Below are 55,616 nucleotides of genomic sequence, written 5' to 3'. Positions count from 1 at the left end.
TTCTCTGAACAGTTGTAGCGCAGCTATTTTTATCAACTCAGAAAAATTGGCCGTTTTCAATATTTCAACCTTAATCACTATCCATTAAAGCGTGAACTATATCATAATTTCTGAAACCTTGCACGTGTTCAACATTCGGGGATAGCTGTTAGCATTGTGTTTTTTATAGCATTAACAAAATAACGAAAATCTATTTTGTGGGTCTGGTATAAATTCAGCTGCAGGGAGGTTGCTTTATTATTAGCTATGCGCAGGATGCTATTCCTGCCGCGTGCGGTAGTGGCCGCAACGGTGGAGTGGAAAACCGGGAAAGAGAACGTCGCTATTACCCGGTGAGCTATCATGATGACAACGTGCTTATCGGCAAGGTAGGCGATAAGCACGGCATTTTTCAGACCGAGCGTGGTTTGCCGCCGCGTGGGTAGCCGCTGCGCCACCACACGCTTTTAACGCAATTGCGCGCAGGCGCCCGCTATCCGCTGGCAGGCTTGGGTTAGCAGGCCATCTTCTATCGCATACGCAATACGCAAATACCCCGGCATTCCAAACGCGGAGCCGTGTAAAACGGCCACCTGGGTTTGTTCTAATAGCCAGTTCGCCAGCGCGCTGTCGTTGCGAAGGATTTCGCCGCCAGGGGTCATCCGGCCCATGAGCGCCTGGCAGTTAGCAAACACATAGAATGCCCCCTGGGGAGCGGTGGCGCTCAGGCCATCGGTGGCGGCAATCATTCCCAGCACCTGCTGGCGGCGTTTATCTAACACGTTGAGCCAGCCGTCGAAGAAATTGGCTGAGTGGTTAAGCGCTGCGACCGCCGCAGCCTGCGAAATACTGCTGGGGTTGGAGGTGCTTTGTGATTGCAGGATCTGCATGGCGGCAATCAGCCATTGCGGCCCTCCCGCATAGCCCAGACGCCAACCGGTCATGGCGTGGCTTTTGGACACACCGTTTACCGTCAGGGTACGTGAAACCATCTGCGGGGCGGCCTGGGCAAAAGTGGTAAAAGGGGTATTGTCATAGCGCAGCGGCTCGTAAATATCGTCGGCCATCACCAGCACCTGTGGGTAATCCGCCAGCACCGCAGCCAGGGCACGCAGTTCCTGCTCGCTGTAAATCGCCCCCGTCGGGTTGCCCGGCGAGTTGAGGATCAGCCAGCGCGTTGATGGGGTGAGGGCGGCGGCCAGTTGTTGTGGCGTCAGCTTCCAGCCGTTTTGTTCATCACAGGGCACAATCACCGGTTCGCCATCGGCCAGAGAGACCATATCCGGATACGAGACCCAGTAGGGGGCGGGAATGATGACCTGCTGCCCGGCGTCGAGGGTGGCCAGAAAAGCATTGAAAATAAGCTGCTTGGCGCCACTGCCTGCGATGATCTCTTGCGGACGGTAATGCAACTGATTGTCGCGAGCGAACTTGGCGGCAATGGCCTCCTTTAACGCGGCGGTGCCGGAAACGGCGGTATACTTAGTCTGATGATGCACGATCGCTTCAATGCCCGCATAGCTGATATGGGCCGGGGTAGCAAAATCCAGTTCTCCTTCGCCCAGGTTGATAACCGGCTTGCCTGCGGCTTCCAGTGCCCGTACCTGGTCAGAAATGACCGCTGTCGGTGAAGGGCGTACAGATTGCATACGACGGGCGATTTGACTGTTATTCATAAATCCTCTTTTGTATCTAATGATTCAATTAATACAATTAGGTCCCCAACCTCAGCAGGAAACTCGCCGTGTCACCGATCTTTATTCTCGATAACACCTCTGCGCCCGCTCGCTACGGTATTACCGCCAGCCTGTGGGCTAATCGTCTTGGACTGCCTCTCTGGTGCCTTCGCCCCGACTTCGCCGGCGATGTTCCCGACAGCCATCAGCACGTCATTCGTGCCGGGTACTGCGTGACCAGCGGCCTCTGGCGCAGCGATACGCTGCGTGAAGAGGTGCGCGATATCGCCAGCCTGCCTGAGTCAGATGCTGTCATTGTGCTGGCGTCCTCGCAGGCAGCGCTTATCGCCGACCTGCCGGGCCAACGGCTGTTCAGCGATGACCGCAACCAGCGCCTGACGCTCAGCGACGGGCAACATACGGTGTTAGACCTCACCGCCGATCGCTATGGTCGCTGGGATGCCGGGGAGCCATCCTCTGCCGGGACGTCCTTGCGCATCGCACTGATTGGCCGTGAGTCAGACCCCCGTCTGGTTTCCCCCGCCACGCTTGGCTCACTGGGTGATGCCGCGGCGTCGCTGGGGCTGAAGCTGGATGTCCATTTCTTCTCGCCGGTCAGTCTGTCCCCTGGGTTACACGACCTCCACGACGTCCAGGGCGTCGTGTTGCCAGGCGGTTCCTCGATGGCCGCCGTCAAGGGACAAATCCGCGTGGCGGAAGATACGCTTGCCCGCGGACAGCCCACGCTGGGGTTATGCCTGGGAATGCAGAGCATGATGACCGCAGTCGTGCGCCGACGTCCGGGTTGCGAATCAGCCATTCCCGCCGAAGTGGCTCCGGATGAGGCTCTGCACAGCTTTGTTCCCTTTGTCGATGGCCGTCATCGCTGCGGCGTATTCCCTTTTTCCTTCGGGTTGATCCCCGGTGATATCCGCGAAATGCACTACAACCATCGCTACTGCTTTAACACCGACTTATTGCCGGCGCTGGATCGCAGCGGAGTCAGCGTCAGTGCGCAAACGGACGATATCGTGGAGGCCATCTCCCAGCCGGAACTGCCGTTCTGGCATGGTGTGCAGGGGCACCCGGAACTGATGTCCCGCCCGGATGCGCCCCATCCGCTGTTCGTCGCCTTTTTACGGGCGGCGCTTAACGCGCCAGCGTAACGCCGCTACGGCTGTCGCTGGCAAGCGCCGACATGACGTGAGTCAGCTCCGCCAGCGCCGCGTCGTCGATCGGTTTTAACGGTGCGCGTACGGTGCCGCCGTTAAAACCGCGCAGCGCCATCGCCGCTTTCACCAGCTGCGGCTGACCATGTTTGCGCGCCAGCGCGCGATACGCGTACCACAGCTGATGCAGATCGCGGGCCGTGGCGGCATCGCCCTGTTCCACGGCCCGGAAGGTATTGATAATCAGCTCCGGCAGCGCGCCGCTGTTGGTGGTGCTGATGCCGTCAAACCCGGCCATCATTGGCCCGAGGAAGGCCAGATCGGAAGCACAGAACAGGCGCAGACGCCCACGCAGACGGTTGGCAATCTGGTCGATGGCGGTGGGGTTGAGATCGCCCTGTTTGATGCCGACCACGTTGGGGATCTCTGCCAGTTGTTCCAGCAGCGCCGGGGAGAGGGTGATGCCGATGCCCGGCGCGTTGTACACCAGGATGCCGGTTTTGGATAAGGGAGCCATCTCTTTGAAGTAGCTGACGATCTGTTGGTCAGTGATTTCGCTAACAAAGGGCGCGGTCACCATCGGCAGGCCGCCCAGCTCGCTTGCCAGCAGCGTCAGCTCGCGGGCATCGCGCGGGTCGGCGCTGGCGCTGCACAGCATGACCGCCACGCGGTCATCCACACAGGCCATGACTTGATGAAACAGCTCACGGCGTTCTTCGACGGTCATCACCGGGAATTCACCGTAGGTGCCGCCAATCAGCAGACCGTCATAACCCAGACCAATCACGCGTTCAATATTTTCACGTAACGCCGGAAAGTCGATCGCGCCGCTGGCGGTGAACGGGGTGACGGTGATGTTGAAAATACCGCGCAGGCGTTCACGGCATTCATTGATATCTTTCATTTTTCTTTCCTTACAGCAGTGTGAGAGGGCGAGCCAGGGAACCCAGCTGACGATATCCGGTTTCGGTCACCACCACGGTTTCACTGACGCCGACGGTAAATTGACCGTAGATCCGCAGAGCCGGTGGAATGTGGAAGGTCATTCCTGGCTGCAGCTCAGTGGTGACGCCACGATACAGACTGAGAATGCCGCCTTCGCCCCAGTCCGGCGCAAAGGCGATACCGATGGAGTAACCGGTGCGTTTTTTGAAGTTTTCGGTGAACCCGGCGCGATCAATCACCTTCTGGCAGGCCAGGTGCGGCGCTTCGCAGGTGGCGCCTGGACGAATGGCATCAAGAGAGGCCTGCAGGGCTTCCTGACACACTTTTTCCATTTCGATGGCGATAGCGGGCGGCCGCCCCAGCCAGGCGGAGCGCATCATCGCGGCGTGGTAGCGGTCGTGAGCCGCTGACATTTCGAGAAATACCGGGTCGTTATCCTGCATCACCCGACGACGCCATGTGCCATGCGGCACGCCGCTGCGTGGGCCGGTCGAGACCAGCGGTTCCATGCCGACATACTCGGAACCGGCGGCAATGGCGGCCCCCATCATCGCCGAGACCAGCGCGTTTTCGTCTGCGCCGCTGCGAATCGCCGCCATGCCCGCGCGCATGCCCGCGTCCACATAGCGCGCTGCGATGGCGATTTTTTCCACCTCCGCCGCCGATTTCACGGCGCGCAGCGGCTCGATGACGCCCGCGGTATCGGCAATGGTGCCGAGCCTGGCCTGCAGGGCTTCATACACGGCAACCGGCAGGAACCAACCGCGTTTGTCCAGCCCAATCCGTTTGTGGAGCCAGCCGCGCTGTTGCAGCATGCCCACCAGGAAATCCACCGGGTTATCGCCATCCTGGTAGATGGCGGCGTCAGAAATAAAGGTGTTGGCGATAAAGTTAAAGTATTCGAGCTGGCGAATCACAAACACCGGATCCCCTTCTACCGGCAGCAACAGCGCCTGGAAGGTGTAATAGCCCGGTGTTTGCTGACCGGTGAGCCAGAAAATGTTTTCCGGGCCGGTAACGATCATGACGTCCACGCCCGCGCGGCTTAAGCGTTCGCGGGTGCGTCGAATGCGTTGCGCATATTCATCAGCGCTAAAGGCGGACTCACTGCCCTGAATCACATTGTTAACATCTTGCATGAGTAAACTCCTGGAGTAAGTGGGCCTGCGCGGCATTAAACTGCACGCCCAGACCGGGTGAGTCATTGACGGTGACCAGGCCATTGCGGTATTCCAGCCCGCTGACGGGATCATCCGTTAAGCCATCGGCGCCATACAGCTCGGCAAATGCCGGTTGCACGACACGACACAGCTGGAGCGCGGCGGCGGTGGCAGCATGGCCTTCATTCATCTGGCCAATCATGAATGGCACGTCGGCGAGTCGCAGCCGGTTGGCGGCGGCCAGCGTCGGCGCAAGGCCACCCAGTTTCACCAGTTTGAGATGCCCCCACAGCGCACCTTTGGCGGCGATCAGCCGGGTGATGGCGGCATCACTGTTGAGGCTTTCGTCGAGCATGATCGGGATGCCGTAGGCGTACAGCTCCGCAAGCTGGCTGTCGTTTGCCGGGCTTAACGGCTGTTCGATGTAGCTGAGCTTCAGCTCGCGCAGAGACGGGAATGCCGCGTGAGCCTGCGCCAGAGACCACTGGCCGTTCACGTCAATCGCCAGCGAAATCTGCTGGCCGAACCGCTGGCGCAGCCGTTGCAGACGGGCCAGGTCGGTAGCGAAATCCGCCACGCCTGTGCGCAACTTCAGCTGGGTGAAACCGCGAACGACATAGCGTTGCGCCTGCTCCAGCATCTGTCTCTCGCTGCCCCAGAACAGGGTCTGGTTGGTGTGCCACGCAGGCAGGCCATCCCGCGCCCCCAGCCAGGCGGCAACGCTTACCCCGTGCTGACGCGCCAGCAGGTCGTGCAAGGCCATATCCAGCACCATGCGCGATGGCGGCAGGAGCGTGCAGTCTTCGTCATCTAGCGCGGCGAGTCGCGCGGCGGGCGCCTGGCGCCAGTCCCAGCGGCGAAGTATCTGAAGCAGGTTGTTCAGCACCTGCTCTTCGCGGTAGCCATGCAGGTAGCGAATGTTGAGCCGCACTTCGCCAATCCCGGTCACCCCCTGGTCTTCCAGACGCAGCCAGAGCGTGTCGAGCGCCGTCACCGGACCAGAGGCAGCGGTATGCAGCGTCACATCGGCGTAATGCAGATCTCCCCGAAAGAGCTGCGCTTTCATAAACCGGGCTCCGGCGGCAGCATGGCGAGCGCAATATCGAGATAGAGGTAGGCCGCGGCGATAAATTCATCGACAGGGACAAATTCATCGGGTTTGTGAGCCACGGCCAGCGAACCGGGGCCAATCACGACGCCTTTTGCGCCCAGCGAACGGAAATGCACCAGGTCACATCCCCCCTGAAAACCAAACGGGCCGGGTTCGCTCTGCCCATGACGGCGACAGGCAGCAAGGCTTTGCTCGACAATGGCTTCGCGGCTGTCGGTTTGCGTCGCGCCGCCGGTAGTGGGCTGCCAGGCGATAATTTCGGCTTCCACACCTGCATGTGCGTATGCGTGGTCGAGCAGTTGCTGCAGTTCGGCTTTGACGACCTCTTCGTCTTCGCCCGGAACCATGCGACGGTCAAGCAGCAGCTCACAGCTGTCTGGCACCACGTTGTCCGCATGGCCGCCGTGGATGCGGGTTACCGTCAGGCTGGCGTTGCCGACCAGATCGTGGCAGCGGCAACGCACCTGCTGGTGGTGGGCTTCTTCAATCAACCCTAACAGGCGCGCTGACTGGTAAATCGCGTTAACCCCCAGCTCCGGCGTACCGGAATGCGCGGTGACGCCTTTAACCCGCACGCGAGGACGTAAGCTGCCTTTGTGGGCGGAGAAGGTGGCATTCGAGGTCGGCTCGCCAATCACCGCGAAATCAATCGCCGGTGGATTATCGCGGACGTAGAATTTCGCCCCTTCGCTGGCGACCTCTTCATCGGCGGTGAACACCCCCATCAATGTGCCGGACCACTGCTGACGGTTGGCAGCCAGCAGACGCAGGGCTTCAACCATCGCCACCAGCGGGCCTTTGGCATCGCAGGCGCCGCGTCCATACAGGCGTCCGTCACGCTCGGTGAGCGTGAAGGGATCGCTGGCCCAGCCGCTGCCCGCCGGAACGGTGTCAAGGTGGGTGTTAAAGGCGAAACACGGCCCCGGTCCATTGTTCAGGACGGCGATAACGTTGGTCCGCCCCGGTGCGTATTCGCTAAAGGAGAGATCGAACCCGGCGGTCAGCAGCCAGCCTTCCAGACATTCGGCGGCTTCGCGCTCATGGCCCGGTGGATTCTCCGTGTTGATGGCAACCAGCGTCGCTAAGTCCTTTTTCATACGAGCGCTGTCAACCTGATAACTGGACATAGGAACTCCGTGATTAATGTAATATTTGCGTCAGGAAGCGCTGCGCGCGGTCGCTGACATGGCCGGCGAAGAAATCGCTGGTGTTGGCGCGATCGATAATTTCGCCGTCTTCCATAAACAGAATCTTGTTAGCGGCCCGACGGGCGAAGCCCATTTCGTGAGTCACCACCATGCTGGTCATGCCTTCTGCGCTAAGCTCCGCCATGACTTCCAGCACTTCACGGATCATCTCCGGGTCGAGGGCGGAAGTGGGCTCGTCGTAGAGCATCAGCTCGGGCTTCATCGCCAGCGCCCGGGCAATCGCCACGCGCTGCTGCTGTCCGCCGGAGAGCTCGTCCGGAAAATGGTCTGCACGTTCGTTGATGCGCACTTTTGCCAGCAGGTTGTCCGCCAGTTTGCGGGCATCAATACGGTTCATTCCCAACACCGTCATCGGGGCCAGCATGATGTTTTCCGCTGCGGTCAGGTGCGAGAACAGCTCGTAGTTCTGGAACACCATGCCAATGCGCTGACGCAGTTTGTGCGCCGGCACATCGCCCCGGCTGATGTGCTGGCTGGCGAAGAACACATCGCCGCTGTCGGCGGGCGAGAGCATGTTGACGCAGCGTAGCAGGGTGGATTTTCCCGAGCCGGACGGGCCAATCAGCACCACGGTTTCTCCGCGTTGCACGGTCAGAGAGCAGTTTTTGAGTACGGCCTGGCGACCAAAAGTCTTATCAATGCCGATCATCTCCAGCAGCGGTTTCTCACTCATGGTTCCTCCCGGACGGTTTTCGGTAATTTAAACAGGCGAGTCAGCCGCTTCTGGCTTTTGCTGCGGCGCTGCCTGGGATCCAGCACGCGTTCCAGCCACGACTGGAAGATCATGAACAGGCTGGTGAGCAGCAGGTAATAGATGCCCGCAGCGCAAAGCGCTTCGAAGTAACGGAAGCTGGCGCTGGCGGCCTGGTTAGCGACCAGCAGCAGTTCCTGAACGGCGATAACCGAGACCAGCGCGCTCGATTTCAGCATGCTGATCATCTGGTTACCCATCGGCGGCAGAACGATGCGTGCGGCCTGAGGCAGAACGATTTTTCGCATGATCTGGCCGTGAGTCATCCCCAGCGCCATGCCGGCGGTGCGCTGGCCGCTTTTCACCGCCTGCAGGCCAGAGCGCAGAATTTCCGCCATGTAGGCGCCTTCATTGAGCGAAAGGGCCAGCACTGCACAGGTAAACGCGGAGAAGCGTAAGCCGAAGCCTGGCAGCACGTTGTAGACAAAGATTATCTGGAACAGCACCGGCGTCCCGCGAAACAGCCACAGGTAGAAAAAGGCCAGCCCTTTCCCGGCGCGAAACGGCGCTTCCTGCAACAGCGCCAACACCAGGCCCAGCACCACGCCACACAACAGTGAGCAGAGGGTAATCAGTAGCGTCATCCACGCACCCCGAATAAATTCGGGGGAGAGGAAGTACTGCCACATTAAATCGATCGACATAGCGTTCTCCGGTTAATGGCAAACGGGTTAGAAAAGGGCAACGGAGTCTGGGAAGTTCCACTTCTTAATCAGTTGCGTGTAGGTGCCATTTTTGACGAGGCTCTGCAGACCTTGCTCCAGCAGGGCCTGGGTTGCGGTATCGCCTTTACGCACGGCAAAGGCGATGTGAGTATTCGCTTCGAACTCGGCGCCAACCGCTTCGAACATGCCGGCTTTTTCGGTAAACAGGGCGACGGTGCCCGGCGTGGAGAGGAACTCGGCATCGGCACGTCCCTGGGCGACGGCCACGGCGGAATCGGTGGCGGCGGGGAACGTCATGACGTTGATGGCCGGTTTTTTGGCCTCCACGCAGCGCTGATTGTCTGCCCGCGCCTGGCTCTCTTCGATCCCGCCGAGCGTCACGGCGATGTTTTTGCCGCAGAGGCTCAGGTCACGTCCGGTGATGTTGGCCGGGTTACCTTTGCGGACCACCACGCGGCTGCCGATTTTCAGATAGGGTACGAAGTCAACCTGCTCGGCACGGGTCGGATTGACGTACATGGCGGAGTTGATGATATCCAGACGTTTACCCTGCAGCGCCGGAATAAGCCCTTTGAATTCCATCGGCATTGGCGCCGGCGTCAGTTGGATCTCTTTGCTTAGCGCGTTGATCAGGTCGATATCGAAGCCGGTAAGCTTGCCTGCTTTCACGTATTCAAAAGGCATGAACGTCGCTGCCGTTCCATAGGTCAGTTGACCCTTGGCGATGGTTTCCACCGCCGCATGGCTGACCAGCGGCAGGGCGGTCAGCGCGAACATCAAAGTACGCACGCGGCGAAACAGAAAAGAATTGCTGGACATAGTCGTCTCCTGGCTAAGGTTTAAATTGAATTTAGTGAGTCAATAAATACAATTATGCGTGTGAAAAAACGTCTCATTCTGGTGCGTGTTGCACGTTAACCGTGCACTCCTTGCTTTACTTTGCTGCGTTTTGTTGGTCGTGATATTGTATATATCGACCACAACAATGCATTTCAGGGAATCGTGAATTCATGCAGCCTGACTCCACTGCGAGCAGTCGCCGGATAGCCCGGCAAATACTCGACCTGATATCTGAAGCAAGATTCGATCCAGGTCATCATTTACGTGAGCAACATCTTGCCGATGCGTTGGGTGTTTCGCGTACGCCGGTACGTGCCGGGCTCAAGGAACTGACCCGCATGGGGGCGGTTGAAGCGCGGCCAAACCAGGGTTTTTTCCTGCTTAAACGCAGTAATGAGCTGGATCAGCTGGAGATTGAGCAGTCCAAGAGCAATGACCAGAAGTTGTACGAGCAACTGGTCCATGACCGCATTGCAGGTATCCTGCCGGAATCCTTTACCCAGACCGAAATCAGCCAGCGCTATGATGTTGATCGCGGCGTGCTGACCCGTACGCTGGTGAAGCTATCGGAGGATGGCCTGATTGCCCGCAATGCAGGGCATGGCTGGCGCTTTCTGCAAACCCTGAACTCCGATATCGCTCTGCGCAATAGCTACGGTTTTCGCCTGATGATTGAACCGATGGCGTTGCTGACGCCCAATCTGCATGTTGACCGGCAGATGCTTAAACGTCTGCGCGCCCGGCATCTGAGACTCATCACCCACCCGGACATTACGCAGGTCCCGGCCAAAGAGATTTTCGAAACCGATGCGGCGTTTCACGAGTTGCTGGCAGAGGCCAGCGGCAATCTGTTTGTATTACAGGCCATTCAGCAGCAAAACCGGCTGCGCCGCCTGCTGGAATTTGGTAGCTATCACAATAAGCGTCGCGTAAAAGAGTGGTGCGAAGAGCACGTTGCCATCATTGATGCCCTGCGAGAGAACAAACAGGAACAGGCGGCAGAGTTGATGAGAAAACACCTGCAATACGCGTTTGACCAGGTCAATGTAAAAAGCCCACGCGTATAACTGGCATCACTATTGCACATAATGATCCTGAAAATACAATCAGGAGCATTTATGAATTTGCAGATACAACAGCGTGTGGCACTGGTTTGCGGTGCGGGAAGTGGCCTTGGACAGGCTATCGCCTGCTCGCTGGCGCAGGAAGGCGTGAAGGTCGCCGTGACAGGCCGCAAAAGAGAGAAGCTGGCGCAAACGGTGGAACGCATCACTCAGCTGGGCGGTCCCGCCCGCGCCTGGCCGCTGGATCTTGCCATCCCGGAACAGTTTGATACGGTCATCGCCGATATCCGCGAGCACTGGGGCGACATCGATATTCTGGTCAATAATTCCGGTGGCCCACCGCCCACGCTGGCACAGGGGACGGACGGCGCCGTCTGGCAACAGCAATTTTCAGTGATGGTCGCCTCGTTAATCCAGCTCACCGATAAACTACTGCCCGCCATGCGCAGCCGTGGCTGGGGACGCATTATTACCTCCACCTCGTCCGGTGTGATTGCCCCTATTCCGGGTCTCGCCCTGTCGAATGCGCTGCGCATGAGCTTACTCGGCTGGTCGAAAACCCTTGCCGCTGAAGTGGCGGCCGACGGCGTCACGGTGAATGTGATGGTGCCTGGGCGCATTGCTACCGACCGGGTGGGTCAGCTGGATGCTATCAAGGCGAAACGGGAACATTCCACTGCGGAAGCGGTCGCGGAGAAGAGTCGTCTGAGCATTCCGGCGGGACGTTATGGCCACCCCCATGAGTACGGCGCTACCGCTGCCTTTTTGGCAAGCCAGCCTGCCAGCTACATTACCGGGGCGGTGATCCGGGTCGATGGCGGATTGATTGGTTCGGTTTAGTGGGGAGTCGCGTGCAATGCCAGTCGCTGGTGTCGTTGACTGGCATTCACGCCTCTCTCGCGCTCATTCAGAATGAGGTGTTAACTATTGCGTACCGGGTGCGGGACAGGACGCCAGACCGGTTATCTTGTTTCTTCCCGCGTTGATGATCCCTGATGGTTCACCATGAAAAGTGCTGAAAGGGTGAGCAGTATGGCGCCGCTGATCAGTATCCACCCGGCGTGCTGAAAGGCGGCTAAGCTACCCTGCGTATGCGCCAGTCTGACGTAGCACGCCGTCACCAGGGCCGCGCCAGCCATCGCGCCAACACGCTGCAGGATGTTGAGAATCGGTGCTGCATCAGAAACATGACGGGTACCCGCCATCGCCAGGCCTGCCGCCATCGCCGGCACTGTCGCAAGGGCTAAACCGAACCCTCTGATAGCGAGTGCGCTACCGACCACGAGGTAGCTACTGCCTCCATCAATCATGGCCAGCGGCCATGTCGCTAACACCGAGATCAAGCCGCCAACGATCAGCACCACGCGGGGACCCAGCCGGTCTGAGAAATAACCGGCGACCGGGAATCCTGTGGCAGAACCGATTAACTGCGGGGTAAGGAGCAAACCCACATCAGCCAGTGCTTCATGGCAAACGTCGCGGAAATACAACGGGAGCAGGAACTGTCCACCAAAATTCACCGCACCTCCGATAGCCATCAGCAACGCCGATAATGTGAAGCCACGATGTTTGAAAAGGCTGAGATGAAGTAAAGGCGAGTCAATGCGAAAAGAGCGAAAGATAAACAAGCCGATAAACAGTGCGCCCACGCTGAGTAAGATAATGTTCCCGCTATTTTCACCACTATTCAGGCTGACGCCTTTAATACCCTCCATGAGCAGGGGAAGGCTACAAAGAATCAGTATTAACCCCATCCAGTCCAGGGAGAGCGGCTTATCATTTTTTATTGTCGGGCGAGGGAGTAATTTCCATCCCGCAAGCCAGGCACAGAGAGATAAGGGGACATTAATAAAAAACAAGACTCGCCATCCGCAGACCTGAAGCAGCACGGCCCCCAGAGACGTTCCCAGTAAGGGCGCAATGACGATAGCCACGCCTATCGTACCAATGATCCGCCCGAGGCGCTCGCGACCGACCACCAGACCCAGGATCGTCTGCCCGGCCGGCACGAGTAACCCGCCTGCCAGACCTTGCATTATTCTGGCGGTGAGCAGCACCTCGACATTCGGGGATAACGCGCAAACTGCCGAGAAAACACCAAATAAAATAAGTGCATAGAGCCAAAGTTGGGTGGCGCCAAACCGTTTTACCGCCCATGCGCTAACCGGAACGCCTGCGGCCAGCGCCATGAGGTACGCGGTGGCTATCCACTGGATGGAGGCGTCCGTCACCCCAAGGCCGTTTGCCATGGTCGGAAGCGCAGCACTGAGCATGGTGGATGAGAGCATGGTAGCGAATGCCCCAAGGGTGATGATGGCGGCTTGCATCCACAAAACCGGCGGGATGGCATTGATGGGGCCAGCATGGTTTGTTTTCTTTACCTGCGTATCTCGATTGATATTCATGGGATGACCTTTAGGTGCGATGCGTTAAAAAATCTATCATTGATCAATTTTTCTATCAATGATAGATTTATTTTCATCAATGGCGCCGGTAGGCTCCTGGTCAGGAGAAGATCTCTTTTTATCTACCACGGGCTCGGTTGGATGCATTAACAACAGGATGAACACCATGGCTAAAATTCAGCGGGATCAGGTCATTAATGCTGCATTAGCACTCTTAGATGAAGTTGGGCTGGAAGCGATAACGACGCGAAAGCTGGCGCAAAAGCTGGGGGTAGAATCCGCAACGCTGTACTGGCATTTCAGGAACAAGGCCAGCTTACTGGAAGAGATGGCCGCAACTGTTTTGGCCAGGCACCATTCGCTTCCGCTGGCTGAAGACACGGCCGAGTGGGCAGACTGGCTGGCAAATAACGCGCGCAGTTTCCGCCGCGCGCTTCTCGCTCATCGGGATGGCGCACTGCTCCATGCGGGGACAACACCGGCGCGGGTAGGAGGGGAAACGTTCTACCCAAAGGTGGCTTACCTTATGCGGGCCGGCTTTTCTGAGGCCGAAGCCGCAATGATATTACTCACTATTAGCGAATATACCCTGGGATGCGTATTGGAGGAGCAGTCTCGTACAGACAGACATGATGATGAAAGATTGTCTACACCCTCAACAGAAATCAGTCGTATCGATGCGCTTACCCACCAACATCCGGATACGTGTTTTGAGTTCGGTCTGTCTTTGATCATGAAGGGGTTATTAAAATAACTCGTTCCAGATTTCAGCTATTGCGACAGCGTTTTAATGATTTTATATCCGGAGCGTTATTCTCCGGACATTACTGAACATTGACCTCCCGATGGCGGGAGGGTGATTTGTTCATGGCGCAAAAATCACCGCAGCGTCGGGGGATCAGGATCCCGTTTTATATTGATTAAAAAAATGCAACAACGCGTCGGGTGTCTCGTCCCCAAAGAGAATGCCTGCCATTGCCTGCGCGTCGTTGGCCGCGCTTTCGACGCGGATAAACATCTGTTCTTCATAAGCGGACAGCGCGGCTTCAGGATTATCTGCATTGGCCGCAATCGCGAGTCCCAGCTCAGCGCCATCCTCTAACGCGAGATTAGCGCCTTCGCCGAACGGCAGCATAAGATGCGCGGCGTCACCCAATAGCGTTACGCCTGCTGTTCGCGGCCATCGAAGTCCGGGAGGTAAAAAGTGAATAGGGCGCAATACGGGCTCACCATCACCCTCCGTAATCAATGTTTGCAGTGGATGCGCCCAGCCATCGAATTCATCGACTATGCGTTGCACGTCAACCTGTGCATTAGCGGACGTCACGTCAGCAAACCAGGCCTGGGGCTGGCACAGAGCAATGTAAACGTGGATCACGCCGCCAGGCTCCCGGTGCGCCATGATACCCTTGCCCGGCGAGAGCGCAAAAAATGAGCCGTGGCCTACTGCTTGTGCGCAAGCCAGATGATCAGTATCAACGTGACTAAGCCAGCGCTCGACATACGAAAATCCCGCATAGGCAGGGACAGCATCGGTGACCAGAGCGCGGACACGCGACCAGGCGCCATCTGCGCCCACCACCAGGGAGGCCCTGCTGCTGGTGCCATCCGTAAAGTACAAACTATGCGTGCCGTCATCATGGGGGACGATATCTGCCACTTTACGGCCCCATTGCACGGTGTCCGCAGGAAGCGACTCCAGCAGCAGCGTGCGAAGCGCGCCGCGAGAGACTTCTGGTCGGCCGTCCAAACCATCATCGAACTGCTCGAACAATACGTTGCCCGCTTTATCGAGTACGCGCGTGGATTGACCGCCAGGAAGAATAAGGGCCCGGAAGGCATCGTACAGGCCTGCCGCTATCAGCGCCCGCTGGCCATTATGATCGTGGATATCCAGCAAGCCACCTTGTGGGCGGGCCTCGGGAGAGGCTTCAGCTTCGTAGACCACAGAGGAAATGCCGTGAACATGTAAAACACGTGCGAGCATGAGGCCGCCGAGTCCTGCTCCGACGATGGCAATGGATGAGGTCATTTTTTCGCTCCAGGTAAGGTATGGCGGGTGTCGTTGTCCGGCTGTTCCTGGTTTCGATACCGCACGAATAAGGGGAGTGGACGTGAAATCTCATCCCGTGGACCAACGGAAGCCTGAGGGTATGCTGAGCGGTATTGCCCATATTGTTCCCGGACAATTGGGGGCCGGGACCCCCGCCTGACTGTCCTCTCTGCGCTCAGCTTACACTTAGACGAGTAAGGTTCTCTATATTGACCATTGCTGGTTAATCGTCAAGGCCGTCATTCAATACCCCTCCAGCGGACGCCTGCCTGTGGCCATGGTCACCGAACTTCACCCACTCAGGTTAAACGACGTCGATGACCCGGATCCCTCTGTTTTTCGCCATCTTTATGCACTCCGCCGTATCTTCTCCGCCAGGAAAAGCCAGCAGTACGTCAGGGCGGCTATCTTCCAGCATAAACAAATTGCGCCTTGTCTCCGCATATTTTCCGTGCAGCGCCCAGTTTGCCGGGTAGCGGATCACGTGAACGTCGATCCCGCGCGCCCAGTTTTCTATCGCGCCGCCCAGCGCCTGGTGCCCTCCGTGAATCAAAACGTTAATCATCTGTGTACGGGCATAGAGATCCAGCACATGGGTGATGGTATGGGTGTCGGCATAAAACCGACCCGAGCAGATTAACACTCGCATTTTTTGTACCTTAACGTTGCTTGCCTTGAAAAGGATCTCGTCCGCGCGCTGGCGGTTATTGTTTTTTAAACATCCGGCGGCGTTTCAATAAACCGCAGCGAGGTATCGCCCAGGCGGTCAATGACCGGGTAGGCGACGGCGGCGATATGGTGATGCACGCGGCGGTAGTCCCGTAGCACCCGCTGGAAAATGTCGCCGGATTCCGCCCAGGCATTCTTGTCCTCCCGCAGTTTTTTGAAGTGCTCGCGGCTGGCGGAGGCCTCCAGCTGGCGGATGGTTTCTTTGCGCTGCACCAGCTGGTGGGCAGCAGACAAGTCTTCACGCAGGAATGCCGCTATTCCTAAGTTCAGGCTGGTGAGGAGCTCCGCATGCAGCAGGCGAATATGGTGTAATTCAAAGTCGTTAAAATGTTCTCCCCGGCGTGCGCGGCGCGTGGCCAACTGGGTCAGATTGCTGGAGAGAATGTCGCCCGCGTGCTCAACATTAATGATGAACATCAGGATTTCCTGGGCACGATCGGCATCCGCATCATTCAGCCCGTCCTGACCAATGTCGGCGAGGTAGGCGCGAACCGCCGCGCTGAGCAGATCGACCGACTGCTCCAGCTGGCGGATGTCATCGGCAGCCTGTTTTTCCTGGGTCACAAACAGCACCAGCAGTCGGTCCAGCATGATGGTTAGCATGTCGGCGGCGCGCAGCGATTCGCGAACCGAATTGGACAGGCCGATATAAGCCACTTCCAGACCCGCATCGTCGAGATACATCGGCATACCCGGGTCGCCTACGCGCTCTTCTTCCGGAAACAGTCGCTCCAGGAAGCGAGCCATTGGCACGTTCAGGCCGATAAACAGCAGCGCGAGCACCACGCTAAAGGCGGTATGAAACCACACCACCAGCTGCGGCGTGTTCAGCCCGGATTTACGGGCGATCGCCATCAGCAACGGCAGAAGCAGTAACGCCAGCGCGCAGCCGGACAGGCGGACCATCAGGTTGCCAACCGGCAGGCGGCGGGCCACCGCGGACCCGGCGTTTAACACCGGCGGTAACGCGCCGCCGATGTTGGCGCCAAGCACCAGCACCAGGGCCGTAGCCGGGGTCAGCGTGCCGGTACCGGCGAGGGAGGCGAGCAGCAAAATCATCGCCACGCTGGAGTGGCACAGTAGCGTCAGGAGCGTCGCCACCAGCAGGGCAATGAAAATATCGCCCTGTAGCCCCTGCATCACGGCATGAAACACCGGCGTGACCTCAATGTCCTGCAGCGTGCCTCCCAGTAAATGCAGCGCCAGCAGCATCAGGCCGAGGCCAATCAGGGCGCAGCCCACGCTTTCAAAGCTGGAATGGTCGCGTAGCTTGAAAACCACAAACCCGGCCAGCAGAAGCAGCGGAATGGCGATTTCCATGTTAAAGCTCATCAACTGAACCACCAGCGTGGAGCCGATGTTGGCGCCGAGCATCACCGCAAGCGCGGGGGCAAGGCTTAGCGTACCTGCGGCGGTAAATGACGTCGCCATCATACTGACCGCCGTGCTACTTTGCAGAATGCCGGTAATGCCAATGCCGGAGAGCAGGGCGGTCCAGCGGTTAGTGAGGTGGCGTCCCATCCAGTTGCGCAGCGGCGTGCCGAAGCCGCGCTGCAGCGCCGTTGAAATCATATGGCTGCCCCAGAGCAGCAATGCGATGGCGCCAGCCAGGTTAATTAACAGAGTGGTTCCGGACATCATGAATTCCCCCTCTACAGGGCGGGTAGTGAAATAAAACGCAGTAACCTGATCGAAAAACGATGTATGGCGCTGGCGAGGTTCAGTAATGCTTTAGTGTGTTGATAGTTAATCTTCCCTCCGGCGTACCATGCCAGGGCACGGACGCGAAGGGTGCGGGTTATTTTCATTAAAAATAAGACAATCAACGCGATGGTCTTATTTTTAATCAGGAAAATGATGGAATGTCGCTTTTCCATAATGCTTCCAGCCTGTGTGGCCTGCCTGAAAGGTGCCGCCGAAGCGGCACGTGAATCACCGTCTTTAACGCAGAATTAGTGCCACTGCCTGAAGCGACGGATGTAGAACGTTTTCATGCCCTGCGCCACGCAGCAGTAGGCGAGCAGGGTGCCGACCAGCCACGGGAAGTACTGCCACGGCAGCGCCTGCAGCCCAACCAACGGCCCGAGCGGAGAGAACGGCACGTAAATTCCAATAGCCATAATCAGACCGGTCATCATCAGTACCGGCCAGGCGGCGGTGCTCTGAATGAACGGAATTTTCTGGGTACGCAGCATGTGCACCACCAGCGTCTGCGACAGCAGGCCTTCAACGAACCAGCCGGACTGGAACAGGGTCTGCATGTGTTCGCTGTTGGCGCTGAACACAAACCACATCAGCGCAAAGGTCGTCATGTCAAAAATGGACGAGGTCGGGCCAATCCAGACCATAAAGCGGCCGATGTTTCTTGCATCCCACTTGCGCGGTTTGCTCAGGAACTCTTTGTCCGTTTTGTCCCACGGCAGCGCGAGCTGGGAGATGTCGTACATCAGGTTTTGCAGCAGCAACTGGATCGCGAGCATCGGCAGGAACGGAATGAACGCGCTGGCCACCAGTACCGAGAACACGTTGCCGAAGTTGGAGCTGGCGGTCATGTTCAGGTATTTCATAATGTTGCCAAAGGTCTCGCGGCCTTTGATAACGCCTTCTTCCAGCACCATCAGGCTCTTTTCCAGCAAGATGATGTCGGCCGATTCCTTGGCGATATCGGTGCCACTGTCGACCGAGATACCCACGTCGGCATCGCGCAGAGCAGGGGCATCGTTAATGCCGTCACCGAGAAAGCCCACCGTATGACCGTTGGCCTGCAGCGCCTTCAGCACGCGTGATTTCTGCAGCGGCGTTAGCTTGGCGAACACCGTGCGCTCTTCCACCAACTGCTGCAGGGCCGTGTCGCTCAACGTCTCAATCTGCGGGCCGAGTACCGGTTCGCCTGGCTCCAGTCCCACCTGGCGGCAAATCCGCGTAGTGACAATCGCGTTATCGCCGGTCAGCACTTTGACTGCGACGCCAATATCCATCAGGGCAGCAATCGCCGGACCCGCGCTCTCCTTAGGTGGATCGAGGAAGGTGAGGAAGCCGCGGATAATCAGATCGTGCTCATCAGCGGTGCTGTACAGTCTTTTTGCTTCGGCTTTCGGAATGTCGCGCGTAGCGACCACCAGAACGCGGAAGCCGTCTTTGTTGTAGTCGTTCGCCATCGCCAGCATGGCGTCACGGCGCTGATCGTCGAGGGGGATAACCTTGCCATTCTCTTCCATGTGGGTGGCGATGCTCAGCATCTCCTCCACGGCGCCTTTGCACACCAGCAGATGATTGCTCTGGCTGTCTTTCACCACAATCGACAGGCGACGGCGCACGAAGTCGAACGGCATCTCATCGACTTTGCTGTACCCCTGAGGTTGCACAAAGCCCGACTCATTTTCAGAGAAGTAAATGACCGCCTGATCCATCAAGTTTTTGATGCCGCTTTGATAGTGGCTGTTGAGCCAGGCCAGCGCCAGCACGGACTGATTTTTCTGACCGTGCGTGTCGACGTGGTGCTCAAGGATGATTTTATCCTGCGTCAGGGTGCCGGTTTTGTCGGTGCACAGCACGTCCATCGCGCCCAGGTTCTGAATCGCGTTAAGGCGCTTAACCACGACTTTACGCTTCGCCATGGCCACCGCGCCCTTGGCGAGGTTGGCGCTGACGATCATTGGCAGCATTTCTGGCGTCAGGCCTACGGCGACGGCCAGAGCAAACAGCAGGGCATCCCACCATTCGCCCTTCATCAGGCCGTTAATCAGGAACACCACCGGCACCATCACTAGCATAAAGCGGATCAACAGCCAGCTGACGCTGTTCACCCCGCGGTCAAACGCCGTTTGCGCCCGGGTGCCGACAATCGCTTTTGCCAGTGAGCCAAAGTAGGTCCTTGGCCCGGTCGCCACCACGACCGCCTGAGCGGTGCCGCTGACAACGTTGGTCCCCATGAAGCAGATGTTAGGCATATCCAACAGATTTTCGTTATCAACCGCCTTGTCGTGCGCGGATTTCTGCGCCACGTCGCCGAGGGTGTCGTACTTCTCAATCGGCAGCGCTTCGCCGGTCAGGACGGCCTGACTGATAAACAGGTCGCGTGATTCGATCAAACGGACGTCCGCCGGGATCATGTCGCCTGCATAGAGCTGCACGATATCGCCCACCACCAGCTCGCGCATCGGGATTTCACGCGGGGTTCCTTTTTGCCCGGTGTGTTCGCGACGAACGACCGTCGCGGTGGTGCGAACCATCGCTTTCAGCGCTTCGGCCGATTTGGCCGAGCGGTGTTCCTGCCAGAAGCGCACCAGTCCGCTGAGGGCAACCATGGTGCCGATGATTATCACCGTCGTCAGGTCGCCGTCTTCGCCATGGCTGGTGGGCAGCCAGTAGTCGGTGAAGAAGCTGATCCCGGCGAGAATGGCGAGCACATAAATAAACGGGTTGTTAAACGCCATCAGTAGCTGGATCAGCGCGTGCGGTGGCTTGTCATGAGTCACTTCGTTCAGGCCATCCCGCTCCAGCCGGGCATTTGCCTGGGCTTCCTGCAGCCCTTCCCGGGTAGTGTTGAGGTTGACCAGGGTTTCTGCGATACCGTTTTGGGCTTCCTGGGCGGCACGCATAGACAGCGTGCTTTTTTTATTTCGGTTCTTGATTTGTACAGTCATGGTGCTGCTCCTGTCGCCGGGCGGCAGCAGGCTTTTTACGGTAAGACCCGGATTAAGGGCGGCCGAAAATAGCCCGATGTCGCATCAGCGATCGGTTTTAATTAATTTCGCACAGGGCTTCCCGCTGTTTATTATTAAAAAAATAAACAGGCGTGAAGTTTATATTTTGTTTTATTTGGACGTGATTATTCCTGCCGATGTACAAGTATGAATACATCAGTGAATAAACAGGTACCAGCAGTGACTTAACTCAGCGTGACGCACGAAAACGGGCTGCGGCATAGCGCGCAAACACGGCCTACGGCGTAACGGCTGAATCAGGCGACGAAGGGGCGACTTTGTGGGTCTTCGCCATCAGAGAAGCGGCAACGACGCTCCAGCTGGCCGGTGACAGGACTGACGCGCCAGTTAGTAATGCGTTGATTCAACTCGCTGATTTTCGAAGAGAATATAGAACTTTGCTGTTTTTTACGCGCAGACGACACCCGATCGCGGGGCGGCCGGACACGCAGCGTTGATGTCATGGTTTTGACACCAGGAAAAAGGGTAGATTTGAAGTTCATAACACACCTCGGGACCGTGAAAACTCTGGTCGAGGTGGGACAACACGAGAGCATCAGGCTCCGGCGAGACACACCAAAACGAAGAAGTGATCACAATCGATTTTATGTTTACTTGTCCGAATAACCGTTAAGGCCATATTCGGACCGCTACTAAATTCAGTATCCATTAGTCTCTTATGTCAGATTAGGAAAGGCCACAACTTAGGCCCATGAAATCTACCCATAGCCAATGTTATTGTCAACCCATTCATATCAATTTAAATCTTCGTTTATATTTTGTGTAGAAACATCAAATCGTAGATTTAATCATTGGTGTTTTTCGGACGGTCGTGAAAAGGAAAAATAGCGGTCAGTGCGTTCAATTGTGGACCACCCTCGGCGCTGCGTCAGATAACGCGCTTTATCCCTGCACCGCAGCCGGAAAAACCGCCGCCAGCCATTCAATAAAGACGCGGAGCCGGGGCGGCACGTGCCGGTGCCGGGCATAGACGACGTGAAAGGGATAGGGGGCCGGGCGCCAGGCGCTGAGGATCTCCACCAGCTTGCCGCTTGCCAGCGCGGGTTTTAGCGAATAGGTAAAGGTTTGCACAATGCCTAAGCCCGCCTCGCCGGCGGCAATATGCGCGTTGCTCTCATTGATGCCGAGATGGGGCTCTGTCTTGAGCTCGGTACTGACGCCGTGACGCGTAAAGCGAAACGGAAACGCTCTGCCGCTGGCCGGCGACAGATAGCTGATGAGCTGGTGGCCATGATGGAGTTCATCCGGCGAGGCGGGCGTGCCGCAGCGCTGAAGATAGCCAGGGGTGGCGCAGGTGACCAGCGTCGCCTCGCCGATTTTACGGGCGATCAGCGTCGAGTCATCCATCGGCCCGCCGCGGATGGCGCAGTCAATATTGCCGCTGATGAGGTCCGCGGGTTTATCGGCCACCTGCAAATCAATACGGATATCCGGCCAGGCGGTCATAAAGTCCGCCAGCAGCGGGATCAGCACATCGCACGCGGTCGACCCACCGATGGCGATCCGTAGATGGCCCTTCGGCTTATTGTGGGCGGTATTGAAGGAGGCGTCGATCTCTTCCAGGTCTTCCAGCAGGCAGCGAGCTTTTTCATAGTACTCCCGTCCTTCCGGCGTCACGGTAATACGCCGGGTGGTGCGCTGCAGGAGGGAAACCCCCAGGTGCGCTTCCAGTTGCTTGATGGTTTTGCTGAGCGTGGCGTTGGGCATATCCAGCGAGTCCGCGGCGCGGGTAAAGCTGCCGGCTTCGACAACGCGGGTGAAGGCTTTGAGGGCTGAAAATCGGTCCATTATTCGCAGTATCCTGGTTAGCGGGCGTCCATTATCCACGGAGGGGAAAAGTGTTTTTCAGATTAGGCCATTTTTCCGCCTCTTTGAGGCGATTACAGTGCTTTCCATACCCGGCGGGGCGCTTTCGCGAGCCTGGCCTGTTTATACTCTAACCAAGGAAATGCACCATGAGCAAAAAACTTGCGGATAAAGTGGCGTTAGTGACCGGCGGCAGCACCGGGATTGGCCTGGCGTCGGCGAAAGCGCTGGCGGAGCAGGGCGCGAAGGTGTATATCACCGGCCGCCGACAGGAGGAGCTGGATGCGGCGGTAAGATTCATCGGGCCCGCCGCCCGCGGGATCCGCGCCGACGCCGCCGTGTTAAGCGACCTTGACGCGGTATTTGCGACCATTGCCGACGAGTCCGGCCGCCTGGATGTGCTGTTCGCCAATGCTGGCGGCGGGGATATGCTGCCACTCAGCGCCATCACCGAAGCGCACATCGAGCGGATATTCGCCACCAACGTGCGCGGGGTGGTGTTCACCGTCCAGAAAGCGCTGCCGCTGCTCACCGACGGCGCCTCGGTGATTTTGACCGGCTCTACGGCGGCAGTCAAAGGGACGGCGAACTTCAGCATCTATAGCGCCAGTAAAGCGGCGGTACGCAGCCTGGCGCGCTCCTGGGCGCTGGAGGTGAACGATCGCGGGATCCGCATCAATGTCGTCAGCCCGGGGCCGGTGCGTACCCCGGGTCTGGGAGGACTGGTTGCGGAGGCGGACCGCCAGGGCTTGTTCGACGCCCTGGCCGCCAGCGTACCGCTCGGGCGGCTGGGCGAGCCGGAGGAGATTGGCAGGACGGTGGTATTTTTAGCGTCTGACGAGTCGAGCTTTATTAACGCCGCAGAGATCTATGTCGACGGCGGAATGGCGCAAATCTAAGCACAGTCTGTCGCCAGGCGAGCCGCCCCGGCGGATACCGGGGCGGCTCGTGGTTATGGCGATCGCTTACTCACCGTCCGGGTGGGCAGCTTATTGCGCGCCCAGCTGTTTCATCAGCGTCAGGTTATCTTCAATATGCCAGTTGGCGGCAATTTTACCGCCGCTGATCTGATAGATATCGGTGGCAATAAAATCGATATTTTGTCCCTTACCCTTCCGGGTGCCGAAGGTCCCGGTAAAGTGGCCATGAAAATGTAAGTGTGAGACCACCCGGTCACCGGCCACAATCATTTGTTCGACATCACAGCGTAAATCCGGCACCGCCTGACGAAATGCTCTGGAGGCGAGGATCGCGCCTTCCGGCCCTTGTCGGCGCCCTTCCGGGGGCGTTTTATCGATAAAATTCCCCGCCAGCGCCGCCCGGGCCAGCGTTTCATCTCCAGTATTCCAGAACGTGGCGTATTGCCTGGCGACATATTCATTGGCGGCGCGTGTGGCAGGGGGAAGGCCGCTGTCAACGATGAGCTGGGCTGGCTTCAGCAAACCCTGCGGGGCTGAAAACGCGGAGCCGGATATCCCGGCAAGCAGCAACGCGGTGGCGCAGCGCCGCAGCGTGATGCCGCGTCTGGCCTGCGCGCAGACAACAGTGAAACTACGGCTGGCAGGTAATATTTTGCGGGTCATTTTCACTCTTTATGCTCCGTATAGAAGGGATAGTCGGTATAGCCCACCTCTGTCCCGCCAAACAGCGTGGCGGGATCGCTGACGGTCACCAGCGGCCAGCGGTGCTGAAGCCGCTGCGGCAGGTCAGGATTAGCAATAAACGGGCGCCCGAAAGCCACCAGGTCGGCGAAACCGGCGGTGAGGATACGTTCCGCCTTTTGCTGATCGTAATTGCCGGCCACGATCAGGGTGCCGCTGAAGCTCGCGCGCAGCGTGTCACGAAAGTGCTGGGGAACGGCTGGCGCATCGTCCCAGTCCGCCTCCGCCAGGTGGATAAAGGCGATACCCTGCTGTTCGCACCAGGCCGCCAGGGCAAGGATGGCGTCGATCACCTGCGGGTCGTTCATCCCGCGCTGGGTAATGAAGGGGGAAAGGCGGATGCCCGTCCGCTCGCGGCCAATGACGTCGCTGATGGCGGTCAGCACCTCCTGGGCAAAACGGATCCGGTTGCTCAGGCTACCGCCGTACTCATCAGTACGCTGGTTGGCGGTACGCCGCAGGAACTGGTCGATCAGATAGCCATTGCCGCCGTGCACTTCCACGCCGTCAAACCCCGCCGCTATCGCATTGCGCGCCGCCTGACGGTAATCGGCGACAATACGCTGAATATCCGATCGGGAGAGCGCCCGCGGCGGTGGGCAGTCCACCATCTGGCCCCGGCCTTGCTCATCCACCACCCAGACCTGGGCGTCCGGCGCCAGCGCCGACGGGGCCACGGGGTGCCCATCCGCATGAAAACGAGCGTGCGACATCCGCCCCACGTGCCAGAGCTGAGAAAAGATAACGCCGCCAGCCTGGTGAACGGCCCCGGTCGTCAGCTGCCAGCCGGCAATCTGCTCAGCGGAATGCAGGCCAGGCGTCCAGGAGTATCCCTGTCCCTCAGGAGAGATTTGCGTCGCCTCCGTGACGATCAATCCGGCGCTGGCGCGCTGGCGGTAATATTCCGCCATCAGCGCGGAGGGGATATTTCCGGGCTGCAGGGCGCGCGCCCGGGTCATGGGAGCCATGACGATGCGGTTTTTCAACGGCAGCGTGCCGATGCGGTAACGATCGAAAAGTGAGAGGCTGTTCATACGGGTGTCCCTTGCGAGTGGAATGAAAATCACTTTACAGTCGGGATCTGATTTTGATAATTAGGCTAAAATCAGATTCACTTTTCAGGAAATACGAAAAATGGGCAAGCTGGAAGATATGGCGCTGCTGGTGGCTGTCGCCGAGGCGGGGGGACTCTCCGCCGCCGGCAGACGGTTATCGCTCTCACCGGCCACCATGACGGCCCGCCTGAAGGCGATGGAAGAGCGTTACCAGACCCGCCTGTTCCATCGTTCCACGCGCGCTATCACCCTGACCAGGGCGGGGGAAGATTTTTATCATGCCGCGCGGCGCGTACTGGAGGAGGCCCGCCATGCCGAATCGTTGCTGACGCAAAAGGAAGGCGTGCTGAGCGGCAATATTCGTCTTTCCGCCCCCTCCGACTTTGGCCGACAGTATCTTAGCCCGGCCATCGTCGACTTTTCCCGCCGTCACCCCGAGGTCACGTTTTCCGTGTTCTTAGGGGAGCGCGTGGAGGATCTGGTCGCCAACCGGCTGGATATGAGTATTCGCGTCGGTAACCTGCCAGACAGTAGTTTGGCGATCCGCCATATCCGCCCCAACCACCGGGTGCTGGTGGCTTCGGAGGCTTATCTTGCTACCCACGGAACGCCTGCCTCCCTCGACGAGTTGCACCATCACCGCTGTCTGGCGCTGGAGCGGCACGGTGTGGTGATGAATGAATGGCGCTTCGAGGAGGCGGGAAAGGAGCGCGTGGTGCGGGTGACGCCGGCGATGGTCTGCGACGATGGGGCACTGCTGCGGCAGTGGGCGCTCAGCGGGGCGGGGATCGCCGGTAAATCATGGTGGGATGTGAAGAGGGATGTCGAGGAGGGACGGCTTCAGGTGCTGTTTGCCGAGCGCTTCACCGGATTCAGCCCCTTAGACCGCAAGGAGGTTGGGCTGCAGTTTGTCTTTCCCCAGCGAAAGCTGCAGCCGCCACAGGTGTCGGCGTTTATGGCGTTTTTTATCGACTGGCTGGGAGAGTCATCCCCCTCCAGCGCGAGGCGAAGGTGAGCAGAACATGACCTCAGCGCATCTGGCTGAGGATAATACGATCGAAAAGACGGTCGCCCAGCCAGACACGCATCCGGATAAGCAATTTGGCATACTTACCGACGGCATAACGGGGGCGTGGATTTGAGGCCTTCACCGCGACCAGGACTACCTCGGCGATCGTCTGCGGGTCGCTGCCGGTGCCATGGCCGTACGTTTTTTGGATCGACAGGGCGACCCCTTTTACCAACTGACCATACGGTCCTGTGGCCGAACGTTTGACAATACTTTCACTGGCCGCATCGCCGAAGCCGGTTTCAATCACTCCAGGTTCGATGATAACCACCTTGATGCCGAAGTCGGCAACTTCCAGCCGCAGGCAGTCTGACCACCCCTCAAGTGCATGTTTGGTGGCGTGGTACCATGCGCCGAGGACGCTATACATCTTCCCGCCCATAGAAGAGATATTGACAATATATCCGCGACGGCGGGCGCGCATCGCGGGAAGCAGTAGTTGCGTGAGATGCGCCGCGCCGAAGAGATTGACCTCAAACTGGTAGCGAGCCTCATCGATGCCGATCTCTTCGACCGGGCCATACAGGCCAAAACCGGCATTATTGACCAGTACATCGACCCCTCCGGTCTGAGACAGAATGGTGTTCACGACCGCCAGCCGATCGTCCTGTCGTGAGAGATCCATCTGCAGGCATTGGGCCCCTAGCGAAGCCAGATCGTCCATTTTCCCGAGCTGCCGGGCAGCAACGTAAACCTGGTAACCCTCCTGGATAAGACGACGGGCAATGGCTTTCCCCATCCCTGACGATGCGCCGGTGACCAGCGCGGTTTTCTTTTCCTGAATAAACATAAACACCTCGGCAAGTAGACTGCGCTGAGTGTGCCTGCTGTCAGGCGCGGTGTCGCTGGCACGGTACGCCACAATACTGGCAAAGCGCGCCATGACGCGCGCTTAGTTGAGGCGCATCATGTCTCTGAGGGTTTCTGGCGTCTGGCCGGTCCACGCCATAAAAGCCCGATAGAAGGAATTCGGATCTTCAAAACCGAGCAGAAAGGCGATCTCATAACCGGAAAGCGTGGTATTGAGAAGATAGTGGCGAGCCAGCGCTTCGCGACAAGCGTGAACAAGGGCGCGATAATTCTCTCCCTCCTGCTCCAGCCTGCGCTGCAGGGTGCGTTTGCTCATTCCCAGACGTTGCGCCGTATTGTCGATAGAGGCGTCGTTGCCCGGCAGAAGCTCCAGCAGGACTGCATGAACACGTTCAGCCGTTGAGGCCTGATCGCTAAGCTGGCTGAGACGACGCTGCAGCTCCGGCTCAAAGACCTGCCACATACCCTCGTTCACCGTCAAAAAGGGCCGCAGGGCATCAGCGGCGGCAAAGCTGATGGTCGCCCGCTTTCCACGCTGTATGGTTGTGCCGAAGAAGGCTGAAAAGTGGTGGGTCTGCTGGCGGGTGAGGGGCTGTGAGAGCGTTACTTTCACGGCCTGAACCGGTTCGCGGGTGGCCAGTCGGTTCAGACGAAGTAAAAATGCCAGCTCTGCCACTTCCAGAGAGGCAGGGATTTCTGTTGCTCCCAGCCAGCGCGGAGACACTGTCAGCGTGCCGTTCTGCACGACCGTCGTCTCCAGCGCCATGGGGGCAATAAGCAGTTTATACTTGGCCAGCCGCTGGACCGCCTGCATCATGTGGGTACTACACAAGGCGGCGAACAGCGGGGGATCAAACACTTCCGCAGAGACCCTTTCTACAAAGGGCAAAGGAAAGGCCTGATCGTCGCTTTCTTTTTCCAGCACGCGCCAGAAACGCAGATACTCATCGGTAGTCAGACCGCGATTGATGTCTGAAAAGGTGTCGTCCGGCAAACCGGCCTGGCGGAGGAGATGTTCAGGTTCCATCCCTGCGTCTTTGAGCAGCGCTCGCCAACGGAGATTGAGAGAAAAAGTGCGGTTGCGTGCCATGGTGAAATTTCCAGCAGTGAACAGGGCTTTGATGTGCAACGCCCCCTGATAAGAGCATACCTTTTCCCACCCGCCAGTGACATTCCTCTTGCGCCATATTTGAAGTAAAGCACGCCAGCAATGAGAAGGGGGAACGGATGTGACCCGCGGGGTCGTTAGCCACCTATAGAGTCTTGATCTCAAATATGATTAGATAGCTTTCACTTAAAACCAGTAAGTAGCTGCCATGAATCTCAGGGAAAAAATCATTAATGAATTCGGCGGGTTGTCGCCCGAGCTGCAACGCGCCGCCGAGTTCTCACTGCAAAATGCCAGCCAACTGGTGGTGTTATCGATGCGTGCCTTCGCGGCGGAAGCCGGGGTAAAACCGGCGACGCTGCTGCGTCTGGCGCAGCGGCTGGGTTACCGCGGCTGGAGCGAGCTGAAAAGCGATTTCATTGACGACCTGGGGCTGCGCAATGATACGTACGTATCAAAAGCGGAAAAAATGATGGCCCGCGGCACGCAAACGCAGCTGTATAAAGAGGTTTTTCAGGCGCATCAGGCGAATCTGACCTTTACGCAAAACGAAAATGCGCAGGAGATGGAGCAGGCGGTGACCTTGCTCGATAGCGCGGAGAATGTCTATATCTGCGGATTCCGCGCCAGCTTTCCAATCGCGTGGTCGCTGTTTTATGTCTATCGACTGTTCAACCGGCAGGTATCGTTAATCGATGGCCTGGCCAGCAATATCGAAGTTTTCACCCGCGAACTGACCAACCGGGATTGCGTCTTACTCACCAGCTTTGCGCCCTATTCACGCGAATCACTGGATGTTTTACGGGCAGCCCGGCAGGCAGGGGCGAAGATCCTCGCCATTACCGACTCGCCGGTTTCCCCCTTAGCGCAGGCGGCAGACTGCACGCTGCTGTTTTCCATCGACAGTCCGTCATTTTTCCCTTCCGTGGTCTCCGGCATGGGGCTGGCGGAGTGTTTACTGGCGATGCTGGTGGTGCGCCACGGCCGGGAGGCGGTGAGTAAAATTGAAAGTGCCGAACGCTATCTTATCGATTCTGGCGTCTATGTGATCCCCGGTAAATCCTGATAAATGATTCAAATGTATCTGGTATAAGAATTATGGATGCATTTATATCTTTATTTCGTTGACGTGATCCAAATGGATCCTGCAAGATACGCTCAATTAATGTAGCGGATTCAGGAGCAGAACCCAGTATGAGTCATGTCATTCACCGCAGCCTGCGTAGCACGCCGATCGTGGCCTCACGTGCCCAGGGGGCCTATATCTTTGATGCCCAGGGAAAGCCGTATCTTGATGCCTGCGGCGGGGCGGCGGTTTCCTGCCTCGGACACGCACACCCTGATGTGCTGGCGGCGATGCACCGCCAGATCGATCAGCTGGCCTATGCGCATACCAGTTTTTTTACCAGTGATGTCGTGGAACAGCTGGCCGAACATCTCACCCGCACGGCGCCCGGCGAGCTTAACTATGCCTACTTTGTCTCGGGCGGATCCGAGGCAATAGAGACGGCGCTGAAGATGGCGCGGCAGTACTTTGTGGAGATCGGCCAGCCATCGCGCACCCGATTTATCGCCCGTAAACAGAGCTATCACGGCAATACGCTGGGCGCGCTGGCGGTGGGCGGTAACGAATGGCGCCGTCGCCAGTTTGCCCCCTTATTAATGGATGTTATCCGCGTCTCAGCCTGCAATGAGTACCGCGATCGCCGGGCTGACGAGACCCAGCAACAGTATACCGAACGTCTGCTTAATGAGCTGGAGCAAGCCATCCTTGAGGCCGGCCCGGAAACGATTATCGGTTTCTGTGCGGAAACCGTGGTGGGGGCGACGACGGGGGCCACGCCGCCGACGCCGGGCTATCTGAAGGGGGTGCGCCGCCTGTGCGATAAATACGGCATCCTCTATATCGCCGATGAGGTGATGTGCGGTATGGGGCGTACCGGGACGCTGCACGCGTTTGAACAAGACGACGTGGTGCCTGATTTAGTAACCATCGCCAAGGGACTCGGCGGGGGTTATCAGCCGATTGGGGCGGTACTGGCGAGTGAGACCATTGTTTCCGCGCTGAAGGCGGGCAGCGGGTTGTTCCAGCATGGCCACACTTACATTTGTCATGCTACCGCCGCGTCGGCAGCTCTGGCGGTGCAGCAGGTGATTGCGCGCGATAATTTACTGGCTGCCGTCAAGCAGCAGGGCGCCTATCTGCAACAGGCCCTGCGCGAGGTGCTGGGTGAGTTACCGCATGTCGGCGATACGCGCGGACGCGGCCTGTTTGCCGGCGTCGAGCTGGTGCGCGATAAAGACAACAAAACCCCGTTCGATCCTGCCCTGAAGCTGCATGCTGCGATCAAAGCAAATTGTATGGCGCGTGGGTTGATGGTCTACCCCATGGGCGGCACGATCGATGGTCAGTATGGCGATCACATCCTGATCGCGCCGCCGTTTATCATCACCCCGGCGCAGATCGACTTTGTGGTCGATACGCTGAACAGCGTGATCCGCGAAGAGACGGGAAAATTATGATCAATCGTTTACCGCCCCTGGCGGAACAGGAATGGGACGAGCAGCAACGTCAGTTAGCGGAAGAGATCATCAATGGGCCGCGCGGCGCCTTACTGCCGCCTTTTGAGCCGCTGTTACGTAGTCCCGAGCTGATGGCGCATGCCCAGCGTATGGGGGAGTATTTACGTTATCGCAGCGCGCTGGGTCAGCGTCTTTCTGAACTGGCGATTTTGCTGACAGCACGGCACTGGTCACAGCCGGTAGAGTGGGCGATCCATGCGCCAATAGCACGTGAGAAGGGCATCTCTGCCGCGGCGGTGCGGGCGATTAAGCAACGGCGCCCGCCAGACGATCTCCGGCCCGATGAGCAGGTGATCTATGACTTCTGTCAGCAACTGCATCAGCAGCAAAAGGTGAGTGATAGCACCTGGCAACAAGCCGTTGATTTATGGGGTGAGAAGGGCGTGGTGGATCTGATTGGGATAAACGGTTATTACAGTTTTCTCTCCATGGTGATGAACAGCGCCCAGACGCCCGTACCGGATACCACCGACTCTCTATTTTCTGAATAAATTAGCCTTTTCATTCGGGCGCATAATAATGCGCCCTGCATATCAAGTGTTGTTATTGGTTCTTCCGGCGATATATATCGCAGGCTGATATTCGTTGCATGCCATTTCATTGACGCTGAGGGTAATTATGACTGGACTATTTAATAAATTAAAACTGACGCTGGCTTTGGTTATTTGTTCAGCCAGTTTTGTGACAGCAGCCCAGGACAAAATAACGGTGGGCGTGGATACCGCCTTTGTCCCTTTTGAATTTAAACAAGGTGATAAATATGTCGGCTTTGATATCGATTTGTGGGACGCTATCGCAAAGAAAATGCATATCAGCTACGAATTAAGGCCGATGGATTTCGGCGGCCTCATCCCCGGACTGCAGTCGCGTAATCTGGACGTGGCGATGGCCGGCATAACCATTACCGATGCGCGTAAACAGGTCGTGGATTTCAGTGATGGGTATTATAATGCCGACCTGTTAATAGCCGTGAAAAGTACTGATAATTCCATTGCCAAATTCAGTGATTTGACCGGGAAAAAAGTTGGCCTTAAGCAGGGGACGGCGGCGGCCAGCTTTATGAAAAGCAAATATAAAGCGAATTATATCGAGTTTCCGAATATCGATAACGCCTACCTTGACCTTCAGGCCGGCAATCTCGATGCCGTCGTTCACGATTCGCCAAATGTCCTTTACTACGTGAAGACGGTGGGTAATGGCAAGGTCAAATCCACCGGGGAGACGGACAGCATTCTGCCACAGCAATATGGCTTTGCGATGCAGAAAAACAGCAGCCTGACGCCAAAAGTGAACCAGGCTCTGCAGGCCCTGCGTGCCGATGGCACCTACGACAAGATTTACGTTAAGTGGTTTGCTAAACAGCCGAAATAACCCTGCCAGGTCGGAGCGATCCGACCTCATTTCTTCTTGACGGGTAGAATGATGAATTTTGACAGTCGCTATATTTGGGATGCTTTACCGCTGCTGATGCAGGGCTTGCAGCTGACGCTGATTATCTCTTTGTCCGGTTTGTTAGGTGGGTTAATCATTGGCTTGCTGGCGGGAACCTGCCGCGCATTAGGCGGGACAATATCAAAAACGGTATCGCTGGTGTTTGTGGAATTAATCCGCGGAACGCCGATCATGGTGCAGGTGATGTTTATCTACTTCGCCCTGCCGATGGTGTTGCCGGTGCGTATTGACCCGGTTCCTGCCGCTATTATCACCATTGTGATTAACTCCGGCGCTTATATAGCGGAGATCACCCGGGGCGCGATTCTGTCGATCAATAAAGGTTTTAAAGAAGCCAGCCTGGCGATGGGGTTATCGCCACGCAGCACCCTATTACATGTCATTATGCCGCTGGCTTTTCGGCGAATGATCCCGGCATTAGGCAATCAGTGGATTATCAGTATAAAAGATACCTCGCTATTTATTGTGATTGGCGTGGCAGAATTAACCCGCCAGGGACAAGAGATTATTGCCGGTAACTTTCGGGCGCTGGAGGTGTGGACGGCGGTGGCGATGATTTATCTGTTTTTGACATTGTGCCTGAGCTTCCTGCTGAAACAACTTGAGAAAAGGATCCATATTTTATGAGCATGGTTGAATTTAGCGCGGTAGCGAAAAACTTCGGCGCCACTCAGGTGCTGCACGATATCAATTTAAAGATTGAAGCGGGCGAGGTGGTGGTGATCATTGGCCCGTCCGGCTCGGGGAAATCGACCCTGTTGCGCTGCATTAACAAGCTGGAGGAGATCTCTTCGGGAACGCTGCTGGTGGCGGGCATGCATATTACGGATCCGCACGCGAATGAGTGTGATATTCGCCGCGAAGCCGGTATGGTGTTTCAACAGTTTCATTTATTTCCGCATCTGACCGCCCTTGAGAATGTCATGTTTGGTCCGGTTCGCGTGCGTAAGCAGAGTAAGGCCGCGGCGCGGGAGCAGGCGCTGGCGTTGCTGGACCGCGTGGGTCTGCGCGAACGCGCCAACCACTATCCGGCAGAGCTCTCGGGGGGACAGCAGCAACGCGTGGCGATAGCTCGTGCCCTGGCGGTAAAACCCAAAATGATGTTATTTGATGAGCCAACATCCGCTCTCGATCCCGAACTGCGGCATGAGGTGTTAAAGGTCATGCGCTCGCTGGCCGAAGAGGGCATGACGATGGTGATTGTGACCCATGAGATTGGCTTTGCCAGAGAGGTGGCTTCCCGGTTGATCTTTATTGATGGCGGCACCATTGCCGAAGATGGTTCACCTGAGGTGCTGCTCACTGCCAGCAGCAATCCGCGTCTGCAAGAGTTTTTGCAACACGTATCCTGAACATAAGTGAATGATGACAATATGAAAACAATCGCAATCCGTGGTTCCGCCTATGCGGTCGGTCAGCAGCTTGGCGCGTTTGGTCGTGAGGCCTGGCATACTAAAATCAGGCAAACAGCGCTGTGGCAAACCGTAACCGCCCTGAAAACGGCGGAGCAAACCCAGCGCATGCGCGCAACCGTCCAGGCTCAGTTTCCGCTGATCTGGCAGGAGCTGGAGGGCATGGCGGAGGGGCTGCAGGCGCCGGTGGATGAGGTGTTTGCCTGGAACTGTCGCGGCGATCTGGTGCGTTCGACGTCGGATGGCTGCACTACCCTGGCGGGGATAAGCGCTGAGGGCGAGTTAATTATTGCGCATAATGAAGATGGCTTCCCGCAGCTGCGCGGTGACTGCGCCATCGTCCACGTGACACCGGATGTGGGCCTCGCCTTCACCAGCTTCGCCTACCCCGGCTCCCTGTGCGGGCACACCTTCGCGGTGAATGAGAAAGGGATAGTCAATACGGTCAACAATATTCGTGCTGTGCATCGTCCGGAGGGGATGCCGCGCCAGATACTGGCCCGCGCATCGCTGAATGCCACCACGTTAGATGAGGCCATTACCCTGCTGACCGCGACACCGCGCGCGGGCGCGTTTCACCACACACTGGGTCAAATGGGCGATAGCCGTCTGTTTAGCGTGGAAGCTACCGGCTCCGGCAGCTCAGTGCGCCAGCTGACCGCCACCTTTGGGCATGCCAACCATCTGATCCATCCCCAGCTTGCGACCATTGAACAGATCGTGACCGGGAGCTCCGGCTCACGCCAGCAGCGCCTGGACGCGTGGTTGGCGACGAACTCGTCGCTGGATGGGGTAACAGCGAAAGCGATGCTCTCCGACCAGCAGGATCCGCTGTTACCGATTTACCGGCTGTCTGCGGAAGATCCGGATGACGAAAATACGCTGGCGACGGCCATTTTTACCCTGAGCGCGACCCGGGTCGCATGGCAGGTCTTCACCCTGGATCGTGAAAACGCGGTTTTGCAGGGCAGCCTTTAGCCGACTGAGGGCGCTTTCAGCAGGGCGATCAGCAGCGTACTGCACGCCATGATCCCCGCCGCCAGCCACACCATGCCTGACAAGCCCGCAGTGGCGATCAGCTGGCCGCCGACAAGCGCCCCGGTGCCGATGGCGGCATTAAAAATAGCCACGTAAATGGCTGACGCCGGCTGGGCGACCGCGCCTGCGCTGCGCAGCAGCCAGGTCTGTAAGCCGACGTACACGATCGCGATACCGGCGCCCCACAGGGCTAACAGCAGCCCGCTAAAACAGAAAGGCAGGGGCGCAAGCCGTCCGGTGCCGAGGAGCGCCAGCGCGCCTCCGCTCAGCAGCAGTGAAGCAAAAATCAGCCCCTTCAGATGACGGTCGATAAGCTTACCCGCGATAACGTTACCCACCAGCCCGGAAACCCCTGACAACAGCAGCAGGCCGGAGAGGGCGGTCGCCGGTACTCCCTGAAGTGTTATCAGCAGCGGTTCAACGTAGGTGAAGGCGGCAAAGTGAGCGGTAATGATGCAGGCCGTGGCGCCATACAGGCCGCAGAGCAGCGGATTACGGAAGATATCGCGATAAACACCCAGCCTGACGGGGGTGGACGCGGCCAGCGCGGGCAGCGTCGAGCATAGCACTGCCGCTGCGGCCAGTGACAGCAGGGCCACCGCCAAAAACGCGTGTCGCCAGCCCGCCAGGGTGGCGATAAAGCTCGCCAGCGGTACCCCCACTACGCTTGCCGCCGACACGCCGCCAAAAATGATTGCCGTAGCCAGCCCCAGCCGGTGTGGCGGGACCAGCTGCGCGGCGACGATGCCAATTAAGGCCCAGAAGGCGCCATGCGCCAGGGCGCCAATCATGCGGGCGCTCATCAGGGCGAACATGGAATAAGACCGGGTCGCGGCGAGGCAGGAAAGCGCCAGGGTCAGCATCAGCCCGACCAGCAGCGCCTTGCGTGAAATACGCGCTGGCATCGCGCCGGAAAGCAGGGCCGCCAGGGCGCCCACCCAGCCGTAGGCGGTGACGGCAAGCCCCATACCGGATTCCGTCTGGTGAAAATCCGCCGCCAGGGCGCTGAGCATGCCCACCGGCGCCAGTTCGCTGGTGACGATCGAAAAGGCGCAGATCCCGAGCGCAATGACGGCTATCCAGACGCGCGCCGGGGTTGGGTTAAGGGGTAAAGCAATCTCTTTCATGTCAGGCGTATCCTAAGAGGGGGGAAGCCGCGCATGGTGCACGGACGTTCAGGTGAGGAGAGAACCGGCGATCGGATAGCCTGTTTGTCTCCGCGAGTGGCGTGCAGTATCATCCCTGCGAAAATGATAAAAAAGAGCAGAAAACGGAGAACCGTTTTCCATAAATGGAAAAGAGATGACGGCAGAGTTTAACTGGGATGATGCGCGCATATTCCTCGCCATCGCCCGGGCGGGAACGCTAAGCGGCGCCGCCGACAAGATGAACATGGGGATTGCCACGGTGTCCCGCAGGCTGGATCGGCTGGAACAGTCGCTGAAAGTCCCGCTTTTTAGCCGCCATCAGAGCGGCTATCGCCTGACCGACGATGGCGAAGCCCTGCTCGCGCGGGCGGAGGCGCTGGAATACGCAGGCCTGGCGTTCGGCGAGGCGGCGCAACTGCAGGGGCATGTCGCCGGGGTTGTCCGCCTGGCTACCTCGGACAACCTGGCCACGCATTTTATTCTGCCCTCCCTGAAAGGGCTCCTGGACCACTATCCTGACCTGCGGGTGGAGGTGCTGAGCGGCGTGCAGCCGGTGAACCTGCACCGTCGGGATGCCGATCTGGCGATCCGCATGGTCAAGCCTGACGCCGGGCATTTGACCTTAAAGCGGCTGGGGACGGTGGGGTTTGGCGTCTATGGCGCCGCCAGCTATCTGGCCGGCGCGGACGGCCTGTCGCTGAGCGAGGCGGACTTTGTGGGGTGGCCGGAGACTCACCAGCACCTGCCGGCCGCCCAATGGATCACGCGCACCCTACGAGGGCGACCGTGTAAAGTCGAAGCCAATACGCTCGTGGCCCAGGTTTCCGCGGTATCAGCGGGGCTTGGGCTGGGCGTCCTGCCGCACTTTATGGCGCGGGCCAACGGGCTGCAGTGCCTGTTGCCGGAGATCGGCGCGGATCAGACGTTATGGTTAGTGATGCATTCCGACCTGGCCGGGTCCAGACGCGTGCGGGTTATCGCCGACCATCTCATCACCCTCTTTGCGGACCATCAAGACCGGCTGGCGTTGCCCTGACGCTAACGCTCAGGGGATCACCCGCGCCGTTCTCAGCTGCGAAAACAGGCTGAAAAACATCTCGTCTGTGGCCTGCATCCGCTGGAAGCCAGCCCGGCGCAGTTTACTGCCATCGCCAAACATATCGTACTGCCAGCCGAACACGAAATCGGCAAACTGACCGTCGCTCAGACGCAGAATGTCCGCTTCCACCAGCCGCTCTCCGGCCAGCTCGCGCCAGACGGCACGGTAGTCATTGAATAGCTGATGAAATGAGAGCCTGACGGGCGGGGCGCATTCCAGTTCAAACCACTGCGCGATGCGCGGCCACAGCTCGCACCAGCGCCAGATATCACCATTATTGACGTTGAAGGCCTCGTTTTCCCCCGCCGGTGAGGTGGCGGCCCACAGCGTGGCCTCCGCCAGCAGGTCGGCGTCAGTATGATCGACAATGCTGTGCCAGGTGGTTAACGTGCCGGGAAAGCGCAGCGGTAAACCCAGGGCTTTGCACAGTGACGCATACAGCGCGATGCTCAACGCAAGATTCATGGCATTACCCGGCACCGGGCTGCCCACCACGCCGGGCCTGATAGCGCTCCAGTGCCAGGTTTTGCCTTGTTGAAAGTGGCGGAGCCACGCAAGTTGAGCGGCGTTAAATTCAGCCCCGGGTACGCCGGGGTCGCTTTCCCGCGCCGGGGTTTTAAAGGGGCCAAGATGGGCGCCATACACTTTATACCCCTGCATCAGGCTGACCGCCTGCAGCGGGGCGTTTTGTTCGACGTGGCTGACCAGATTACGCAGCATGCTAACGTTCGGCTCCACCATCTCGCTCCAGTTTCCGGCATTCATCCAGGCACTGTAAAAAATGTGGGTCACGGTGGACAGCGGCTGGAGCGCTTGCGCACTGTGCCGGGCATCGCGTAAATCGACGTGAATCATCGGGATCGCCCCCGGTTGCGACAGGGCGCGGTGGCTGAGGCCGATAACCTCCCATCCACGATGTAACAGGGTGTTGACCAGCTGGCGGCCAACGATGCCGCTGCTGCCAGCGACCAGTGCGACCTGAGAGGATGTCTTGTTCATGGTGTTTCTCCTGGGAAGGTGACCGACACAGTGTGCTAGATTATTTTTTTGCCACCTATCCCATGAAACGGATGACACTTATCAGCAGAATCATGAAATGAATAATAAGCTCACCGCCATCGCCACCTTTCTGCGCGTTGCCGAAGCCGGCTCATTTTCCGCAGCCGCCCGGCAGCTCGGGATGAAGCAATCTGCCGTCAGTCAGCAGATCGCCGCGCTCGAACAGGAGCTTGGCGTGGTGTTACTCCATCGTACGACGCGGGCCATGATGCTTACCGAGCAGGGGGTGCATTACCGGCGTGATATGCAGCGGGTGCTGAACGCCATGCAGGAGGCGGAAAGGCGGCTCAACCCGGCGGAGCCTCAGTTTCAGGGACGAGTGCATGTCCAGCTGCCAAGCGGTCTCGGCAGTCTTCTGCTGCCGCATCTGCTGGCGCTGCAGAAACAGTATCCTGAACTGCACCTGATGCTGTCGCTCGACGATCGGATCGCCGATCTGGTTACCGAAGGGGTGGATGTGGCGCTGCGTCTCGGCCATGAGCCGCCGCCATCCCATGCTGCGCGGGTTCTGGCGCGGATTGAAACGGCGCTCTTTGCGGCACCAGGTCATTACGCCGTCCAGTCCGTGGACGACCTGGCGGAGTATCCACACGTTCGGTTTAGCGGCCTCCCGCTTGATGCTCCGCTGCGGATAATTTCCGCAGACGAGACGAGAGACGTGCAAGTTAAGACCGTTTTTCGGGCCAACACCAGCGATGCGCTGTTGCAGGCGCTGGAATCCGGTATCGGCATCGGAGGGATGCAGCGACCGCTGGCGGCCAGGGCACTCAGGGCTGGAAGGCTGGTGCCGATCCTGTCTGACTGGCGATTACCGGACCGTTTCCTGTATGCCGTCTATCCCGATGCCCGTTTTATTCCGCCGCGGGTCAGAAGCGTGATCGCCTTGATTGAGGCGCGACTGCCTGAGCTCGCTGTGGGGAGCTGAGGGTAAGGCGCTCCCCCATTCAGAACCGTGCGCGGTATCGTGCCGCTCCCCTGCAGGTGGTTTCTGATGTTAAGGTGAGACGTTTATCACCACAGGAGAACGCAAATGATTGTCAGGACCTGGCACGGCTGTGTGCCATTGCAACATGCCGAGGGGTTTGCCCGCCACCTTGAGCAGACCGGCGTGGATCACGCCCGGGGTATCCCCGGTAACAGAGGCGCGCTGGTGCGCCAGGAAAACCAGGGCGAATGGGCGCATTTTTTTCTCGCCACCTACTGGCAGGATCTTGCGGCGGTCAAAGCCTTCGCAGGCGAAGACTATCACGTCGCGGTCACTTATCCGGACGACGACGCATTCGAACTCCTCTCCGACCCCTACGTGTTTCAGCATGAAGTTGAGGCCGTGTCGCCACTGTAGGCTGATGACCGGGCAGGTGTAAGATCGGCCAGCAACAGACGGTTGCTGGCCGCGTGAGAGCGACGTCTACCTTGTATGGGCAGCCAGCCGCCGCTGGGTGAACATGGCATGACGGGAACACTCAGCGCGTGAGGGCCGCGACAATGGAGGCCTCCATTTTCTCCGGCGTCGTCAACGGCGCAAAACGCGCGAGGGGTGTGCCGTCGCGAGCGATGAGGAACTTGGTGAAATTCCACTTGATCCGTCCGCCGAGCACGCCGGGCAACGCTTGTTTCAGATAACGAAACAGCGGGTGTGCGGCGGGGCCGTTGACGTCCACTTTCTCAAACATCGGGAAGCTCACGCCGTAGTTAACGTGACAGGTCTGCTCGATTTCATCCGCACCGCCGGGTTCCTGCTTACCAAACTGGTTGCACGGGAAACCAAGCACTACCAGCCCCTGAGCCGCGTACTTTTTGTAGAGCGCTTCCAGGCCAGCGTATTGCGGTGTGAAGCCACAATGGCTGGCCGTATTCACCACCAGAACCACCTTGCCAGCATAGTCAGACATTGAGAGGGGCTGGCCGCGCAGGCGGGTAGCCGCCAATTGATAAAAAGGGGTCATAGCAGGCTCCTGAGAGTAGAAACAGTTCAACGCTGACGATCGCGCGAATGTTTGAAGCAGATTAGGCAGTTATGATACACAGGGTTAGGGATTTGTACCTGGAGTGTTAAAAAAACGCCAGATGTCATAGAGAAAATCGCAAACAGGAACGGCTGAAAATGATGAAATATGTCTTATCGCTGGTGGTGGTGGCGATACTCGCAGGATGTACCAGCACGCCAAACTTGCCGCCTCGGGATACCATTGTGGCGATGAAACCCACAGAGTCCGGTATTGTCGCCAGCTCAGCGAAATACAGTTACCGCTTTGTCCGTGACGGTGTGCCTCAGGAATATCAGCGTTATAAGACCTTTTATGAACGCTTTCATCAACAGGCTTCCGGCGTGCGGGTTAACTTTGTCGTGGAACAACATGAGGTGACGGCGGAATATCTGGTGGTGATGGATCAGCGCAAACTGGATGCCGGGCAGCATAGCGAGCTGGTGAATCAGTATCATGCGGTGCAAATTGATAACGATCGCCTCGGGGTGTTGTTTAAAGCGACAGGATTTTGGACTGCATCGGACGCGTCAGATCTGGCCGCCGCCTACCAGTTAGCGCACCCCGTTGTGGTATCAATCAATGATAAGACCAAAACGATTAGCTCGCTTGGCGCCGTCGCCATGGCCCCGTTGTTTCCATTTTACATGATGTATGGATGTGCCATCGGGCCTTGTGTCTGAGGAAAACAGCCAGCAAGTCACTCGACTCACTGGCTGAGTATTTAATTAAGCTTCACTTTTAGATGACTGCTTGTGAAACAGTTCGCGGAATACCGGGTAGATATCTTCCTGGTCGCGGATATGCTGCATGGCGAAATTATCAAAGGTCGCCTGCAGATGTTCATACTCGCGCCACAGGGTTTGATGCGCCCGGCGGGTAATTTCGATGTAGCTGTAATAACGCACCACTGGCAGAATTTTCTTCGCCAGCAGTTCGTGGCACAGCGGGGAGTCATCGGCCCAGTTGTCGCCATCCGACGCCTGGGCGGCGTAGATGTTCCACTGCGCCGGGTCATAACGGGCCTGCACCACTTCATCCATCAGCTTCAGGGCGCTGGAGACGATGGTGCCGCCGGTTTCCTGAGAATAGAAAAATTCGTGTTCATCCACCTCTTTTGCCTGGGTATGGTGGCGGATATAGACCACATCGACGTTTTTATAGGTCCGGCTGAGGAACAGATACAGCAGGATATAAAAGCGCTTGGCCATGTCTTTGGTGGCCTGGTCCATCGAGCCTGAGACGTCCATCAGGCAGAACATCACTGCCTGGCTGGAGGGCTCCGGCCGTTTTTCATAATTTTTGTAGCGCAAGTCAAAGGTGTCGATAAACGGCACCCGTTCAATTTTGGCGCGCAGCTCAGCAATCTCTTTGCGCAGGCGTTCCTCCTCCAGCAGCTGCACCGGTTCGCTGCGGCTGATGGTCTCCAGATCCTCCTCCAGGGCGCGCAGTTCACGGCGCTTGCCAGCGGTCATCGCCGTACGCCGGGCCAGCGAGTTCTGCAGCGAACGCACCACGCTGATGTTGGCTGGCACCCCATTCGAGGTAAAGCCCGCGCGATGGGTTTTAAACTCGTTCAACTGCCGGTGCTGATTCTTCTTCAGGTTCGGCAGGGCGAGATCTTCAAATAACAGATCCAGGTACTCATCTTTCGAAATCTGGAAGACAAACTCATCCTTCCCTTCGCCGTCGGCGCTGGCTTGCCCCTGACCGCCGCCACCGCCGCCGCCACCGCCCTGCGGGCGCTCAATCCGGTCGTTTTGCACAAAATGATCGTTGCCCGGGTGGACGCGGTTGCGCAGGCCGCCGCGACCCTGATGAAACATCGGCTCGTTGATATCGTCCGTCGGGATCGAGACGGATTCTCCGCTCTCAATATCGGTGACCGAGCGCTTGTTGATAGCCTCGGAAATCGACTGTTTAATCTGCGCCTTATAACGGCGCAAAAAGCGCTGGCGATTGACGGCGCTTTTGTTTTTCCCGTTCAGGCGTCGGTCTATGAACCAGGTCATATGCCCTCCTGTACTGCATTAGCCAACTTTGCTTATCATCATTCAGCTGCAGTTGACCCGGCGGCGTGCCGCCGGGCTTGACGCATCAGGACGATTTACGAACCCGCAGGTACCACTCGCAGAGCAGGCGAACCTGTTTGCGGGTGTAGCCTTTTTCCATCATGCGGTCGACAAAGTCGTCGTGTTTTTTCTGCTCATCGGTTGATGTTTTGGCATTAAACGAAATGACCGGCAACAGCTCCTCGGTATTAGAGAACATTTTCTTCTCGATAACCGTGCGCAGTTTCTCGTAGCTGGTCCAGTTCGGATTACGTCCGCTGTTGTTGGCTCTGGCGCGCAGCACAAAGTTGACGATTTCGTTACGGAAGTCTTTCGGGTTGCTGATCCCGGCCGGCTTCTCAATTTTCTCCAGCTCAGCATTCAACGACTCACGGTCAAACAGCTGACCGGTGTCCGGATCGCGATACTCCTGATCCTGGATCCAGAAGTCGGCGTAGGTGACATAGCGATCGAAAATGTTCTGCCCGTACTCGGAGTAGGATTCCAGATAAGCGGTCTGGATCTCTTTGCCGATAAACTCGGCGTATTTCGGGATCAGATAGCCTTTGAGGAATTCCAGGTAGCGCTCGGCGTTCTCCTGTGGGAACTGTTCGCGCTCAATCTGCTGCTCCAGGACATAGAACAGATGCACCGGGTTGGCGGCCACCTCGACATGGTCGAAGTTAAACACCCGTGACAGGATCTTAAAGGCAAAGCGGGTGGAGAGCCCGTTCATCCCTTCATCCACCCCGGCGTAATCGCGATACTCCTGATAGGATTTCGCTTTCGGGTCGGTATCTTTCAGGCTTTCGCCATCATAGACCCGCATTTTCGAGTAGATGCTTGAGTTTTCCGGCTCTTTCAGGCGCGACAGAATCGAGAAGCGCGCCAACGTTTCCAGGGTGCCCGGGGCGCACGGCGCGTGGGTCAGCTCGCTGCTGTTGAGCAATTTTTCATAGATGCGGATCTCTTCGGAGATACGCAGGCAATAAGGCACTTTGACGATATAGACGCGGTCGAGGAAGGCCTCATTGTTCTTGTTATTACGGAAGGTCACCCATTCCGATTCGTTGGAGTGGGCGAGGATTATCCCGTTAAACGGCAGGGCAGAGATCCCTTCGGTCCCGTTGTAGTTCCCTTCCTGGGTGGCGGTCAGCAGCGGATGTAGCACCTTAATCGGCGCTTTAAACATCTCGACGAATTCCATAATCCCCTGGTTGGCACGGCACAACGCACCGGAGTAGCCATAAGCGTCCGGGTCGTTTTGCGCATAGTGTTCCAGTTTACGGATATCCACTTTACCCACCAACGCCGAAATATCCTGGTTGTTTTCATCACCGGGTTCGGTTTTGGCGATGGCGACCTGCTCAAGAATCGATGGCCAGACTTTGACCACGCGGAATTTAGTAATATCGCCGCCAAACTCGTGCAGGCGCTTGGCCGCCCACGGCGACATGATGGTGCCGAGGTAGCGGGTGGGCACGCCATACTCTTTCTGAAGGATCTGGGCATCCTCCTGCGGATTAAACAGGCACAGCGGGTGATCGTTGACCGGGCTACGCTCGCCGTTGGCGCTCAGCACATAGATGGGCACGCGCTGCATCAACGCTTTCAGCCGTTCAGCCAGCGACGATTTACCACCGCCCACCGGCCCCAGCAGATAGAGGATCTGTTTCTTCTCTTCCAGCCCCTGGGCGGCATGCTTGAGATAGGAAACGATCTGCTCAATGGCGTCTTCCATACCGTAAAACTCTTCAAAGGCCGGATAGCGTGCGATGACCCGGTTTGAAAAGAGACGGGATAGCCGCGGCTCGAGAGCCGTATCAACCATGACGGGTTCACCAATGGCCATCAACAGACGTTCTGCCGCATTGGCATAGGCACTGCGATCTTGCCGGCAGATGGTAAGAAACTCCTGCAGTGTGAACTCTTCGTCCTTGGCAGCTTCATAGCGCTGGCGATAGTGATCGAATATATTCATGGCATGCCGTCCTTTCGTTTTTTAGCACAGGTTGAGAGCCGTTCATATGAGTAGTGGGGGCCCCCGGAAGACATAAGCTGAACGTCGCTCTCCAGATATCCAGCAACCCTTATGCCAGGTTGCGGGTGGAGTAGCGTGAATGTGCCCTGCAATTACACCTTCTAAATTTAAGCGTAGATGCATTTAGAAATCTTGCATGCCGCAGAAAATCAATTTCAATGACATATCAATAACTCATCCTGAAAATGACGCTTTTTGACACGCCAGGACGCGAAGCTGTCACCGGGCTGTCACCTCATGGTAAGAGAAGGGTGGGAAAGTGAACGATTTGTGTCATGTCGGGTAAAGAATTTGAGGCATGAGGTCTACGACGGTAAACTGCACGGGCTGATAATTTGACAACGGGAATATGGATTGTGACTAAAATCAAACTTCTGGCACTCGGCGTGCTGATTGCGACGTCCGCCAGCGCGGCGCATGCCGACGGGAAGTTCACTCTTGGGGCTGGCGTAGGCATCGTCGAACATCCGTATAAGCAATATGATGCGGATGTCTACCCGGTGCCGGTCATTAGTTATGAGAGCGATAACTTCTGGTTCCACGGTCTGGGCGGGGGCTACTACCTGTGGAACGACACCAACGATAAGCTGTCAATAACGGCCTACTGGTCGCCGATGTACTTCAAGCCGGGCGACAGCGACAGCGCGCAAATGCGTCAACTGGATAAACGTAAATCGACCGTGATGGCCGGTCTGTCTTATGTCCACAACACGCCCTATGGTTTCCTGCGCACGACGATTGCAGGCGATACGCTGGATAACAGTAATGGTATCAACTGGGATCTCGCCTGGCTGTACCGCTACACCAATGGTAACCTGACGCTGACGCCGGGCATTGGCGTGGAGTGGAACAGCGACAATCAGAACGAATACTACTATGGTGTCTCGCAGCATGAGTCCCGTCGCAGCGGCATGCGCAGCTACGATCCGGACAGCAGCTGGAACCCGTATCTGGAGCTGTCGGCTAACTATCGCTTCCTCGGCGACTGGAGCGTATACGGCATTGCACGCTATACCCGTCTGTCGGATGAAATTACCGACAGCCCGATGGTGGACAAATCCTGGAGCGGCCTGATCTCAACCGGGATTACCTACACCTTCTGATTGTGCATCATTACAGTGCGCTTTATGCATCAAAACAGGGCTTCACGCCCTGTTTTGCTTTATGGTGGTGCAGAAAGCTAAAGAGGAGGAGACGGTGAAAAAAACAGTACGCTTTGGCGAGCAGGCGGCGGTTCCGGCCATCGGGCTGGGCACCTGGTATATGGGCGAAAATGCGGCGCAGCGTCAGCAGGAAGTGGCTGCACTGCGCGCGGGCATCGACCACGGACTCACGGTGATCGATACGGCGGAAATGTATGCCGACGGTGGGGCGGAAGAGGTCGTCGGGCAGGCGATCCGCGGCCTGCGCGATCGCGTGGTGCTGGTGTCCAAAGTCTATCCCTGGCACGCCGGCGGAACGGCGATGCGCCGCGCCTGTGAAAACAGCCTGCGCCGGCTGCAGACCGACTATCTCGATATGTATCTCCTGCACTGGCGCGGGGATATCCCACTGCAGGAGACGGTCGAGGCGATGGAGAGGCTGGTGGCCGAGGGCAAGATCCGCCGCTGGGGCGTCTCTAATCTGGACACCGACGATATGCAGGCGCTGTGGCGGACGGCGGGTGGCGAACGCTGCGCGACCAACCAGGTGCTCTATCATCTCGCATCGCGGGGCATTGAATACGATCTCCTGCCCTGGTGCCAGCAGCACACTCTGCCGGTGATGGCCTACTGCCCGCTGGCGCAGGCGGGGCGCTTACGCGATGGACTTTTTCAGCATACCGATATCATTAATATGGCTAACGCGCGGGGGGTGACAGTCGCGCAGCTGCTGCTCGCCTGGGTGATTCGTCATCCGGGAGTGCTGGCGATCCCGAAAGCGGCCAGTATTGAGCATGTGGTGCAGAATGCCGCCGCGCTCGATATCGTCCTCAGTGCGGAAGAGCTCGCGCAGCTGGATCGCCTCTATCCGCCACCGCCGCGAAAAACCCGGCTGGATATGGTTTAATCAGCACCTCAGCCAGCGGAGAAAAAAGCCCCGTCGGAAACGGGGCTTTTTGCTGTTAGCGTTTTTTCAGGCTGATGGTCTGCGCCAGGCGAGAGGGGGTCTCTTCGCTGGCTTTCTGCGGCTGGGTCACGCAGCAGGTTTCGACGCAAACGAAGGTTTTGTAACCATCGTCCGGCATGTCGCCCATGCTGACGGACAGCGCCGGGCCCGGGTTCCAGGCCACCACGTTGTGCTGATGATGGTGCACGACGTCGATAGTGCGGTTAAGCGCATCGTCATGGATCACGCTGCAGCTGTCGGCGTTGAGGTAGACGCGGTCGGTGCGGTCCGGGAAGGTCTGCACGCCGTTGCTCAGGACGCCTTCTTCGGCATTCTTCACTTTATCGATATAGCGCTCGCCAAGACCACTCACTTTCACCGCTGCGATATCGCCGACGTTGAAGTAGGTATGCAGGGCAGAGGTGGTCTCGAATTCACCGTGGGCTTCCAGCTCGATTTCGCAGGTTTTGCCCAGCTTGAAGCGGGCATAGAGGGTGAATTCGTGCGGCCAGAGCTTCATGGTTTCGGCGCTGTGCTGGAGCGCAAAGGTCAACATGACGCCGCTGTCGTCTTCGTCATGACCTTCCAGGGTCCATGGCAGATTGCGGGCAAAGCCGTGCGACGGCAGACCCTGCTGCGCGGAAGGGCCAAACCAGGGCCAGCAAATCGGCACGCCGCCGCGCAGGGCGACGCCCTGTTTAAATGGGGTGTTGTTGCTCAGCCACAAGACTTCTTCTTCACCGGCGGGTTTCCAGGAGAGCAGGTGCGCTCCCTGCAGCGCCACAGAGGCTTTCACCTGCGGATGGTCGATGACAATCAGCTCCAGGTCGTCCAGCTGGCGACGGGAGATCACGGGAGAAATGGTTTCATTCACCGGGAGAGCAAAAATTTTATTTATCATTGTGCAATCCTATCTCTGCAGACAAAAAAAAGAGCGACCGAAGTCGCTCTTACAGATTACTTTTTCATCTCAACTTATTTGGAGATGTGAGCAATCAGGTCCAGAACTTTGTTGGAGTAGCCAGTTTCGTTGTCGTACCAGGAAACCAGTTTCACGAAGTTGTCGTTCAGTGCGATACCTGCTTTAGCATCGAACACGGAAGTGCAAACTTCGCCGTTGAAGTCGGTAGAAACAACGTCGTCTTCGGTGTAACCCAGAACGCCTTTCATTGCGCCTTCAGAAGCGGCTTTGATGGCTTTCTTGATTTCTTCGTAGGACGCTGCTTTTTCCAGACGAACGGTCAGGTCAACAACGGATACGTTCGGAGTCGGAACGCGGAACGCCATACCGGTCAGTTTGCCGTTCAGTTCTGGCAGTACTTTACCTACTGCTTTAGCAGCACCGGTAGAGGACGGGATGATGTTCTGAGCTGCGCCGCGGCCGCCGCGCCAGTCTTTGTGAGACGGGCCATCAACGGTTTTCTGAGTCGCGGTGGTCGCGTGGACGGTGGTCATCAGGCCTTCAACGATACCGAAGTTGTCGTTGATAACTTTAGCCAGCGGTGCCAGGCAGTTGGTGGTGCAGGAAGCGTTGGAAACGATGTCCTGGCCAGCGTAAGTTTCGAAGTTAGCGCCGCGAACGAACATCGGGGTGTTGTCTTTGGACGGGCCAGTCAGAACGACTTTTTTCGCGCCAGCGGTGATGTGTTTACGAGCGGTTTCGTCGGTCAGGAAGATACCGGTTGCTTCAGCAACAACGTCAACACCAACTTCGTCCCACTTCAGGTTAGCCGGGTCACGTTCAGCGGTAACACGGATTTTTTTACCGTTAACGACCAGATGACCGTCTTTCACTTCAACGGTACCGTCGAAACGACCGTGAGTGGAGTCATACTTCAGCATGTAAGCCATGTACTCTGCGTCTAACAGGTCGTTGATTGCAACGATCTCGATGTCAGAACGTTTCTGAGCAGCACGGAAAACAATGCGACCGATACGGCCAAAACCGTTGATACCTACTTTGATAGTCATATATTCCACCAGCTATTTGTTAGTGAATAAAAGGTTGCCTGTAAAATTACAAAAACCTTACGCAGCGTCAAGCGGAATCGTGTCAATCATTGCGACAAATCAATCCTGAGCACACCTTGCGCGATTGATTTGCCTCACTCTCCCTTTGAGCCCAATTCCATATGGGGGCTGCGCGCGGAATTTTAAAGGGCATTTAAGATAAAAACGTGATTTAAGTCACAATTATCTGGCTGCCTGTTGGCACCGCATAAGTTTAGAACAAAAGTGCACGCTTCATTGTTAATGTTTTGTTAGAATTGGAGCGAAAGTTGTCCATTGCAAAGCGAGATGTAAGCCCATGGCGAATAAACCCTCCCCGGAAAAGCTGAAAAACGGCTTAAGCGAAATGCAGTTTTACGTGACGCAGCATCACGGCACCGAACCGCCTTTCACCGGACGGCTGCTGCACAACAAGAAAAATGGCGTGTATCACTGCCTGGTGTGCGATGCGCCGCTGTTTAACTCCCAAACCAAATACGACTCCGGTTGCGGCTGGCCGAGCTTCTATGAGCCGGTGAGCGATGAGGCCATTCGCTATCTGACCGACAATTCGCACGGCATGCAGCGCATTGAAATCCGTTGTGGAAATTGTGACGCCCATCTCGGCCACGTGTTTCCGGATGGCCCACAGCCGACCGGCGAGCGCTATTGTGTGAATTCGGCGTCGCTGAGCTTCACTGATGAGCAGAATGGCGAGCAGATTAAGGGTTGAAGAAACGATTCAGCAAATTATTCCAAGCGGAGTGGAGCGGAAGATGGATATTGAGCAAATTATCGACAGTATGACGCCGGAAGTTTACCAGCGTCTGGCGACGGCGGTGGAGCTGGGAAAATGGCCGGATGGCGTGGCGCTGACGCCGGAGCAAAAGGAAAATAGCCTGCAGCTGGTGATGCTGTGGCAGGCCCGGTATAACACCGACGCCCAGCACATGACCATCGACACCCGCGGGCAGATGGTGATGAAGAGTAAACAGCAGCTGAAGGAAGATTTCGGCATCGTGCCAAAGCCGATCGCCACCGTTAAGCTGCAATAAAGCGCCAGCCGGCGGCGCGTGGTTCCGGCGTCGGGGTCACCCCGCGCCGGACAGCATCAGCGTGAACGACCGCGCGCAGCGGCCAGATCGGCATGCTTACTTTTTGTTCATCATCGCTTTCAGATCGGCAAACGGGTTGTAGGTGGCCTCACCGACGCTCTTTTGCGCATCTTCGCCCGCCACCACCGTGGAGCCATACTGATCGGCTTCGGTGTACTTGGAATGTTCGTGATCGTGACAATACAGGCACAACATCTCCCAGTTACTCCCATCTTCCGGGTTATTGGAGTGGTCGTGATCGATGTGGTGCACCGTCAGTTCGCGTAGATTTGAATAGACAAACTCCCGTGAGCAGCGTCCGCACACCCAGGGAAAAAGCTTGAGCGCCTTTTCGCGGTAACCCACTTCCAGACGCGCGTAATTTTTGGGGATATAGGCCATGGCCCCCTGCCTCCTGTCAAACGGTTAAGCTGCGCCAGCGCGTGGCGCAGCGGATAACTGGCATCATAACCTATCCCGGGCTGCGCGATATACCTGCATTGCAGGCGATGTTGTCTGCGTCACGCAGCCCGAGGGGAAGGGGCGTGACTAGTGTTTGATCCCCAGCGATTCCGCCAGCTGACGGGCCAGCTGATTCTGGTCATCGGCGCCATATTCCCAGAACATGGCCCCGGCGAGGCCCTTCGCCTTGATATAGTCCGCCTTAATGGCCACCGATCGCGGGTTCTCATACGACAGGGCGAACAGCGGCTTGCCCTCCGCGGACTGCACTGACAGCCACGGAACCTTCGCTTCATCGTCCCAGTGCTCGGTAAAACGTTTTTGCGGATCGTTGAGCAGTTTGCCCACGATATCGTTGTATTTTACGTAGGTGTCTTTGCTCAGGTCATAACCCAGCGAGGCAAACAGCGCGACCTCCTGTGGCCCAAAATAGGGCTGGGTGACCGGATTGTTTTGCGCATCCGCTTTCGTCCAGTCAATCCCCGGTTCAACTGCCCGTTTCGGTACCCGGCCATAAAAACCAATCCCGAGGTTCATCTGGCTGGGTTTAAGCCCGGCGGCCAGGTAATTGTTGACCACAAAATCGGCGCTGTATTTATCCGCCGCGGCGACCGTTGGCCAGTGGCTGGAGTCATACAGGTTCGAGTTGAAGTACTGCGTGCCGTAGGCCATGTCGTAGGTCATCAGGTTGATGTAGTCGAGCGATGGCGCAATCGCTTTAACGTCCACCCAACTTTTCGGGCTTTCTGCGTTAGCCCCCACGGCAATAGTCACCAGTTTCCTGGTACCAAACGCTGCGCGCAGCTCTTTTAACAGCGCGGTAAAGTTATCGCGATCGGCCGGTTGACTGGCAACCAGCCCCCAGGCGCCGTTGACCGGAAACTCCCAGTCGAGGTCAATCCCATCCAGACCATATTTTTCAACAATTTCCTGCGCAGAATGAATAAACACCTTACGGGTTTCTTTGCTTGCCGCCGCGCCGGAGAAACCGCGCGCCCCCCAGCCGCCGACCGACAGCAGGACCTTGAGGTCCGGGTTCTGTTTACGCAGGGCCGGGAGCTTTTGCAGATCCGCCTGCACCTTCGGCGACAGCCAGATCTCGTGCAGATGAGCAGGATCCTTCAGGGCCGCATTAGTCTCGTCTTTTTCATCGTTATAGATAAGACCAAACGAGTAGTTGAGATGGGTGATCTGCCGGACGTCCAGCTTATCGATATCGCCGCCGGGCCCGGCAGTGACGTCGCCGCCGCCGTTAAAATAGCCGACGGACATCAGGGGTTGGGCAGAGAGCGCAGAAGCGCAAAGCAAGGGCAAGGCTGCCAGCAAGGGCAAACGTTTCATAGTGGTTCCTCTTTGACATAAAAAATAACCACGCCACGGAAATGGCGTGGCGAAAAAACAGCCTTGCCAGACTACCAGCAATAACCTGTTGAAACTGCGAGAGAGTTCAATTTATGGACGATAGCGAGGCGGCAGAAGAAGACCCGGCGCGAGGGCGCCGGGGGGAGGGATCAGGCCTGAGATTCCCGCCAGTCATCGAGGGTATACAGCGTGGCGCCCGCGGCGGCCATCTCCATAAACGCCTGGCTGCTGTCCTGCGGCTGCAGGTTAACGCCGCGACAGCCGTCGATGATGACATTGACCGTATAGCCCAGCGCGAGGGCATCCAGCACGGTGAATTTGACGCAGTAATCGGTGGCGAGGCCGAGCACGGTCAGTTCCACGATGCCCTGGCCGCGCAGCCAGCCGTCCAGTTCAGTTTTCTGCCGGTGACCGTTGTCAAAAAAAGCGCTGTAGCTGTCAATGACCCGGTTTTGCCCCTTATGGAACACGGCGTTGATCGCCTGCTGTTTGAGCAGCGGATGCAGCGCCGCGCCTTCGCTGTGCTGCACGCAGTGATCCGGCCAGAAGGTCTGCGCCAGGCCGTCGAGTTCGCCCAGGGTGTAGGGTGCCACCTGGTGCTGGCTGGCGAAGCTGCCATGATCCGCCGGGTGCCAGTCCTGGCTGGCGACGATGGGCTCGCCGCGCGCCAGGCTCCAGTCGATAAGCGCATTAGCCACCTCGACGGTACTGTCGCCCTCAGGAACCGCCAGCGCGCCGCCGGCGCAAAAGTCGTTCTGCAAATCAACCAGTAACAGCGCTCGATGTGCCATACGTCCTCCTTAAGCCTCGTCGGGGGTGAGTTCGCCACGCAGATTTTGCTGCATCGCCGCGCGAATGGCGTCAACATCCAGCTGCTGGCTAAGCAGATAGTGTAGCTTGGTCAGCGTCGCTTCCACCGTCATATCGAAACCACTGATGACCCCCGCCTGGGCGAGGGCGTTGCCGGTGGCATAGCCGCCCATGTTCACTTTCCCGGACATGCATTGCGTCAGATTGACCACCACAATACCGCGCTGGCTGGCTTCCGCCAGCACCTGAATAAACTCGCCATTCTGTGGGGCATTGCCTACGCCATAGGAGCGGAGGATCAGCGCTTTCACCGGCTGGCGCAGGAAATTGCGTACCACGTCGGCGGAGATGCCGGGGTAAATCGTCACCACGCCAATCGGCTGCGGGGTGATGGGGTGCACGATAAGCTCTCCGCGGCCCTGCGGCGCCGGCGGGGTACCGAGACGGCGAATATGGATCCCGGCTTCCAGCAGCGGCGCGAGGTTTGGCGAGGCGAAAGCGTCGAAGCCGTCGGCGTGGGCTTTAGTGGTGCGGTTGCCGCGAAACAGTCGATTGTTGAAGAACAGCGCCACTTCGTTAATCGGATAGTTGGCGGCGACGTAGAGGGCGTTGAGCAGGTTAATCTGACCATCAGAACGCAGCTCGGCCAGCGGGATTTGTGACCCTGTCACAATGACCGGCTTGCCAAGGTTTTCCAGCATGAACGACAGCGCCGAAGCGGTAAACGCCATGGTGTCGGTACCATGGAGGATCACAAAGCCATCATACTCATCGTAATGGCTGCGGATATCGTCGGCGATGTGCTGCCAGTCCTCAGGGGTCATATCGGATGAATCCATCAGCGGATGGTATTCATGGATCGTGAAGTCCGGCATCTCCGGACGATGGAACTCAGGCATCAGCGCCAGCTGACGCTGCAGATGGCCGGAAACGGGGACATAGCCGTGTTCAGAGCGCTGCATACCGATGGTCCCACCGGTGTAGGCAACGTAAATCGATTTTTTTTGCATAGCATCGCTTAGGTTGGTCGTAGACAGGCGCAGTATAAAGAGACGCAGGAAAAAATACAGTGTCGGTCGCTGGCTTTGTGGCGGTGTTGGCAGGAGAGGGAAAAAGGCTGCCCCGGGAGACGGGGCAGCCGCTGCGTACTAACGGATGTTGGCGCAGGTCAGGCAAAAGGCATAGCGGTTCTGCGGGTCGTTAAACGCCGCCAGCTTGTCGCTCTCCGCTTTCACCGTCTCGGCCGCCGCGGCGACCGGTGCAGGCAGCCAGGCCTGAATGGCCGCCGGCAGCGAGGCGCGTACCGAGCCGGTCAGGCTATCCAGCACCATCGAGAAGAAGGTCGGCTCTTCCTGATAGTAGTTGAGGTGCCAGGTTTTCAGCTTGGCCAGCTCGGCGGCTTTAGCCACCGCATCGTCGAAGTCGCCGAGGCTGTCGACCAGGCCGTTGGCTTTGGCATCTTCCCCGGTCCAGACGTGTCCCTGGGCAATCTGGTCGATTTTCTCCGGCGTGCTCTTACGGGCGTTAGCCACCAGGGTGATAAAGCGTTGATAGCCATTCTCAATGCTCAACTGCATCAGCTGCTGCACTTCCGGCGGCAGCGCTTTGGTGCTGGAGACATCCGCCAGCGGCGACGTGGCGACGCCGTCGGTATGGACGCCAATCGACCCGAGGGTATTTTCCACGGTGTTGATTACGCCAAAGATGCCGATGGAGCCGGTGAGGGTGCTCGGGTTCGCGACGATGTAATCCGCTGGGGTGGAGATCCAGTAGCCGCCAGATGCAGCCATGCCGCCCATCGAGACCACTACCGGTTTACCGGCGGCTTTGGCTGCCGCCAGCTCTTCACGGATAATTTCTGAGGCGGTCACGCTACCGCCCGGGCTGTTAACGCGCAGAACGATGGCCTTAATTTTCGGGTCGAGGCGCGCATCGCGAATTTGCGCCGCCGTGGTATCGCCACCAACGTTGCCCGGGGTCTCCTCGCCATCCATGATGGCGCCGTTGGCAAAGATCACCGCAATGGCGGAACCTTCGTCAGACGGTGTCTTCACGTTGTAGTCGTAATAGCTGATCGCCCGGTAATTGTTATCCGTTTTGCTCCAGCCAAACTGTTTGGTCAGCGCCTTTTCCACTTCCGTGGAGGTCGCCAGCTCATCCACCAGCTTATTGTCCAGCGCATATTTTGCCGTATCGCCGCCCACTTTACGCAGGCCATCGATAATGCCCTGGGCGCCCGGGAATAGCTGCTGGGCGGTGATCTGGCGGTTGGCGGCAATGGTGTTGAGGTAGTTCTGCCACAGTTCGCCAATCCAGCGGCTGTCCGCCTCGCGGGCGGCAGGGGACATATCATCGCGAATGAAAGGCTCGACGGCGGATTTATAGGTGCCGACGCGGAAGACATGGGTGGAGACCTTCAGCTTATCCAGCAGCGATTTGTAGTACAGCCCATTAGTGGCGAAGCCGTGCAGGTCAACCTCGCCCTGCGGTGAGAGCCAGATTTTGTTGGCAAAGCTCGCCAGGTAGTACTGGCCCTGGCTGTAGCTACTGCCGACGGCATACACCGGTTTGCCGCTGTCGCGGAACTCACGCAGCGCTTTACCGATGTACTGCATGGACGGCTGATCGCCGCCAACGAAGTTTTTCAGATCCAGCACAATACCGGTGATATTGCGGTCATCTTTCGCCTGGCGAATGGTCTGCACGATATCGAACAGAGAGTTCTCCTGCAGACGGTCCGAGCTGGCGCCAAACAGCTGGCGGCCAATTACGCCGAGCTTGCTGCTGGCGGAAGGTTTATCCACCACCACGCCGGTAATATCCAGCAACAGCGCGCCGCGCGCGGCATGTTCGCTGGTAGTGGTGCTGAACTGGCTCCAGATACCGATACACACCAGCACCAGCACCAGGAAGATCGCATTCAGAGCCAGTTTGCGAATAAAGTTGAGTATCCGCCACGTCCATTTAAAAAAGCTGGCAATCAGTCGCCAAAGGGTTCGCATGTCTTCTCCCTAACGTTATCTAAAAAGGGCAGGCCGCAGGGGCCGCCGCGTCTGGCTATCCTAAAGAGTGAGCCGTCGGTTGTCAGCAGGAATCACCGACCACGCTGTAACAAAATCCTTGTGCATGTTAATTTTATGAAAAATGACATCACAGGAGTTATACAGATGGATGCTCTCGATCTACTGCTTAATCGCCGGAGCGCTTCTCGCCTGGCGGAACCTGCCCCGGCTGGCGAACAGCTGGAAAACATTCTGCGCGCCGGGCTGCGCGCCCCGGATCATGGCACCCTGCAGCCGTGGCGCTTTTTTATTATCGCCGATGACGGCCGCGAGCGCTTCAGCCAGCTGCTGGAAAAAGGGGCCACAGAGGCCGGCCAGGATGAGAAGGGAATAGAGAAAGCCCGCAATGCGCCGTTCCGCGCGCCGCTGATCATTACCGTAGTCGCGCGCTGTGAAGACCACCCGAAGGTGCCGCGCTGGGAGCAGGAGATGTCCGCTGGCTGTGCGGTGATGGCGATGCAGATGGCGGCCCTGGCCCAGGGATTCAATGGCATCTGGCGCAGCGGAGCATTGACCGAGAGCCCGGTGGTGCGGGCCGGCTTCGCGTGCCGCGAGCAGGATAAAATTGTCGGCTTCCTCTATCTGGGGACGCCGCAGCTAAAAGCTTCAACCACCATTGCCCTGCCGGATACCGCGCCGTTTGTGACGCGCTTCTGAGTCGGTGCTTGTGATGCCGGGTGGCGGCTGGCGCCTTACCCGGCCAACGCATCCGGCTCTGACTGTCTGTAGGCCCGCGCAAGCGCAGCGCCGCCGGGCAAGGACAGCGGGCACGGAGCCGATTTTGTGCCGGGTGGCGGCTCGCGCCTGACCCGGCCTACGTTCGTACGACCAGTCGTTAATTTATTCACTTTTCTTGCTGAAACTGCCGGTGCTGACGGCCTCAAAATCGC

55 protein-coding genes (1 of these 55 running past the window's edge) are annotated in these 55,616 nt (G+C 57.7%); 22 read left to right on the top strand and 33 right to left on the bottom strand.

What is annotated here, in order from left to right; translation table 11 throughout:
* Positions 1-60, bottom strand: partial view of a TetR/AcrR family transcriptional regulator gene (locus tag HMPREF3142_RS01120; protein WP_022065835.1) — the start only. 528 nt of this gene lie to the left of the window's left edge; 60 of the gene's 588 nt are visible here — the first part of the coding sequence; its start codon is at positions 58-60; its stop codon lies off the left edge, out of view.
* Between the two features lie 386 nt (positions 61-446).
* Complete coding sequence (locus HMPREF3142_RS01110; protein WP_044612786.1) at positions 447-1,655, bottom strand: pyridoxal phosphate-dependent aminotransferase; 1,209 nt, start codon at positions 1,653-1,655, stop codon at positions 447-449.
* A 68-nt stretch (positions 1,656-1,723) separates the two neighbouring features.
* On the opposite strand from HMPREF3142_RS01110, the gene HMPREF3142_RS01105 reads away from it, so the two are divergent.
* Positions 1,724-2,821 carry a glutamine amidotransferase-related protein gene (locus HMPREF3142_RS01105; protein WP_070611405.1) on the top strand — a complete coding sequence of 366 codons (1,098 nt, stop codon included), beginning with the start codon at positions 1,724-1,726 and terminating at the stop codon, positions 2,819-2,821.
* Here HMPREF3142_RS01105 and HMPREF3142_RS01100 read toward each other — a convergent pair.
* From HMPREF3142_RS01100 to HMPREF3142_RS01070, 7 genes are read right to left on the bottom strand one after another with little or no spacing between them, the layout of a single operon-like run.
* Positions 2,805-3,728 carry a dihydrodipicolinate synthase family protein gene (locus HMPREF3142_RS01100; protein ID WP_023297410.1) on the bottom strand — a complete coding sequence of 308 codons (924 nt, stop codon included), beginning with the start codon at positions 3,726-3,728 and terminating at the stop codon, positions 2,805-2,807. The genes HMPREF3142_RS01105 and HMPREF3142_RS01100 overlap by 17 nt on opposite strands.
* Before the next feature lie 10 nt (positions 3,729-3,738).
* Positions 3,739-4,908, bottom strand: coding sequence for a M24 family metallopeptidase (locus tag HMPREF3142_RS01095; protein ID WP_016160709.1), 1,170 nt, complete (start codon positions 4,906-4,908; stop codon positions 3,739-3,741).
* Complete coding sequence (locus HMPREF3142_RS01090) at positions 4,895-5,995, bottom strand: mandelate racemase/muconate lactonizing enzyme family protein (RefSeq protein ID WP_064171147.1); 1,101 nt, start codon at positions 5,993-5,995, stop codon at positions 4,895-4,897. The genes HMPREF3142_RS01095 and HMPREF3142_RS01090 overlap by 14 nt, the downstream gene beginning before the upstream one ends.
* Positions 5,992-7,167 carry a M20 family metallopeptidase gene (locus tag HMPREF3142_RS01085; protein WP_008807667.1) on the bottom strand — a complete coding sequence of 392 codons (1,176 nt, stop codon included), beginning with the start codon at positions 7,165-7,167 and terminating at the stop codon, positions 5,992-5,994. The genes HMPREF3142_RS01090 and HMPREF3142_RS01085 overlap by 4 nt, the downstream gene beginning before the upstream one ends.
* Before the next feature lie 13 nt (positions 7,168-7,180).
* Positions 7,181-7,921 carry an amino acid ABC transporter ATP-binding protein gene (locus tag HMPREF3142_RS01080; RefSeq protein WP_064171146.1) on the bottom strand — a complete coding sequence of 247 codons (741 nt, stop codon included), beginning with the start codon at positions 7,919-7,921 and terminating at the stop codon, positions 7,181-7,183.
* Entirely contained in the window at positions 7,918-8,643 is a 726-nt protein-coding gene (locus HMPREF3142_RS01075; RefSeq protein WP_008807665.1) for an amino acid ABC transporter permease, read from the bottom strand. The genes HMPREF3142_RS01080 and HMPREF3142_RS01075 overlap by 4 nt, the downstream gene beginning before the upstream one ends.
* Positions 8,644-8,670: 27 nt before the next feature.
* Positions 8,671-9,483, bottom strand: coding sequence for an ABC transporter substrate-binding protein (locus HMPREF3142_RS01070; RefSeq protein WP_016160714.1), 813 nt, complete (start codon positions 9,481-9,483; stop codon positions 8,671-8,673).
* A gap of 191 nt (positions 9,484-9,674) precedes the next feature.
* Here HMPREF3142_RS01070 and HMPREF3142_RS01065 point away from each other — a divergent pair, with 191 nt between their 5' ends.
* Together HMPREF3142_RS01065 and HMPREF3142_RS01060 are read left to right on the top strand one after the other, a co-directional pair.
* Positions 9,675-10,571, top strand: a complete 897-nt coding sequence (locus HMPREF3142_RS01065; protein ID WP_012542124.1) for a GntR family transcriptional regulator — start codon at positions 9,675-9,677, stop codon at positions 10,569-10,571.
* Positions 10,572-10,622: 51 nt separating this feature from the next.
* Complete coding sequence (locus tag HMPREF3142_RS01060) at positions 10,623-11,408, top strand: SDR family oxidoreductase (protein WP_070611404.1); 786 nt, start codon at positions 10,623-10,625, stop codon at positions 11,406-11,408.
* Between the two features lie 122 nt (positions 11,409-11,530).
* On the opposite strand, the gene HMPREF3142_RS01055 is transcribed toward HMPREF3142_RS01060, so the two are convergent.
* On the bottom strand, positions 11,531-12,973 hold the full coding sequence (locus HMPREF3142_RS01055; RefSeq protein ID WP_016160716.1) for a DHA2 family efflux MFS transporter permease subunit: 1,443 nt from the start codon (positions 12,971-12,973) through the stop codon (positions 11,531-11,533).
* A 166-nt stretch (positions 12,974-13,139) separates the two neighbouring features.
* On the opposite strand from HMPREF3142_RS01055, the gene HMPREF3142_RS01050 reads away from it, so the two are divergent.
* Positions 13,140-13,727 carry a TetR/AcrR family transcriptional regulator C-terminal domain-containing protein gene (locus HMPREF3142_RS01050; RefSeq protein ID WP_012542120.1) on the top strand — a complete coding sequence of 196 codons (588 nt, stop codon included), beginning with the start codon at positions 13,140-13,142 and terminating at the stop codon, positions 13,725-13,727.
* Between the two features lie 144 nt (positions 13,728-13,871).
* On the opposite strand, the gene HMPREF3142_RS01045 is transcribed toward HMPREF3142_RS01050, so the two are convergent.
* The 7 genes from HMPREF3142_RS01045 to HMPREF3142_RS01020 all read right to left on the bottom strand — a co-directional run bounded on the left by HMPREF3142_RS01045 (position 13,872) and on the right by HMPREF3142_RS01020 (position 22,270).
* On the bottom strand, positions 13,872-15,005 hold the full coding sequence (locus tag HMPREF3142_RS01045; protein ID WP_070611402.1) for an FAD-dependent oxidoreductase: 1,134 nt from the start codon (positions 15,003-15,005) through the stop codon (positions 13,872-13,874).
* A gap of 325 nt (positions 15,006-15,330) precedes the next feature.
* The gene (locus HMPREF3142_RS01040; RefSeq protein WP_064171142.1) at positions 15,331-15,675 is read right to left on the bottom strand and encodes an SLOG family protein; all 345 of its coding nucleotides are present in this window, start codon (positions 15,673-15,675) and stop codon (positions 15,331-15,333) included.
* A 65-nt stretch (positions 15,676-15,740) separates the two neighbouring features.
* On the bottom strand, positions 15,741-17,393 hold the full coding sequence (locus HMPREF3142_RS01035) for a Na/Pi cotransporter family protein (protein WP_070611413.1): 1,653 nt from the start codon (positions 17,391-17,393) through the stop codon (positions 15,741-15,743).
* A 14-nt stretch (positions 17,394-17,407) separates the two neighbouring features.
* Positions 17,408-17,632: a hypothetical protein gene (locus tag HMPREF3142_RS01030; RefSeq protein ID WP_012542117.1), complete on the bottom strand. Its 225-nt coding sequence runs from the start codon at positions 17,630-17,632 to the stop codon at positions 17,408-17,410.
* A 75-nt stretch (positions 17,633-17,707) separates the two neighbouring features.
* On the bottom strand, positions 17,708-20,401 hold the full coding sequence (gene mgtA / locus HMPREF3142_RS01025) for a magnesium-translocating P-type ATPase (RefSeq protein WP_070611400.1): 2,694 nt from the start codon (positions 20,399-20,401) through the stop codon (positions 17,708-17,710).
* A 317-nt stretch (positions 20,402-20,718) separates the two neighbouring features.
* Positions 20,719-20,925 (bottom strand): hypothetical protein, encoded by a 207-nt coding sequence (locus tag HMPREF3142_RS27175; protein ID WP_224224395.1) that lies wholly within the window; start codon positions 20,923-20,925, stop codon positions 20,719-20,721.
* Between the two features lie 439 nt (positions 20,926-21,364).
* Positions 21,365-22,270, bottom strand: coding sequence for a LysR family transcriptional regulator (locus tag HMPREF3142_RS01020; RefSeq protein WP_023322401.1), 906 nt, complete (start codon positions 22,268-22,270; stop codon positions 21,365-21,367).
* A 167-nt stretch (positions 22,271-22,437) separates the two neighbouring features.
* On the opposite strand from HMPREF3142_RS01020, the gene HMPREF3142_RS01015 reads away from it, so the two are divergent.
* Positions 22,438-23,187 carry an SDR family oxidoreductase gene (locus HMPREF3142_RS01015; RefSeq protein ID WP_008807653.1) on the top strand — a complete coding sequence of 250 codons (750 nt, stop codon included), beginning with the start codon at positions 22,438-22,440 and terminating at the stop codon, positions 23,185-23,187.
* Positions 23,188-23,277: 90 nt separating this feature from the next.
* Here HMPREF3142_RS01015 and HMPREF3142_RS01010 read toward each other — a convergent pair whose 3' ends face one another.
* Positions 23,278-23,871, bottom strand: a complete 594-nt coding sequence (locus tag HMPREF3142_RS01010; RefSeq protein WP_070611395.1) for an ester cyclase — start codon at positions 23,869-23,871, stop codon at positions 23,278-23,280.
* 2 nt (positions 23,872-23,873) lie between these two features.
* Positions 23,874-24,983, bottom strand: a complete 1,110-nt coding sequence (locus HMPREF3142_RS01005) for an alkene reductase (protein ID WP_070611393.1) — start codon at positions 24,981-24,983, stop codon at positions 23,874-23,876.
* A 100-nt stretch (positions 24,984-25,083) separates the two neighbouring features.
* Here HMPREF3142_RS01005 and HMPREF3142_RS01000 point away from each other — a divergent pair, with 100 nt between their 5' ends.
* On the top strand, positions 25,084-26,019 hold the full coding sequence (locus HMPREF3142_RS01000; RefSeq protein WP_012542109.1) for a LysR family transcriptional regulator: 936 nt from the start codon (positions 25,084-25,086) through the stop codon (positions 26,017-26,019).
* A 13-nt stretch (positions 26,020-26,032) separates the two neighbouring features.
* On the opposite strand, the gene HMPREF3142_RS00995 is transcribed toward HMPREF3142_RS01000, so the two are convergent.
* Together HMPREF3142_RS00995 and HMPREF3142_RS00990 are read right to left on the bottom strand one after the other, a co-directional pair.
* The gene (locus HMPREF3142_RS00995; RefSeq protein WP_012968487.1) at positions 26,033-26,863 is read right to left on the bottom strand and encodes an oxidoreductase; all 831 of its coding nucleotides are present in this window, start codon (positions 26,861-26,863) and stop codon (positions 26,033-26,035) included.
* Between the two features lie 102 nt (positions 26,864-26,965).
* Positions 26,966-27,973, bottom strand: a complete 1,008-nt coding sequence (locus tag HMPREF3142_RS00990; RefSeq protein WP_016160728.1) for an AraC family transcriptional regulator — start codon at positions 27,971-27,973, stop codon at positions 26,966-26,968.
* A gap of 226 nt (positions 27,974-28,199) precedes the next feature.
* Here HMPREF3142_RS00990 and HMPREF3142_RS00985 point away from each other — a divergent pair, with 226 nt between their 5' ends.
* From HMPREF3142_RS00985 to HMPREF3142_RS00955, 7 genes are all read left to right on the top strand, one after another.
* Positions 28,200-29,057 (top strand): MurR/RpiR family transcriptional regulator, encoded by an 858-nt coding sequence (locus HMPREF3142_RS00985; RefSeq protein ID WP_008807647.1) that lies wholly within the window; start codon positions 28,200-28,202, stop codon positions 29,055-29,057.
* A 128-nt stretch (positions 29,058-29,185) separates the two neighbouring features.
* On the top strand, positions 29,186-30,514 hold the full coding sequence (locus HMPREF3142_RS00980; protein WP_016160729.1) for an aspartate aminotransferase family protein: 1,329 nt from the start codon (positions 29,186-29,188) through the stop codon (positions 30,512-30,514).
* Positions 30,511-31,065, top strand: a complete 555-nt coding sequence (locus tag HMPREF3142_RS00975; protein ID WP_023297420.1) for a carboxymuconolactone decarboxylase family protein — start codon at positions 30,511-30,513, stop codon at positions 31,063-31,065. The genes HMPREF3142_RS00980 and HMPREF3142_RS00975 overlap by 4 nt, the downstream gene beginning before the upstream one ends.
* A 127-nt stretch (positions 31,066-31,192) precedes the next feature.
* On the top strand, positions 31,193-31,945 hold the full coding sequence (gene glnH / locus HMPREF3142_RS00970; RefSeq protein WP_070611391.1) for a glutamine ABC transporter substrate-binding protein GlnH: 753 nt from the start codon (positions 31,193-31,195) through the stop codon (positions 31,943-31,945).
* A gap of 51 nt (positions 31,946-31,996) precedes the next feature.
* Complete coding sequence (gene glnP / locus HMPREF3142_RS00965) at positions 31,997-32,653, top strand: glutamine ABC transporter permease GlnP (RefSeq protein WP_012542106.1); 657 nt, start codon at positions 31,997-31,999, stop codon at positions 32,651-32,653.
* Between the two features lie 2 nt (positions 32,654-32,655).
* Positions 32,656-33,378, top strand: a complete 723-nt coding sequence (glnQ, locus tag HMPREF3142_RS00960) for a glutamine ABC transporter ATP-binding protein GlnQ (protein WP_012542105.1) — start codon at positions 32,656-32,658, stop codon at positions 33,376-33,378.
* A 21-nt stretch (positions 33,379-33,399) separates the two neighbouring features.
* Entirely contained in the window at positions 33,400-34,416 is a 1,017-nt protein-coding gene (locus tag HMPREF3142_RS00955) for a C45 family autoproteolytic acyltransferase/hydolase (RefSeq protein ID WP_016160731.1), read from the top strand.
* Here HMPREF3142_RS00955 and HMPREF3142_RS00950 read toward each other — a convergent pair.
* Positions 34,413-35,603 (bottom strand): MFS transporter, encoded by a 1,191-nt coding sequence (locus HMPREF3142_RS00950; protein WP_023322407.1) that lies wholly within the window; start codon positions 35,601-35,603, stop codon positions 34,413-34,415. The genes HMPREF3142_RS00955 and HMPREF3142_RS00950 overlap by 4 nt on opposite strands.
* Before the next feature lie 175 nt (positions 35,604-35,778).
* Between HMPREF3142_RS00950 and HMPREF3142_RS00945 the strand changes: the two genes are divergently transcribed.
* Positions 35,779-36,660, top strand: a complete 882-nt coding sequence (locus HMPREF3142_RS00945; protein ID WP_008807639.1) for a LysR family transcriptional regulator — start codon at positions 35,779-35,781, stop codon at positions 36,658-36,660.
* Positions 36,661-36,669: 9 nt separating this feature from the next.
* Here HMPREF3142_RS00945 and HMPREF3142_RS00940 read toward each other — a convergent pair whose 3' ends face one another.
* Positions 36,670-37,722: an SDR family oxidoreductase gene (locus HMPREF3142_RS00940; protein WP_023322408.1), complete on the bottom strand. Its 1,053-nt coding sequence runs from the start codon at positions 37,720-37,722 to the stop codon at positions 36,670-36,672.
* Positions 37,723-37,819: 97 nt separating this feature from the next.
* On the opposite strand from HMPREF3142_RS00940, the gene HMPREF3142_RS00935 reads away from it, so the two are divergent.
* Complete coding sequence (locus HMPREF3142_RS00935) at positions 37,820-38,707, top strand: LysR family transcriptional regulator (RefSeq protein WP_070611389.1); 888 nt, start codon at positions 37,820-37,822, stop codon at positions 38,705-38,707.
* A gap of 105 nt (positions 38,708-38,812) precedes the next feature.
* Positions 38,813-39,124 (top strand): hypothetical protein, encoded by a 312-nt coding sequence (locus HMPREF3142_RS00930; RefSeq protein WP_012968478.1) that lies wholly within the window; start codon positions 38,813-38,815, stop codon positions 39,122-39,124.
* A 121-nt stretch (positions 39,125-39,245) separates the two neighbouring features.
* On the opposite strand, the gene HMPREF3142_RS00925 is transcribed toward HMPREF3142_RS00930, so the two are convergent.
* Positions 39,246-39,728, bottom strand: a complete 483-nt coding sequence (locus tag HMPREF3142_RS00925; RefSeq protein ID WP_070611387.1) for a glutathione peroxidase — start codon at positions 39,726-39,728, stop codon at positions 39,246-39,248.
* Positions 39,729-39,886: 158 nt separating this feature from the next.
* On the opposite strand from HMPREF3142_RS00925, the gene HMPREF3142_RS00920 reads away from it, so the two are divergent.
* Positions 39,887-40,450: a hypothetical protein gene (locus tag HMPREF3142_RS00920; RefSeq protein ID WP_008807634.1), complete on the top strand. Its 564-nt coding sequence runs from the start codon at positions 39,887-39,889 to the stop codon at positions 40,448-40,450.
* A gap of 45 nt (positions 40,451-40,495) precedes the next feature.
* Here the strand turns inward: HMPREF3142_RS00920 and HMPREF3142_RS00915 are convergent, their stop codons facing one another.
* Together HMPREF3142_RS00915 and yeaG are read right to left on the bottom strand one after the other, a co-directional pair.
* Positions 40,496-41,779 carry a YeaH/YhbH family protein gene (locus tag HMPREF3142_RS00915; RefSeq protein ID WP_012968476.1) on the bottom strand — a complete coding sequence of 428 codons (1,284 nt, stop codon included), beginning with the start codon at positions 41,777-41,779 and terminating at the stop codon, positions 40,496-40,498.
* An 85-nt stretch (positions 41,780-41,864) separates the two neighbouring features.
* Positions 41,865-43,799 carry a protein kinase YeaG gene (gene yeaG / locus HMPREF3142_RS00910; RefSeq protein ID WP_008807632.1) on the bottom strand — a complete coding sequence of 645 codons (1,935 nt, stop codon included), beginning with the start codon at positions 43,797-43,799 and terminating at the stop codon, positions 41,865-41,867.
* A 416-nt stretch (positions 43,800-44,215) separates the two neighbouring features.
* On the opposite strand from yeaG, the gene HMPREF3142_RS00905 reads away from it, so the two are divergent.
* Both HMPREF3142_RS00905 and HMPREF3142_RS00900 read left to right on the top strand, forming a co-directional pair.
* On the top strand, positions 44,216-44,962 hold the full coding sequence (locus tag HMPREF3142_RS00905) for a MipA/OmpV family protein (RefSeq protein WP_008807631.1): 747 nt from the start codon (positions 44,216-44,218) through the stop codon (positions 44,960-44,962).
* A gap of 94 nt (positions 44,963-45,056) precedes the next feature.
* A complete protein-coding gene (locus HMPREF3142_RS00900) occupies positions 45,057-45,908 on the top strand; it encodes an aldo/keto reductase (RefSeq protein WP_094285204.1) in 852 nt (283 codons plus the stop codon).
* Positions 45,909-45,963: 55 nt separating this feature from the next.
* Here the strand turns inward: HMPREF3142_RS00900 and HMPREF3142_RS00895 are convergent, their stop codons facing one another.
* Complete coding sequence (locus HMPREF3142_RS00895; RefSeq protein WP_008807629.1) at positions 45,964-46,848, bottom strand: D-hexose-6-phosphate mutarotase; 885 nt, start codon at positions 46,846-46,848, stop codon at positions 45,964-45,966.
* 74 nt (positions 46,849-46,922) lie between these two features.
* A complete protein-coding gene (gene gapA / locus HMPREF3142_RS00890; RefSeq protein WP_008807628.1) occupies positions 46,923-47,918 on the bottom strand; it encodes a glyceraldehyde-3-phosphate dehydrogenase in 996 nt (331 codons plus the stop codon).
* 337 nt (positions 47,919-48,255) lie between these two features.
* On the opposite strand from gapA, the gene msrB reads away from it, so the two are divergent.
* Together msrB and HMPREF3142_RS00880 are read left to right on the top strand one after the other, a co-directional pair.
* The gene (gene msrB / locus HMPREF3142_RS00885) at positions 48,256-48,669 is read left to right on the top strand and encodes a peptide-methionine (R)-S-oxide reductase MsrB (RefSeq protein WP_070611385.1); all 414 of its coding nucleotides are present in this window, start codon (positions 48,256-48,258) and stop codon (positions 48,667-48,669) included.
* A 43-nt stretch (positions 48,670-48,712) separates the two neighbouring features.
* Positions 48,713-48,991: a YeaC family protein gene (locus HMPREF3142_RS00880; RefSeq protein WP_004203787.1), complete on the top strand. Its 279-nt coding sequence runs from the start codon at positions 48,713-48,715 to the stop codon at positions 48,989-48,991.
* Between the two features lie 96 nt (positions 48,992-49,087).
* Here HMPREF3142_RS00880 and yajD read toward each other — a convergent pair whose 3' ends face one another.
* The 5 genes from yajD to sppA all read right to left on the bottom strand — a co-directional run bounded on the left by yajD (position 49,088) and on the right by sppA (position 54,666).
* Complete coding sequence (gene yajD / locus HMPREF3142_RS00875) at positions 49,088-49,432, bottom strand: HNH nuclease YajD (RefSeq protein WP_002901254.1); 345 nt, start codon at positions 49,430-49,432, stop codon at positions 49,088-49,090.
* 147 nt (positions 49,433-49,579) lie between these two features.
* Positions 49,580-50,833: a chitinase ChiD gene (locus tag HMPREF3142_RS00870; protein ID WP_070611383.1), complete on the bottom strand. Its 1,254-nt coding sequence runs from the start codon at positions 50,831-50,833 to the stop codon at positions 49,580-49,582.
* 170 nt (positions 50,834-51,003) lie between these two features.
* The gene (pncA, locus tag HMPREF3142_RS00865; protein WP_008807625.1) at positions 51,004-51,645 is read right to left on the bottom strand and encodes a bifunctional nicotinamidase/pyrazinamidase; all 642 of its coding nucleotides are present in this window, start codon (positions 51,643-51,645) and stop codon (positions 51,004-51,006) included.
* 9 nt (positions 51,646-51,654) lie between these two features.
* Entirely contained in the window at positions 51,655-52,674 is a 1,020-nt protein-coding gene (gene ansA, locus HMPREF3142_RS00860; protein WP_008807624.1) for an asparaginase, read from the bottom strand.
* 138 nt (positions 52,675-52,812) lie between these two features.
* Entirely contained in the window at positions 52,813-54,666 is a 1,854-nt protein-coding gene (sppA, locus tag HMPREF3142_RS00855) for a signal peptide peptidase SppA (protein ID WP_008807623.1), read from the bottom strand.
* Between the two features lie 165 nt (positions 54,667-54,831).
* Here sppA and HMPREF3142_RS00850 point away from each other — a divergent pair, with 165 nt between their 5' ends.
* Complete coding sequence (locus HMPREF3142_RS00850) at positions 54,832-55,383, top strand: NAD(P)H nitroreductase (RefSeq protein ID WP_008807622.1); 552 nt, start codon at positions 54,832-54,834, stop codon at positions 55,381-55,383.
* Positions 55,384-55,616 lie beyond the last annotated feature (233 nt).

This window comes from Klebsiella sp. HMSC16C06, from assembly GCF_001808325.1.
GTDB classification, from domain to species: Bacteria; Pseudomonadota; Gammaproteobacteria; order Enterobacterales; family Enterobacteriaceae; genus Klebsiella; species Klebsiella variicola.
Note: the sequence above shows the minus strand (reverse complement) of the source record. Positions and strands in the feature narration are given on the sequence as shown.

Excerpts from the sequence above, each read along its gene's own strand:
- HMPREF3142_RS00880 (WP_004203787.1), top strand. The coding sequence starts at position 48,713 with ATGGATATTGAGCAAATTATCGACAGTATGACGCCGGAAGTTTACCAG.
- HMPREF3142_RS01090 (WP_064171147.1), bottom strand. The coding sequence starts at position 5,995 with ATGAAAGCGCAGCTCTTTCGGGGAGATCTGCATTACGCCGATGTGACG.
- HMPREF3142_RS01070 (WP_016160714.1), bottom strand. The coding sequence starts at position 9,483 with ATGTCCAGCAATTCTTTTCTGTTTCGCCGCGTGCGTACTTTGATGTTC.
- glnQ (WP_012542105.1), top strand. The coding sequence starts at position 32,656 with ATGGTTGAATTTAGCGCGGTAGCGAAAAACTTCGGCGCCACTCAGGTG.
- HMPREF3142_RS00945 (WP_008807639.1), top strand. The coding sequence starts at position 35,779 with ATGACGGCAGAGTTTAACTGGGATGATGCGCGCATATTCCTCGCCATC.
- HMPREF3142_RS00955 (WP_016160731.1), top strand. The coding sequence starts at position 33,400 with ATGAAAACAATCGCAATCCGTGGTTCCGCCTATGCGGTCGGTCAGCAG.
- HMPREF3142_RS01010 (WP_070611395.1), bottom strand. The coding sequence starts at position 23,871 with ATGACCCGCAAAATATTACCTGCCAGCCGTAGTTTCACTGTTGTCTGC.
- HMPREF3142_RS00870 (WP_070611383.1), bottom strand. The coding sequence starts at position 50,833 with ATGAAACGTTTGCCCTTGCTGGCAGCCTTGCCCTTGCTTTGCGCTTCT.
- msrB (WP_070611385.1), top strand. The coding sequence starts at position 48,256 with ATGGCGAATAAACCCTCCCCGGAAAAGCTGAAAAACGGCTTAAGCGAA.
- HMPREF3142_RS01035 (WP_070611413.1), bottom strand. The coding sequence starts at position 17,393 with ATGTCCGGAACCACTCTGTTAATTAACCTGGCTGGCGCCATCGCATTG.
- HMPREF3142_RS00925 (WP_070611387.1), bottom strand. The coding sequence starts at position 39,728 with ATGACCCCTTTTTATCAATTGGCGGCTACCCGCCTGCGCGGCCAGCCC.
- HMPREF3142_RS00995 (WP_012968487.1), bottom strand. The coding sequence starts at position 26,863 with ATGTTTATTCAGGAAAAGAAAACCGCGCTGGTCACCGGCGCATCGTCA.
- HMPREF3142_RS00985 (WP_008807647.1), top strand. The coding sequence starts at position 28,200 with ATGAATCTCAGGGAAAAAATCATTAATGAATTCGGCGGGTTGTCGCCC.
- HMPREF3142_RS01000 (WP_012542109.1), top strand. The coding sequence starts at position 25,084 with ATGGGCAAGCTGGAAGATATGGCGCTGCTGGTGGCTGTCGCCGAGGCG.
- HMPREF3142_RS01040 (WP_064171142.1), bottom strand. The coding sequence starts at position 15,675 with ATGCGAGTGTTAATCTGCTCGGGTCGGTTTTATGCCGACACCCATACC.
- HMPREF3142_RS00895 (WP_008807629.1), bottom strand. The coding sequence starts at position 46,848 with ATGATAAATAAAATTTTTGCTCTCCCGGTGAATGAAACCATTTCTCCC.
- HMPREF3142_RS01095 (WP_016160709.1), bottom strand. The coding sequence starts at position 4,908 with ATGCAAGATGTTAACAATGTGATTCAGGGCAGTGAGTCCGCCTTTAGC.
- HMPREF3142_RS01030 (WP_012542117.1), bottom strand. The coding sequence starts at position 17,632 with ATGGAAAAGCGACATTCCATCATTTTCCTGATTAAAAATAAGACCATC.
- HMPREF3142_RS01020 (WP_023322401.1), bottom strand. The coding sequence starts at position 22,270 with ATGGACCGATTTTCAGCCCTCAAAGCCTTCACCCGCGTTGTCGAAGCC.
- yajD (WP_002901254.1), bottom strand. The coding sequence starts at position 49,432 with ATGGCCTATATCCCCAAAAATTACGCGCGTCTGGAAGTGGGTTACCGC.
- sppA (WP_008807623.1), bottom strand. The coding sequence starts at position 54,666 with ATGCGAACCCTTTGGCGACTGATTGCCAGCTTTTTTAAATGGACGTGG.
- yeaG (WP_008807632.1), bottom strand. The coding sequence starts at position 43,799 with ATGAATATATTCGATCACTATCGCCAGCGCTATGAAGCTGCCAAGGAC.
- HMPREF3142_RS00920 (WP_008807634.1), top strand. The coding sequence starts at position 39,887 with ATGATGAAATATGTCTTATCGCTGGTGGTGGTGGCGATACTCGCAGGA.
- pncA (WP_008807625.1), bottom strand. The coding sequence starts at position 51,645 with ATGGCACATCGAGCGCTGTTACTGGTTGATTTGCAGAACGACTTTTGC.
- HMPREF3142_RS00990 (WP_016160728.1), bottom strand. The coding sequence starts at position 27,973 with ATGGCACGCAACCGCACTTTTTCTCTCAATCTCCGTTGGCGAGCGCTG.
- HMPREF3142_RS27175 (WP_224224395.1), bottom strand. The coding sequence starts at position 20,925 with ATGACATCAACGCTGCGTGTCCGGCCGCCCCGCGATCGGGTGTCGTCT.
- HMPREF3142_RS01045 (WP_070611402.1), bottom strand. The coding sequence starts at position 15,005 with ATGACCTCATCCATTGCCATCGTCGGAGCAGGACTCGGCGGCCTCATG.
- HMPREF3142_RS01050 (WP_012542120.1), top strand. The coding sequence starts at position 13,140 with ATGGCTAAAATTCAGCGGGATCAGGTCATTAATGCTGCATTAGCACTC.
- ansA (WP_008807624.1), bottom strand. The coding sequence starts at position 52,674 with ATGCAAAAAAAATCGATTTACGTTGCCTACACCGGTGGGACCATCGGT.
- HMPREF3142_RS00950 (WP_023322407.1), bottom strand. The coding sequence starts at position 35,603 with ATGAAAGAGATTGCTTTACCCCTTAACCCAACCCCGGCGCGCGTCTGG.
- HMPREF3142_RS01085 (WP_008807667.1), bottom strand. The coding sequence starts at position 7,167 with ATGTCCAGTTATCAGGTTGACAGCGCTCGTATGAAAAAGGACTTAGCG.
- HMPREF3142_RS00930 (WP_012968478.1), top strand. The coding sequence starts at position 38,813 with ATGATTGTCAGGACCTGGCACGGCTGTGTGCCATTGCAACATGCCGAG.
- HMPREF3142_RS00850 (WP_008807622.1), top strand. The coding sequence starts at position 54,832 with ATGGATGCTCTCGATCTACTGCTTAATCGCCGGAGCGCTTCTCGCCTG.
- HMPREF3142_RS00980 (WP_016160729.1), top strand. The coding sequence starts at position 29,186 with ATGAGTCATGTCATTCACCGCAGCCTGCGTAGCACGCCGATCGTGGCC.
- HMPREF3142_RS01110 (WP_044612786.1), bottom strand. The coding sequence starts at position 1,655 with ATGAATAACAGTCAAATCGCCCGTCGTATGCAATCTGTACGCCCTTCA.
- HMPREF3142_RS01005 (WP_070611393.1), bottom strand. The coding sequence starts at position 24,983 with ATGAACAGCCTCTCACTTTTCGATCGTTACCGCATCGGCACGCTGCCG.
- HMPREF3142_RS01015 (WP_008807653.1), top strand. The coding sequence starts at position 22,438 with ATGAGCAAAAAACTTGCGGATAAAGTGGCGTTAGTGACCGGCGGCAGC.
- HMPREF3142_RS01080 (WP_064171146.1), bottom strand. The coding sequence starts at position 7,921 with ATGAGTGAGAAACCGCTGCTGGAGATGATCGGCATTGATAAGACTTTT.
- HMPREF3142_RS00940 (WP_023322408.1), bottom strand. The coding sequence starts at position 37,722 with ATGAACAAGACATCCTCTCAGGTCGCACTGGTCGCTGGCAGCAGCGGC.
- HMPREF3142_RS01100 (WP_023297410.1), bottom strand. The coding sequence starts at position 3,728 with ATGAAAGATATCAATGAATGCCGTGAACGCCTGCGCGGTATTTTCAAC.
- HMPREF3142_RS01055 (WP_016160716.1), bottom strand. The coding sequence starts at position 12,973 with ATGAATATCAATCGAGATACGCAGGTAAAGAAAACAAACCATGCTGGC.
- HMPREF3142_RS01075 (WP_008807665.1), bottom strand. The coding sequence starts at position 8,643 with ATGTCGATCGATTTAATGTGGCAGTACTTCCTCTCCCCCGAATTTATT.
- HMPREF3142_RS00915 (WP_012968476.1), bottom strand. The coding sequence starts at position 41,779 with ATGACCTGGTTCATAGACCGACGCCTGAACGGGAAAAACAAAAGCGCC.
- HMPREF3142_RS00975 (WP_023297420.1), top strand. The coding sequence starts at position 30,511 with ATGATCAATCGTTTACCGCCCCTGGCGGAACAGGAATGGGACGAGCAG.
- HMPREF3142_RS01065 (WP_012542124.1), top strand. The coding sequence starts at position 9,675 with ATGCAGCCTGACTCCACTGCGAGCAGTCGCCGGATAGCCCGGCAAATA.
- mgtA (WP_070611400.1), bottom strand. The coding sequence starts at position 20,401 with ATGACTGTACAAATCAAGAACCGAAATAAAAAAAGCACGCTGTCTATG.
- HMPREF3142_RS01060 (WP_070611404.1), top strand. The coding sequence starts at position 10,623 with ATGAATTTGCAGATACAACAGCGTGTGGCACTGGTTTGCGGTGCGGGA.
- glnH (WP_070611391.1), top strand. The coding sequence starts at position 31,193 with ATGACTGGACTATTTAATAAATTAAAACTGACGCTGGCTTTGGTTATT.
- HMPREF3142_RS00935 (WP_070611389.1), top strand. The coding sequence starts at position 37,820 with ATGAATAATAAGCTCACCGCCATCGCCACCTTTCTGCGCGTTGCCGAA.
- gapA (WP_008807628.1), bottom strand. The coding sequence starts at position 47,918 with ATGACTATCAAAGTAGGTATCAACGGTTTTGGCCGTATCGGTCGCATT.
- glnP (WP_012542106.1), top strand. The coding sequence starts at position 31,997 with ATGAATTTTGACAGTCGCTATATTTGGGATGCTTTACCGCTGCTGATG.